The 56,344-nt window shown below is 71.0% G+C and carries 54 protein-coding genes and 1 tRNA gene (2 of these 55 cut by a window edge); 28 read left to right on the top strand and 27 right to left on the bottom strand.

Features of this window, described 5'->3' with window-relative positions; genetic code table 11:
* The 7 genes from ACFKCF_RS33105 to ACFKCF_RS33075 all read right to left on the bottom strand — a co-directional run.
* Nucleotides 1-257 carry the 5' portion of an ATP-binding cassette domain-containing protein gene (locus ACFKCF_RS33105; protein ID WP_394499206.1) on the bottom strand. 517 nt of this gene lie to the left of the window's left edge, so 257 of the gene's 774 nt are visible here — the first part of the coding sequence; the start codon lies at nt 255-257; its stop codon lies off the left edge, out of view.
* A complete protein-coding gene (locus ACFKCF_RS33100) occupies nt 254-1,231 on the bottom strand; it encodes an ABC transporter ATP-binding protein (protein WP_394499205.1) in 978 nt (325 codons plus the stop codon). Before ACFKCF_RS33100 ends, ACFKCF_RS33105 begins: the two co-directional genes overlap by 4 nt.
* Entirely contained in the window at nt 1,228-2,955 is a 1,728-nt protein-coding gene (locus ACFKCF_RS33095) for an ABC transporter permease subunit (protein ID WP_394499204.1), read from the bottom strand. The genes ACFKCF_RS33100 and ACFKCF_RS33095 overlap by 4 nt, the downstream gene beginning before the upstream one ends.
* 239 nt (nt 2,956-3,194) lie before the next feature.
* Complete coding sequence (locus tag ACFKCF_RS33090; protein ID WP_394499203.1) at nt 3,195-4,637, bottom strand: ABC transporter substrate-binding protein; 1,443 nt, start codon at nt 4,635-4,637, stop codon at nt 3,195-3,197.
* A 96-nt stretch (nt 4,638-4,733) separates the two neighbouring features.
* Nucleotides 4,734-5,393 carry an MBL fold metallo-hydrolase gene (locus ACFKCF_RS33085; RefSeq protein ID WP_394499202.1) on the bottom strand — a complete coding sequence of 220 codons (660 nt, stop codon included), beginning with the start codon at nt 5,391-5,393 and terminating at the stop codon, nt 4,734-4,736.
* A 151-nt stretch (nt 5,394-5,544) separates the two neighbouring features.
* Nucleotides 5,545-6,060, bottom strand: a complete 516-nt coding sequence (locus ACFKCF_RS33080; RefSeq protein WP_394499201.1) for a hypothetical protein — start codon at nt 6,058-6,060, stop codon at nt 5,545-5,547.
* A gap of 52 nt (nt 6,061-6,112) precedes the next feature.
* A complete protein-coding gene (locus ACFKCF_RS33075) occupies nt 6,113-6,292 on the bottom strand; it encodes a hypothetical protein (protein ID WP_394499200.1) in 180 nt (59 codons plus the stop codon).
* A gap of 72 nt (nt 6,293-6,364) precedes the next feature.
* Between ACFKCF_RS33075 and ACFKCF_RS33070 the strand changes: the two genes are divergently transcribed.
* Complete coding sequence (locus tag ACFKCF_RS33070; RefSeq protein WP_394499199.1) at nt 6,365-7,417, top strand: LacI family DNA-binding transcriptional regulator; 1,053 nt, start codon at nt 6,365-6,367, stop codon at nt 7,415-7,417.
* A 9-nt stretch (nt 7,418-7,426) separates the two neighbouring features.
* Here the strand turns inward: ACFKCF_RS33070 and ACFKCF_RS33065 are convergent, their stop codons facing one another.
* The gene (locus tag ACFKCF_RS33065) at nt 7,427-7,801 is read right to left on the bottom strand and encodes a DUF4267 domain-containing protein (protein WP_394499198.1); all 375 of its coding nucleotides are present in this window, start codon (nt 7,799-7,801) and stop codon (nt 7,427-7,429) included.
* A gap of 184 nt (nt 7,802-7,985) precedes the next feature.
* Between ACFKCF_RS33065 and ACFKCF_RS33060 the strand changes: the two genes are divergently transcribed.
* The gene (locus ACFKCF_RS33060; protein WP_394499197.1) at nt 7,986-8,261 is read left to right on the top strand and encodes a hypothetical protein; all 276 of its coding nucleotides are present in this window, start codon (nt 7,986-7,988) and stop codon (nt 8,259-8,261) included.
* A 64-nt stretch (nt 8,262-8,325) separates the two neighbouring features.
* Here the strand turns inward: ACFKCF_RS33060 and ACFKCF_RS33055 are convergent, their stop codons facing one another.
* The 4 genes from ACFKCF_RS33055 to ACFKCF_RS33040 form a co-directional block, all read right to left on the bottom strand.
* Entirely contained in the window at nt 8,326-9,729 is a 1,404-nt protein-coding gene (locus ACFKCF_RS33055) for an MmgE/PrpD family protein (RefSeq protein ID WP_394499196.1), read from the bottom strand.
* A gap of 13 nt (nt 9,730-9,742) precedes the next feature.
* On the bottom strand, nt 9,743-10,537 hold the full coding sequence (locus ACFKCF_RS33050; protein WP_394499195.1) for a cyclase family protein: 795 nt from the start codon (nt 10,535-10,537) through the stop codon (nt 9,743-9,745).
* Between the two features lie 75 nt (nt 10,538-10,612).
* Nucleotides 10,613-11,425, bottom strand: a complete 813-nt coding sequence (locus tag ACFKCF_RS33045) for a TrmH family RNA methyltransferase (RefSeq protein WP_394499194.1) — start codon at nt 11,423-11,425, stop codon at nt 10,613-10,615.
* Nucleotides 11,418-12,236, bottom strand: coding sequence for a DUF4184 family protein (locus ACFKCF_RS33040; protein WP_394499193.1), 819 nt, complete (start codon nt 12,234-12,236; stop codon nt 11,418-11,420). Before ACFKCF_RS33040 ends, ACFKCF_RS33045 begins: the two co-directional genes overlap by 8 nt.
* Nucleotides 12,237-12,461: 225 nt before the next feature.
* On the opposite strand from ACFKCF_RS33040, the gene ACFKCF_RS33035 reads away from it, so the two are divergent.
* From ACFKCF_RS33035 to ACFKCF_RS32980, 12 genes are all read left to right on the top strand, one after another.
* Nucleotides 12,462-12,992: a hypothetical protein gene (locus ACFKCF_RS33035; protein WP_394499192.1), complete on the top strand. Its 531-nt coding sequence runs from the start codon at nt 12,462-12,464 to the stop codon at nt 12,990-12,992.
* A 303-nt stretch (nt 12,993-13,295) separates the two neighbouring features.
* Entirely contained in the window at nt 13,296-14,954 is a 1,659-nt protein-coding gene (locus ACFKCF_RS33030; protein WP_394499191.1) for a substrate-binding domain-containing protein, read from the top strand.
* Nucleotides 14,955-15,072: 118 nt separating this feature from the next.
* On the top strand, nt 15,073-16,611 hold the full coding sequence (locus tag ACFKCF_RS33025) for a hypothetical protein (RefSeq protein WP_394499190.1): 1,539 nt from the start codon (nt 15,073-15,075) through the stop codon (nt 16,609-16,611).
* Between the two features lie 286 nt (nt 16,612-16,897).
* A complete protein-coding gene (locus ACFKCF_RS33020) occupies nt 16,898-17,260 on the top strand; it encodes a hypothetical protein (protein ID WP_364248025.1) in 363 nt (120 codons plus the stop codon).
* Nucleotides 17,257-18,387 carry a GNAT family N-acetyltransferase gene (locus ACFKCF_RS33015; RefSeq protein ID WP_394499189.1) on the top strand — a complete coding sequence of 377 codons (1,131 nt, stop codon included), beginning with the start codon at nt 17,257-17,259 and terminating at the stop codon, nt 18,385-18,387. The genes ACFKCF_RS33020 and ACFKCF_RS33015 overlap by 4 nt, the downstream gene beginning before the upstream one ends.
* Nucleotides 18,388-18,528: 141 nt before the next feature.
* A complete protein-coding gene (locus ACFKCF_RS33010) occupies nt 18,529-19,362 on the top strand; it encodes a glycosyltransferase family 2 protein (protein ID WP_192787349.1) in 834 nt (277 codons plus the stop codon).
* An 11-nt stretch (nt 19,363-19,373) separates the two neighbouring features.
* Nucleotides 19,374-20,315 carry a glycosyltransferase family 2 protein gene (locus ACFKCF_RS33005; protein ID WP_394499188.1) on the top strand — a complete coding sequence of 314 codons (942 nt, stop codon included), beginning with the start codon at nt 19,374-19,376 and terminating at the stop codon, nt 20,313-20,315.
* A complete protein-coding gene (locus tag ACFKCF_RS33000) occupies nt 20,312-21,115 on the top strand; it encodes a polysaccharide deacetylase family protein (protein WP_394499187.1) in 804 nt (267 codons plus the stop codon). The genes ACFKCF_RS33005 and ACFKCF_RS33000 overlap by 4 nt, the downstream gene beginning before the upstream one ends.
* Nucleotides 21,108-22,424, top strand: coding sequence for a lipopolysaccharide biosynthesis protein (locus tag ACFKCF_RS32995; protein WP_394499186.1), 1,317 nt, complete (start codon nt 21,108-21,110; stop codon nt 22,422-22,424). Before ACFKCF_RS33000 ends, ACFKCF_RS32995 begins: the two co-directional genes overlap by 8 nt.
* Before the next feature lie 89 nt (nt 22,425-22,513).
* Nucleotides 22,514-25,735, top strand: a complete 3,222-nt coding sequence (locus ACFKCF_RS32990; RefSeq protein ID WP_394499185.1) for a hypothetical protein — start codon at nt 22,514-22,516, stop codon at nt 25,733-25,735.
* Nucleotides 25,736-25,805: 70 nt separating this feature from the next.
* Nucleotides 25,806-27,002 (top strand): DUF418 domain-containing protein, encoded by a 1,197-nt coding sequence (locus ACFKCF_RS32985; protein WP_394499184.1) that lies wholly within the window; start codon nt 25,806-25,808, stop codon nt 27,000-27,002.
* A 6-nt stretch (nt 27,003-27,008) separates the two neighbouring features.
* The gene (locus tag ACFKCF_RS32980) at nt 27,009-27,641 is read left to right on the top strand and encodes a GNAT family N-acetyltransferase (protein WP_394499183.1); all 633 of its coding nucleotides are present in this window, start codon (nt 27,009-27,011) and stop codon (nt 27,639-27,641) included.
* Here the strand turns inward: ACFKCF_RS32980 and ACFKCF_RS32975 are convergent.
* From ACFKCF_RS32975 to ACFKCF_RS32960, 4 genes are all read right to left on the bottom strand, one after another.
* Nucleotides 27,634-28,335: a uridine kinase gene (locus ACFKCF_RS32975; RefSeq protein ID WP_394499182.1), complete on the bottom strand. Its 702-nt coding sequence runs from the start codon at nt 28,333-28,335 to the stop codon at nt 27,634-27,636. The genes ACFKCF_RS32980 and ACFKCF_RS32975 overlap by 8 nt on opposite strands.
* Nucleotides 28,336-28,484: 149 nt before the next feature.
* Nucleotides 28,485-28,889: a hypothetical protein gene (locus ACFKCF_RS32970; protein WP_394499181.1), complete on the bottom strand. Its 405-nt coding sequence runs from the start codon at nt 28,887-28,889 to the stop codon at nt 28,485-28,487.
* Nucleotides 28,890-29,028: 139 nt separating this feature from the next.
* Nucleotides 29,029-29,325: a hypothetical protein gene (locus ACFKCF_RS32965; RefSeq protein ID WP_394499180.1), complete on the bottom strand. Its 297-nt coding sequence runs from the start codon at nt 29,323-29,325 to the stop codon at nt 29,029-29,031.
* 72 nt (nt 29,326-29,397) lie between these two features.
* Complete coding sequence (locus ACFKCF_RS32960; protein ID WP_394499179.1) at nt 29,398-30,369, bottom strand: helix-turn-helix transcriptional regulator; 972 nt, start codon at nt 30,367-30,369, stop codon at nt 29,398-29,400.
* Between the two features lie 90 nt (nt 30,370-30,459).
* Here ACFKCF_RS32960 and ACFKCF_RS32955 point away from each other — a divergent pair, with 90 nt between their 5' ends.
* A complete protein-coding gene (locus tag ACFKCF_RS32955; RefSeq protein ID WP_394499178.1) occupies nt 30,460-31,443 on the top strand; it encodes a zinc-binding dehydrogenase in 984 nt (327 codons plus the stop codon).
* A gap of 184 nt (nt 31,444-31,627) precedes the next feature.
* Here ACFKCF_RS32955 and ACFKCF_RS32950 read toward each other — a convergent pair whose 3' ends face one another.
* From ACFKCF_RS32950 to ACFKCF_RS32935, 4 genes are all read right to left on the bottom strand, one after another.
* A complete protein-coding gene (locus ACFKCF_RS32950) occupies nt 31,628-32,365 on the bottom strand; it encodes a phosphotransferase family protein (protein ID WP_394499177.1) in 738 nt (245 codons plus the stop codon).
* A 176-nt stretch (nt 32,366-32,541) separates the two neighbouring features.
* Nucleotides 32,542-33,930: a xylan 1,4-beta-xylosidase gene (locus ACFKCF_RS32945; protein ID WP_394499176.1), complete on the bottom strand. Its 1,389-nt coding sequence runs from the start codon at nt 33,928-33,930 to the stop codon at nt 32,542-32,544.
* Between the two features lie 215 nt (nt 33,931-34,145).
* Nucleotides 34,146-34,895 (bottom strand): SDR family oxidoreductase, encoded by a 750-nt coding sequence (locus ACFKCF_RS32940; protein ID WP_394499175.1) that lies wholly within the window; start codon nt 34,893-34,895, stop codon nt 34,146-34,148.
* Between the two features lie 42 nt (nt 34,896-34,937).
* On the bottom strand, nt 34,938-35,966 hold the full coding sequence (locus ACFKCF_RS32935) for a phosphotransferase family protein (RefSeq protein ID WP_394499174.1): 1,029 nt from the start codon (nt 35,964-35,966) through the stop codon (nt 34,938-34,940).
* Between the two features lie 158 nt (nt 35,967-36,124).
* Here ACFKCF_RS32935 and ACFKCF_RS32930 point away from each other — a divergent pair, with 158 nt between their 5' ends.
* Nucleotides 36,125-37,207: a GNAT family N-acetyltransferase gene (locus ACFKCF_RS32930; protein ID WP_394499173.1), complete on the top strand. Its 1,083-nt coding sequence runs from the start codon at nt 36,125-36,127 to the stop codon at nt 37,205-37,207.
* A complete protein-coding gene (locus ACFKCF_RS32925) occupies nt 37,204-38,325 on the top strand; it encodes a DegT/DnrJ/EryC1/StrS family aminotransferase (RefSeq protein ID WP_394499172.1) in 1,122 nt (373 codons plus the stop codon). Before ACFKCF_RS32930 ends, ACFKCF_RS32925 begins: the two co-directional genes overlap by 4 nt.
* Here the strand turns inward: ACFKCF_RS32925 and ACFKCF_RS32920 are convergent.
* Both ACFKCF_RS32920 and ACFKCF_RS32915 read right to left on the bottom strand, forming a co-directional pair.
* On the bottom strand, nt 38,306-39,013 hold the full coding sequence (locus tag ACFKCF_RS32920; RefSeq protein ID WP_394499171.1) for a hypothetical protein: 708 nt from the start codon (nt 39,011-39,013) through the stop codon (nt 38,306-38,308). The two genes, ACFKCF_RS32925 and ACFKCF_RS32920, sit on opposite strands and share 20 nt — an antisense overlap.
* Before the next feature lie 45 nt (nt 39,014-39,058).
* The gene (locus ACFKCF_RS32915) at nt 39,059-40,453 is read right to left on the bottom strand and encodes a PLP-dependent aminotransferase family protein (protein ID WP_394499170.1); all 1,395 of its coding nucleotides are present in this window, start codon (nt 40,451-40,453) and stop codon (nt 39,059-39,061) included.
* 71 nt (nt 40,454-40,524) lie between these two features.
* Between ACFKCF_RS32915 and ACFKCF_RS32910 the strand changes: the two genes are divergently transcribed.
* The 9 genes from ACFKCF_RS32910 (at nt 40,525) to ACFKCF_RS32870 (ending at nt 50,374) form a co-directional block, all read left to right on the top strand.
* Entirely contained in the window at nt 40,525-41,163 is a 639-nt protein-coding gene (locus ACFKCF_RS32910) for a pyridoxamine 5'-phosphate oxidase family protein (RefSeq protein WP_394499169.1), read from the top strand.
* Nucleotides 41,164-41,211: 48 nt separating this feature from the next.
* Nucleotides 41,212-43,569, top strand: coding sequence for a protein kinase (locus tag ACFKCF_RS32905; RefSeq protein ID WP_394499168.1), 2,358 nt, complete (start codon nt 41,212-41,214; stop codon nt 43,567-43,569).
* Between the two features lie 106 nt (nt 43,570-43,675).
* A complete protein-coding gene (locus ACFKCF_RS32900; RefSeq protein ID WP_394499167.1) occupies nt 43,676-45,322 on the top strand; it encodes a protein kinase in 1,647 nt (548 codons plus the stop codon).
* 21 nt (nt 45,323-45,343) lie between these two features.
* Nucleotides 45,344-46,672: a hypothetical protein gene (locus ACFKCF_RS32895; RefSeq protein ID WP_394499166.1), complete on the top strand. Its 1,329-nt coding sequence runs from the start codon at nt 45,344-45,346 to the stop codon at nt 46,670-46,672.
* Between the two features lie 49 nt (nt 46,673-46,721).
* The gene (locus ACFKCF_RS32890) at nt 46,722-47,861 is read left to right on the top strand and encodes a DUF2510 domain-containing protein (RefSeq protein WP_394499165.1); all 1,140 of its coding nucleotides are present in this window, start codon (nt 46,722-46,724) and stop codon (nt 47,859-47,861) included.
* 68 nt (nt 47,862-47,929) lie between these two features.
* Nucleotides 47,930-48,523 (top strand): oligoribonuclease, encoded by a 594-nt coding sequence (gene orn, locus ACFKCF_RS32885; protein WP_394499164.1) that lies wholly within the window; start codon nt 47,930-47,932, stop codon nt 48,521-48,523.
* Nucleotides 48,524-48,591: 68 nt separating this feature from the next.
* Nucleotides 48,592-48,667, top strand: a tRNA-His gene (locus tag ACFKCF_RS32880).
* Nucleotides 48,668-48,855: 188 nt separating this feature from the next.
* A complete protein-coding gene (locus tag ACFKCF_RS32875) occupies nt 48,856-49,050 on the top strand; it encodes a LuxR C-terminal-related transcriptional regulator (RefSeq protein ID WP_394499163.1) in 195 nt (64 codons plus the stop codon).
* Nucleotides 49,051-49,099: 49 nt separating this feature from the next.
* The gene (locus ACFKCF_RS32870; protein ID WP_394499162.1) at nt 49,100-50,374 is read left to right on the top strand and encodes an NAD(P)/FAD-dependent oxidoreductase; all 1,275 of its coding nucleotides are present in this window, start codon (nt 49,100-49,102) and stop codon (nt 50,372-50,374) included.
* Here the strand turns inward: ACFKCF_RS32870 and lat are convergent.
* From lat to ACFKCF_RS32845, 5 genes are all read right to left on the bottom strand, one after another.
* Nucleotides 50,364-51,638 (bottom strand): L-lysine 6-transaminase, encoded by a 1,275-nt coding sequence (lat, locus tag ACFKCF_RS32865; protein WP_394499161.1) that lies wholly within the window; start codon nt 51,636-51,638, stop codon nt 50,364-50,366. The two genes, ACFKCF_RS32870 and lat, sit on opposite strands and share 11 nt — an antisense overlap.
* Nucleotides 51,639-51,704: 66 nt before the next feature.
* The gene (locus ACFKCF_RS32860; RefSeq protein ID WP_394499160.1) at nt 51,705-52,289 is read right to left on the bottom strand and encodes an HdeD family acid-resistance protein; all 585 of its coding nucleotides are present in this window, start codon (nt 52,287-52,289) and stop codon (nt 51,705-51,707) included.
* A gap of 4 nt (nt 52,290-52,293) precedes the next feature.
* Nucleotides 52,294-52,659, bottom strand: a complete 366-nt coding sequence (locus ACFKCF_RS32855) for a PPOX class F420-dependent oxidoreductase (RefSeq protein WP_394499159.1) — start codon at nt 52,657-52,659, stop codon at nt 52,294-52,296.
* Nucleotides 52,659-53,306 (bottom strand): hemolysin III family protein, encoded by a 648-nt coding sequence (locus tag ACFKCF_RS32850; protein WP_394499158.1) that lies wholly within the window; start codon nt 53,304-53,306, stop codon nt 52,659-52,661. The genes ACFKCF_RS32855 and ACFKCF_RS32850 overlap by 1 nt, the downstream gene beginning before the upstream one ends.
* 69 nt (nt 53,307-53,375) lie before the next feature.
* Nucleotides 53,376-54,890 (bottom strand): penicillin-binding transpeptidase domain-containing protein, encoded by a 1,515-nt coding sequence (locus ACFKCF_RS32845; protein ID WP_394499157.1) that lies wholly within the window; start codon nt 54,888-54,890, stop codon nt 53,376-53,378.
* A gap of 71 nt (nt 54,891-54,961) precedes the next feature.
* Here ACFKCF_RS32845 and ACFKCF_RS32840 point away from each other — a divergent pair, with 71 nt between their 5' ends.
* Together ACFKCF_RS32840 and ACFKCF_RS32835 are read left to right on the top strand one after the other, a co-directional pair.
* Nucleotides 54,962-55,783 (top strand): spermidine synthase, encoded by an 822-nt coding sequence (locus ACFKCF_RS32840; RefSeq protein ID WP_394499274.1) that lies wholly within the window; start codon nt 54,962-54,964, stop codon nt 55,781-55,783.
* Nucleotides 55,784-55,863: 80 nt separating this feature from the next.
* Nucleotides 55,864-56,344, top strand: the 5' portion of a protein-coding gene (locus ACFKCF_RS32835; protein WP_394499156.1) for a MarR family winged helix-turn-helix transcriptional regulator. The gene runs 59 nt beyond the window's last position; the window shows 481 of its 540 coding nt (coding positions 1-481); the start codon lies at nt 55,864-55,866; its stop codon lies beyond the right edge, outside the window.

Here is a 56,344-nt window from a genome sequence, read left to right as displayed (position 1 = left end):
TGCAGAGCGGGCCGCAGCGGGCGCAGGGCCCGCTCGTCGAGCGCGGTCAGCTCGCGGCCCTCGAAGCGCACCGACCCCGCCTCGGGCCTGCGCAGCATGAGGACGGCGGCGGCGATGCTCGACTTGCCCGACCCCGACCCGCCGACCAGCGCGAGCGTCTCGCCGGCGGCCAGGGTGAACGAGACGCGGTCCACCGCCAGAACCTTCGCGGGGTAGCGCACGGTGAGATCGCGCACCTCCAGCAGGGGTGTCGTCATGCGGGCTCCTGGTAGAGATCGGTGGCCTGACCGGGCAGTTCGCCGAGCCGGTGGCAGGCGACCAGCCTGTTCTCCCCGGCTGCCCGCGGCTCTGGCTCCCGCTCGCGGCAGACGTCGAGGGCGGCCGGGCAGCGGGGGGCGAAGGCGCACCCGGGCGGCAGCGCTCCTGGCGCGGGCGGCGCACCGGCGATCGCGGGCAGCGGCCGTCCCGTCACCTCGCGCGGCGGGAGGGAGGCGACGAGGCCGCCGGTGTAGGGGGCGCGCGGCCCGCGCAGCACCGCGCCGGCCGGGCCCGACTCGGCGAGCCGTCCCGCGTACATGACCAGGACGCGGTCCGCGTACGCGGCCGCCGCCCCCAGGTCGTGCGTGACCAGCAGCACGGCCGGCCGCGCCCCCTCGCGCGGCTCCGTCAGCAGGTCGAGGATCCTGACCTGGACGACGGGGTCCAGCGCAGTGGCCGGTTCGTCGGCGACGATGAGGGCGGGGTCGTTGACGGTGGCCATGGCGATCACCGCCCGCTGGCGCATCCCGCCGGAGAACTCGTGGGGGTAGGCGCGGGCCCGCCGTGCGGCGTCGGGGATGCCGACCCGGTCCAGCGCGGCCACCGCGCGCTCCCATGCCTGCTTGCGGCCCAGCCGCCGCACGGCGCGGGCGAGCTGGTCCCCGACCGGGTGCACGGGGCTGAGCACCGACAGGGCGTCCTGCGGCACGAAGGCGATCCGCCAGCCGCGTACCTGCCGGTAGACGTGCTCGGGCGCGCCGGACAGCTCCCGCCCGTCCAGGCGCACGCTGCCGGACATGCGCGCGCCGGGCGGCAGCAGCCCGAGCACGGCCCGGGCGGTCAGCGACTTGCCCGCGCCGGACTCGCCGACGACGGCGAGCGTCTCGCCCTCGGCCACGTCGAACGAGAGCCCCCGTACGACCTCCGTGCCCGCCACGCCGACCCGCAGATCCCGTACGCGCAGCAGCGTCATGCGGCACCCCCGGTCCGGCGGCCCGCCGTGGAGAGAGAGACCGCCAGGGCGGCCAGCAGCAGGAGCATTCCCGCGGGGACCAGGGCCGCCCATGGCGCGCGCTCCACGTACGGCAGCGACTCGGCCAGCGTCAGGCCCCACTCGGGGGCGGGCGGCCGGGCCCCCAGGCCGAGGAAGCCGAGGGAGGCCATGGCCAGCGCGATCCCCGGCAGCCGCAGCACCGCGTGCCTGGCGACCGGCCCCGCGACCGCGGGCAGGACGTGGCGGGTCAGGATCCAGGCGGGCGAGGAGCCGATGGCGCGCTGCGCGGTCAGGTGGGCCGCGGCGCGTACCTCCGAGACGAGGGCCGCGGCGTGGGCGGCGAGCGCGGGCCACGAGACGAGGGCGACCGCGACGGACGCGCCCAGCGTGCCGGGCCCGAGCACCGCCGCGACCAGGATCCCGGCGATCACCGGCGGCACGGCGTTGGCCACCTCGGCCGCTCCGGAGGCCAGTCCGGGCAGGAGTCCGAGGGTCAGGGCGATGACGTACGAGCCCGCGCAGACCAGCGCGGAGACCCCGAGCGTGGCCGCGGCGCCGTGGCCCACCCTGGCCAGCACGTCCCGGCCCAGCGCGTCGGCGCCCAGCGGGTGATCCCAGCTCGGCCCCGCCAGCCGCGCGGCCACGTCCACGGCCAGCGGGTCGAGCAGCAACCCCCAGCCGACGGTGATCACCAGCACGGCCCCGCACACGCCGGGAACCGGCCCGCCCAGCCGCCGCTCGCTGTTGCCCTGGCCGCCGATGACCGGTGCGGGCAGCGAGAGGGCGGCGTCACGGAGGCCGGGCCCGAGCATCCAGTGCCGGACGGCGCTCGCCAGGATCCCGGCGAGCACACCCAGCAGGACCAGCGCGAGCACCGCGGCCTGGAGCAGCGGAAGGTCCTGCGCCTCCGCGGCGCCCAGTGCGGTGCGGCCGATGCCGGGCACCGCGAACACCGTCTCGACGGCCACCGCCCCTCCCGCCAGCCCCACGGCGACCAGCCCGAGCTGGGGCACCAACGCGGGCAGCGCACGGCGCAGCACCGCCCGCGCGATGGCGCCGGGACCACAGCCCGCCGAACGCCACAGCCCCACCCACGGCTCGGCGAAGGCCGCAGGCAGCGTGTCGTCCACCAACCGACCCAGGACGCCGCCTGCCGGGATGCCCAGGGCCAGCGCGGGCAGCACCAGGTGCCGCGGCTCCTGCCAGCCGTAGGGCGGCAGCCAGCCCAGCCACACCGACAGCGTCACCAGCAGCACCGTCGCGATGAGGAATTCGGGCAAGGCGCCCAGCACCGCCGCCACCGCGCCCGTGCCGCGCCCCCGCAGGGTGCCCCGCGCGCCGCGCACCAGGGTGGGTGCGCACAGGGCGCACGTCAGTGCCAGCGTCACCGCCAGCGCGGCGGCCATCAACGTCAGCGAGACGCCGAGACCGGACAGCACCGAGGGCAGCACCGCGCCGCCGTCCGCCCACGAGCGGCCGAGGTCGCCGCGCAGGACGCCGCCCAGCCACCCGCCGAGCAGCGGCAGCGGGCCGCCGTCCAGGCCCAGCTCGCGGCGGATGGCCTCCAGCGCCTCGGCCGTCGGCTCCTGCTCGGCCGACCGGGCCCGCAACAGCGACAGAGCGGCATCACGGCCGGACAACCAGGGCAACAACCCGACCACGCCGATGATCGCAACGAGCGCGACGCTCCGCGAGAACAGCACCCCGCCACCCCTCGCCGCAGCCTTCGAGGGCGCCCTGCGGAGCCGCGTCGCAGCGGCCCGCGAGAACACCCCCCGGACGCTCATCGCCGCAGCCCGCGGGAACAACCCCCGGACGCTCATCGCAGCGGCACGCGAGAACAACCCGCGGACGCTCATCGCAGCGGCACGCGGGAACAGCCCGCGGAAGCGCGTCGTCCTGGCCCGCGAGGGCGGCCCGTCGGCGCGCCTTGGGAGCCGGGTCATCTGAGGCGGGTCTCCGCCGTGATCAGGACGCGCTCGCGCGGGTCCTTGGCCGAGTCCAGCACCGTGGTGGCATCGCCCTGGATCACGCGCTCGTGCAGCATCGGAATGGCGGCGTCGGTACGCAGGATCGCCGCCTCGGCCGCAAGGGTGGCCGCGTGCCTGGCGGGCCCGGCGTCCGCCGCAGCGGCCTCGCGCACCGCCCGGTCCACGTCCTCGTCACACAGGCGGGCCAGGTTGAAGGAGCCGTCGCAGGTGAAGTCGGCCTGCAGGTACGCCACCGGATCCCCCGAGTCGAGCACGGTCGCCCGGGAAAGGATGAACGCGTCGAACTTCCCGGCCAGCGCGTCCTCCTCGATGTGCGCGTACTCCCGTACCACCAGCTCGACCCCGAACCCCGCGGCCTGGAGCTGCTGCTGCAGCACGGAGGCGACCTCGGGCAGCTCCGCCCGGTCGGAGTAGGTGGCCAGGGTGATCGCCACGCCCTTCGCGCTCGCGGGGGCCGTACGCTCCCCCAGGGTCCTGCGGCCCTCGGCGGCCCACGGGAGGGCGGGCCCCAGCAGGCCCGAGGCCACGTCGGCACGCCCCTCGTACACCCCCCGTACGAGCTGTCCCGCGTCGATGGACGCGCGCGCGGCGGCACGCAGGCCGGGGTTCTTGAACGGCCCCTTGGCGGTGTTCAGGTACAGGGTGTTGGTGCGCGGCATCGGCACCTCGCTGATCGTCTCCTTCGCCAGCAGCGCGGCCTGCGAGACCGGCACCGCCTCCGCGATGTGCGCCTCGCCGCTGCGGATGGCGGCCGCGCGGGCGGCGCCGTCCGGGACGAAGGAGACGTCGATGCCCGGCGCCTTGGCCTTCGTGCCCCAGTAGCCGTCGTAGCGGTCGAGGGTGGCGGTGGTGGTGCCGTTCACCTTGACCAGCTTGAACGGGCCGCTCCCGGTGCCGGCCGGATCGACCCTGCCGTCGGTGCCGTACGCGCGCTCGGCCAGGATCGCCAGTTGCGGCGAGGACAGTCGGTGCGGGACCAGCGGGTCGGGCACGCGGGTGGTCACGACGACCTTGCCGCCCTCGGCCCTGGCGGTCAGCTCGACGCCGTCGAGGATGCGCGGCTTGGGCGTGGCCCGGGTGGCGCGGGTCAGCGCGTTGGCGGCGACCTGGGCGGTCAACCGGCTGCCGTCGTGGAAGGTCACGCCGTCGCGGACGGTGAACTCCCAGGTCCGTTCGGAGGTACGGGTCCACGCGGTGGCGAGGGCGGGGCGCGCGTCGCCTCTCGCGTCCAGGTTGACCAGGGTCTCAGCGGTGGACCAGCGGGAGAGCTTGAACGCGTCGTCGCTGAAGGGCGACAGGCCGGAACGCGGAGGCTGGAGCATCGCCACCTTGATCCGGCCCGTGCTCTGCCCGCCCGCCGGGGCGGAGCACGCGGACAGGGAGAGGACTGTCATGAGGGCAAGCCAGAAGCTGCGATGTTGCACGAATTGTCCCAAATTCAGGGGGAATGAGCGGGACGAGACATTAGCATATGATAACCGTTTCCATATTCACACTCGATAGGCGCACCCCTCGACGCCCCACTCCCCGAACGGCAACCGCTCACCCCGGTCGATCGCCCGGATGGAAGGGCGGCCGATATGGGCGAACACCAGCCGCCCCACCCGGCGATCGCATGCCTCCCGGGCGACCTGGAGCACGCTCGCGTGCCCGCCCACGCCCCCGGCGAAGCGGATCGGCCGGTCCCACCCTGCGGCGTCGGCGAACATCAGGTCCGCACCGGCCGCCCAGCCCGGAAAGACCCAGAACTCCGGCGCCCAGACGACCTGCGCCCCGGCCGTCCTGATCAGGTAGCCGTAGGTGGGGTGAGAGGTGTGGCTGACCGGCAGCGGCACGATCTCCACGCCCGCGGCCTCGAAGGCCGCCACCGCGGCGGTCACGCCGAGCGCCCGCGCCGTACGGCGGATCTGGGGCATCAACTCGGCCCGCTCATCGCAGACCAGCCAGCCGTCGAGCCGCTCACCGGGCGCGGCGTCGCCACCGCCGTCGAGGAGGACGCGGTGCCCACGCCAGCCGACCAGCAGCCCGGCGGGGCGGTAGCGCGGGGAGTTCATCGCCCCGACCCCCACCAACCGCGACCACACGACCGTCACCCCCGGTCCCGGTCCCTCCCGGCCCACCACCGAGACCGCCCCGGAGGCGACCGCCACACATCCCCTACCCGCGGTGCTCAGGTGACGCCCCGGCGCGCCCTAAGGACCAGCCATCCCCCAGCCGCTCTCCAGGAGCCGGCCATTTCCCAGCCGCCCTCCAAGAGCCGGCCATGCCCCCGGCCGCCCTCCGAAGGCCGAACCGGCGGGCTCAGCCGAAGGTGATCTGGCCGCTGCCGGGCAGCGCGCTCATCCCCCGGGTCGCGCAGCCGAGGACGGCCGCCGCCGGCGAGAGGCCGCCCCGGACCCGCTCCCCCTTGAGCGCGCCGACGGCGACGGTGCCGGTGAGCAGGGCGTCGGCCGGGCGCTGGGTGGCGAGCCGGTCGGCCTTGATGCGCAGCCTCGAGATGCCGACGGGGCGGCCGTCCCCGCCGAACCAGGTGATGAGCGCACCCCCGCGCACCTGGCGGGCGCTGGTGCAGGAGGCCTCCGCAGTGGCCTTGACGGCGACCCAGCCGGAGCGCAGGGACGTGGCCGAGCCGTCGGGCGAGGTGCAGCCGGTGAGCTGGAGGTTGCCCCGGGCGGCGACTCGCCGCGGCGTGAGGCCGACCTGCGGCGTGAAGGCCAGCGGCCGCTCGGACGGCGTGGCGACGGCGCAGGTCAAGGCCGGGCCCGGGAGGCCCTCCTGGGCCGAGGTGACGATCGCGATGATCCAGTCCAGGTACATGAGCCTTCCCCGTGGGCCGCTGTACGTAATCGACCCCTCACATTGTGCTGCATCACGCCGTACGGCATGCCGGATCCAGCCGATCCGCGGTCCACCTGAGCGAGTGCGCCACCCGTACGCGCACCCTGGTCCTCGTGCGGTGCGGCCGCCGGGGCGCGCCCGGCAGGGCTTCGCCCAGCGACTCCTGGTAGCCCATCGCGGTCTGGTGAGCGAGTACTTGCATGGCGTCCATACACCCTCCTTAATCAATTAAGACCTTAATCGATTAAGACAGGTTCGGCAAGCTCTTCGGTACGGTGGGACGATGGCCAGGGTGACACTGCAGACGATCGCCGACCGGCTGGGCGTGTCCCGGGCCACCGTGTCCTACGCGTTCTCCCGGCCCGACCAGCTCAGCGACGGGCTGCGCCGCAGGATCATGGAGGTCGCCGACGAGCTCGGCTACGCGGGGCCCAACCCGACGGCGCGATCGCTGCGGCTGGGGCGGGCGGGGGCGCTCGGGCTGCTGTTCAGCGAGACGCTGGCGTACGCGTTCGCCGACCCGTACGCGATCGGGTTCTTCCAGGGGCTGGCGACGGCGGCCGAGGACGCGGGGGTGGGGCTGCTCATCCTGCCGCTGCCGCACGGCGACCGCCGGAGCGAGACGGTCAGGGACGCGGTGGTCGACGCGTTCTGCGTGATGTCGCTGCCCGACGGGCATCCGGCGCTGGCGGAGGTGCTGGCCAGAAAGCTGCCCGTCGTCGTGGTGGACGAGCCGTACGTGCCGGGGCACCCGTTCGTGGGGACCGACGAGCCGGCGGCCGGGGCGGCGGCGGCTCGGCATGTGCTCGAGCTGGGCCACCGGCGGATCGGAGTCGCCATGGTCGGGCTGCACGACGACGGCTACACCGGCTGGGCGTCCCGGGAACGCCAGGAGGGCGCGGTGTTCGAGGCCATGCGGCGGCGGTGCGGCGGCTACCGGCAGGCGTGCGAGGAGGCCGGGATCGACTGGTCAGGAGTGCCGTTCTACGAGGTGGCGCGCAACTCCCGCGAGGCCGGCAAGAAGGCGGGGCACGCGCTGCTGGGGCGGGACCCGCGCCCCACGGCGATCCTCACCAACACGGACGTGCTGGCGCTGGGGGTCCTCGACGCCGCCGCCGACCTGGGACTGGAGGTGCCCGGGGAGCTGTCGGTGGTGGGGTTCTCCGACAGCGCGGCCGAGGAGGCGGGGCTCACCACGATCCGGCAGGCCAAGCAGGAGATGGGAGCGGCGGCAGGGCGGCTGCTGCTGTCGGGGGCCGCGGCGGAGCCGGAGCGGCTGGTGTTCCCGCACGAGCTGATCGTCCGCGCCTCGACCGCTCCCCCGGCGCACGCCTGACGAACCGGGTCACGCCAGGAGGAGCAGCACGCCCGCCGCGGCGCTGACCAGGGCGGTGCCGCCGTGCACGCCCCACGAGAGGCTGGGGTGGCCGCCACGCCTGGCCACGATGAGCGCGTCGCCGACGGGGATGATGCTCATGACCAGGATGACCCATCCCAGCGCGTGCGCGTCCCCCACGGCGACCAGGACGAAGAGGGCCAGGGCGGTGGCGAGGTCACGGACGGCCTTCACGGAGAAGTACGCCCCCGCGTCCATGCCCGAGGCCGAGCCCGGCACTCCGTACGCCTTGGCGGCAGCCTCCGGGACGAGGAAGAAACGCAGGCTGACCACCACGAGGGCGACGCCGACCAGGGCTGCGATCACATATGCGGTGGTGACCATTGTGTGCACTCCAAATGAGAGTCATCGGTAGAAGTGCTAGCAACGCTAGCCTAGCGATGACTCAATGTCTAGCGGCGCTAGCAAACGGGTGCTCGGCCGGGTCCGGCCCGGCCGCGGGAATCGGTTACCGACCGCGGGTCACGTAGGTAAGGTTTCCCTCACACCCCTCCCGAAGGACAGCTCTATGGCGGAATTCATCGAGGTCCGAGCGACGGTCGAGGGCCACGAGAGGGCGGCCGCCCTGGCGCACGGCATCTTCAGCGCGGGCCTGGCGGCCTCGATCGACATCGCCGAAGTGCCGTCCCCACACCACGGCACGACCGTCTGGGAGCTCACGCTCATCACGACGGGCGGGCAGGTCCCCACGCTCGAACGGCGCATCAGGGAGACCGACGACGGCTGCTCCGTCACCAGCCGGCCGGTCACGCCCGACGCCGACGGCTACCCCGACTGGCTCTGAGCGTCGACCGCGCCAGGAAGGCCGCCCCACCCCGCCGGCGCCCAGCCGCGCCTGACGTTCGACTTCACTCGGCGACGGTCAGGCGGAGCAGCGGCGCGACCGAAGGCGCCGAGGGAAGGTTCGCGACCGCCGTCAGGAGAGCGTCCACCCTGTCCGGCGGCAGCGCCCGTCCCGCGTTGGCGCGGAACTTGACCCCCAGCTCATCCGCCGTCAACGGATGCTCAGGCCCGCCCCGGGAGGAGTCCACGCGGTGCTCCAGCGTCGAGCCGTCACGCAGCCGTACCCGCATCACCGCCGCGAACGCGCGCGGGAAGATCTCCGACGCCCGCTCGTCGGCCACGCAGCGCACCCGCTTGGCCAGCTCCAGCCGCTCCGGGGACAGGGCGGCGAAGTCGTCCAGGGACAGGCCGAGCCCGCCGCCGCCGTGCAGCGCCGCCGCCACCGTGTAGGGGCCTGAGAACTTCGCGTGGTACGGCGACCTCGGGGCGATCTTCTCCTCCCTGGGCTCCGCGATCGTGCGCAGCACCGGGGCGGGCACCCCCAGCTCGATGTCCTCGACGTCGTCCGGGGACAGGCCGCCGGCCCGCAGCGCCAGGGCGCAGTCGATGGCCGGGTGGGTGAAATGGTTCGTCGGGTAGGGCTTGTAGACCGTACGCAGCAGCTCCCACCGATCGCCCAGGCCGGACAGCAGCGCAGAGTCGTCGTACCGGCCGTCGAGCCACGCCTGGAAGAACCCGAACCGGCCCTCCAGCACGGTCGGCGGCCCGGTCACGCCCTCCAGGGCGAGCACCGCGGCCGAGACGCCGGCGTGCGCGGCCCAGCCGCAGTGGACCCGCTTGATCGTCCCGCCCGTGCGGTTGGCCTCGATCACGCCCGCGCCCATGCTGGCCGCAACGCCCACCGCGTGCGCGATGCCGTCCGCCGTCAGGTCGAACAGCAGCCCCGCCGCGACCGCGGCGCCCAGCGTGCCGCAGATGGACGTCGCGTGCTGCCCCTTCTCGAAGAAGAGCGAATTGCGCGCCTCAGGCAGGTAGGAGGCCATCCCGAGGCGGTTGCACACCTCGACGCCCGCCGCGATCGCCGCGGCCAGCGCCGCCCCGCTCGCCCCGGTCGCCTCGGCGACGGCCAGCGCGGCGGGCACCACGGAAGCGCTCGGGTGCAGCACCGACGGCAGGTGCGTGTCGTCGTAGTCGAGCGCGTGCGCCAGCGTGCCGTTGACCAGCGCCGCCGCCGGGGCGGGAAGCCGGTCGCCGCTGCCGATCGCGCTCGCCTCCTCGACACCGCCCCACCGGCGTACGGCGCGCAGCACGGCCGGCCCGGCGTCGCCCTCCGGCTCGGCATAGGCGGCGACGCAGTTGCCCAGCACGTCGAGCACCCGTCCGGTCACGTCGTCGCGCACCGGGTCGGGAACGCCCTTGTCGCGGCAGGCGGCGGCGAACTCGGCCAGCCGCTGGACATGGGTTGTCATGGTCCCTCCCAGGTCAGTCGATCACGGCGAGCGGACGGACGGGGGCGCCCGTGGCGCCGACGACCGGCAGCGGGTTGAGCACCAGGAGGAACTCCCGGGCCCCCGAGTCCAGCAGCTCGGACAGCCGCATGGTCTCCACGATGTTGATGCCCGACTCCACCAGCATGATCCGGTGCACGGGCAGCGTGGCGTGCCCGCGACCGGGCGCGATGCGCTCGAAGGCGATGGTCTCGCCGCCCACCACGCGCGGCCGGCGCTCGGCCAGCCAGCGCCCCGCCTCGGCGCCCGGCCCGGGGACGCCGTCCCGCTGACCGACGAACTCCTCCGCCGACGACCAGAGCCGCGACCAGCCGGTGCCGATGAGCACGGCGTCACCGGCGCGGATCTCCAGGTCGCCGGCGGCCCGCGACAGGTCGTCGGGGGTGATCTCGTAGCCGGCCGGCAGCGTGTCCACGCCGTGCACGGCGGCCACGTCGAGCAGCACGCACCGGCCCACGTACGGCTCGAACGTGTCGATGCCCAGCGCGCCGAACCCCTCGTGCGACATCACCTCCGAGGCGGGCCGCCCGCCGTACAGGAGCCCCTCCTGCGAGACGTGCGCGAGCGCGTCGACGTGCGTGCCGACGTGGCCGCCCGTGACGATGATCTCGTTGGCGGCGGAGCCGCCGTCTGATCTGACCATGTCGCCGTGCCTGCGTTCGAGCGCCATCCGGAACGGGGGATGGTTCGGTGACTGCGGCATGCCTTTGCGCATCGGCTGCGCGAGATCCAGGACACGCGCTCCTTCCAGCGCCTTCCACAAGGACATCTCGGGCGGCTCTCCTTTGTTCCGATCATGAAAACGGCGTCTCGACAGTACACAAGACGGACAAAACCGGCTCGATCAGCCCGCAGACCGCATCAACCCATGACACGCGATGGCCGCGGCGGCCACCACGTTGAGCGAGTCGACGCCGGCCCCCATCGCCGACCGGCTCATCGGGATGCACACCGCCCGGTCGGCCTCGTGCAGCCAGTGGGAGGAGAGCCCGTCGCCCTCGGCGCCGAGCAGCAACGCGACCCGGTCCGCCAGCTCGACGGTGTCCATCGGCGTGGCCCCCTGGTCCGGGGTCAGGGCCAGGGTCTGGAAGCCCGCCTCCCTCAGCTGCGCCAGCCCGCCGAACCAGTCGTCCATCCGCGCGTACGGGATCGAGAACACCGCCCCCATCGACACCTTCACCGCGCGCCGGTACAGCGGGTCCGCGCACCGGGGCGACAGCACGACCCCGTCCACCCCCAGGGCGGCGGCGCTGCGGAAGATGGCGCCGATGTTGGAGTGGTCGACCAGGTCCTCCAGCACGAGCAGCCGCCGGGCGCCGCCCTTGAGCAGGCTCTCGACGGCGGGGAGCGGGAGGCGTTCCATCGAGGCGAGGGCGCCGCGGTGCACCTGGAAGCCCGCGATGCCCGACATGATCTCGTCGCTCACCACATAGACGGTCGCCTCGCCCAGGGCGTCCTCGAGCGAGGCCAGCCAGCGGCGCGTCGTCAGGACCGAGCGGATCGGGTAGCCGGCGCCGATGGCCCGCCTGATCACCTTCTCCCCCTCGGCCAGGAACAGGCCGCGCGACGCCTCCAGGCTCTTGCGCAGCTCCACGTCCCGAAGCCGGGTGTAGTCGGACAGGCGGGGGTCGTCGACGTCGGTTACGTACTCAAGCACCTTCCGATACTGCCATGCGCCGCCTGACCTGCCAGACCGTCGCATAGCAGGTGAGCACCAGGCACAGGCCGATCACCGTGCCGGCGCCCGTCTTGGTGATCACGCTGGGCAGGCCCAGGTGCGGGACGGGCTCGTCCACGAGGGGCCAGAGGAACGCTCCAGCAACCGTGCCGATCGAGCCCAGCGCCATGACGGCCACACGCACGCGCGGGCTGATCCGCAGGCGTTCCGGTACGGGAGCCGCGGCCATCCGGGACAGACCCCGCCAGGCCCACCAGACCACGACGGCCAGGCCGATCACGGACGAGACGTACTGCAGCAGCCGGAAGAGCCTGATCACGCCCATGACCGAGACCGCCAGCCAGCCGCCCCACTCCACCGGGCCGGTGGAGTGGGTGAAGGAGTCCCACAGGACGTGGCTGGCCGCGCCGATCACGCCCCCGACGACCATGGGGAGCAGGCGCAGCCGGGACGGCGCGAGGAGCGCGGCGCGGCCGGCCAGCGAGGGCGGGAGCAGCGAGATCAGCGGGTCCCTGAAGACGGCGTGGAAGAGCGGCAGCAGCACCAGCACGGCGGCCAGGTCGATGGTGACGACGCCGAGCCAGGAGTGCCAGTTGCCGTAGTCGGGCAGGAACGGCAGGAAGATCGGCAGATCGGGCACCATCGCCCCCAACGCCAACGCCCAAGGGTCGGCGAACCTGCGTACGCGCTGTGACGAAATCAGCGGCACCATCGCGGCCATATGACTGGGCGTGAACGGCAACCGGCCCTCCCTCGGCGATCCGGGCAACCTTCGCGACCTGGCGATCACCGCTCATTATGCGGGCAAGCTTGACCATTCTTTGCCCGGGCGAAACTACGCTACGGTCTGTAACGGGTACGGTACGTATCGCTGTCGACGGCCGGATAGCCGGGAGTGCGGGGGGTCATGGTGCCTGACCAGCGGATTCATGAGCGTCCGGCCGCGTCAGCCGATTGGCTGCGCGCAGCCCGCGCCGCTCGGTCGCTCTCCGTCGCCACCCTGGCCTGGCTGAGCGTGGAAAGCACGCTCGGCCTGGCCGCCGGCTTCGCCGCCCACTCGCTGGCGTTGATCGGCTGGGGCCTGTCGGCCTTCGTGGAGGCGGCGGCCAGCCTGATCGTGGTCTGGCGGTTCACCGGCGCCCGCACGCTCTCGCCGAGCGCCGAGCACACCGCGAGGAAGGCGGTCGCGGTGAGCTTCTGGCTGCTCGCGCCGTACCTCGTCCTGCACGTGGCGTACGACCTGGACGCGGGACACCGGTCCACGCCGAGCGTGCTGGGGATCGTGGTGACGACGTTCAGCCTGATCAGCATGCCGGCGCTGGGGATCGCCAAGCGGCGGCTCGGCGCGCGCCTGGCGTCCGAGGCCACCTCCGGCGAGGGGACGCAGAACCTCATCTGCGCCGCCATGGCGGCGGGGGTGCTGGCGAGCCTGTGGCTCAACACGCTGGGGTGGTGGTGGGTCGATCCGGCCGTGGCGGTGGCGCTGGCAGCGGTCGCCGTACGGGAGGGAAGCCGGGCATGGCGCGGCCATCAGTGCTGCCATTGATCTCCGATGCGCCGATCATGCATATCTCTCATAAACCGTCACGCACATGGCCAACCCCGCTCACAAACGGTAATCACCGCACCAAAAGGGCTGTTTTCCCGCACTCGCCACACCGAGTATCGTTCCCGGAGTATTGCGGAGCATCTCCCGCTAGGGTCTCCGGAAGGTCTCAAGCACACCTAAGAGGACATCGTGGGGCGACACCGCACAGACGAGCTTGATGGCGGATACAGAGCGCACGAACCCCCGGCCCGCAGAAGGTCGAACGGCCGCGGCAGGGTTCTCGTACCGCTGGCCGGTGCCGTGGCGCTGGCCGTGCTCCTCGGTGTCGCCGCTTTCGTGATCTTCAACCGCGACCACGACTGCTCGGGCGGCAAGCTGGCCCTGCGGGTCGTCGCGACGCCCGACATCCAGCCCGCGCTGAACAAGATCGCGGGCAACTACAACAAGGCCATGCACTCGATCGACAGCAAGTGCGTCGAGGTGACGGTGGCCAAGGAGGCCGCGGCCAGGACCGCGAACGCGGTGGCCGCCGGCAAGGCCAAGGCGGACTTCTGGGTGGCGGACTCCAGCCTCCTCATGGAGAGCCTGCGCAACACCCCGGCCGGCCAGGCCCTGCCGCAGATCGAGGGGTCGGTCGCGACCTCGCCCGTGGTGCTGGCGACGGCCAAGTCGTTCGCGTCGAAGCTGAGCGGTGCCCTCCAGCCGAGCTGGGCCGCCATGATCTCGGCGGCGAACGTGGCCAACGTGGACGGGCCGGGCAAGAAGGTCCGCGTCCTCGCCCTCGACCCGCAGAAGAACTCCGCCGGGCTGGCCGCGCTGCTGGCCGCCGCCGGCACGGCGAAGGAGGCCGGGCTGGACAAGGCGCTGGTGGGCGCGATGAAGGAGCTGTCGGGCCAGCTCGCCTCCGACCCCACGGCGCTGCTGGCCAGCCTCACCGTCAAGTCAGGCAGCAGGGTGCCCATCGGCGTCACCTCCGAGCAGGCCATCTACGCCCACAACGCGAAGAAGCCGGAAGCGCCGGTGGTCGCGCTCTATCCCAAGGAAGGCACGCTCAACCTCGACTACCCGGTCACGGTCCTGACCAAGGACGCGGCGGTGCTCAAGGCGGCGGCGGACTTCAAGCAGGACCTCGCCACGGAGTCGGCCAAGAAGGCCCTGCGCGACGCGGGCTTCCGCAGCACGGACGGCAAGGCGGGCGACGCGCTGGCGGCCGACAAGGGCTTCAAGCAGGAGACGCCGACCGCGCTGGAGCCGCCGGACGGCAAGACCGTGGCCAGGATGGTGCAGACCTGGTCCAGGCTCAACCTCGGCAGCCGCCTGCTCACGCTGCTCGACGTCTCGGGCACGATGGCGCTGCCGGTCCCCGGTACGGGCATGACCCGCATGCAGGCCATCAACAAGATCGCCACCGAGGGCCTGGGCCTGTTCCCCGCCGACTCCGAGCTGGGCTTGTGGACGTTCTCCACGCATCTGGACGGACAGGGCAAGGACTGGAAGGAGCTCGTCTCCCTCGGGCCGGTCAGCGAGTCGGTCAACGGCACGCTGCGCAAGGACATGCTGGGCCGGGCGTTCGCCTCGATCCAGGCCAAGCCCACGGGCGACACCGGGCTGAACGACACGATCAAGGCCGCGTACACGCAGCTGACGAAGACGTACCAGGAAGACAAGATCAACACGCTGCTGGTCCTCACGGACGGCGCCGGCAACGACGACCCGGACGGCGGCGTCAAGAACAGCGAGATCATCCAGTTCCTGAAGAAGACCTACAACCCGAAGCGGCCCATCAGCATCCTGCTCATCGCCTTCGGCCCGGAGGCCGAGAAGGGCAAGCAGCAGATGGACGCGCTGGCCAAGGCCGCGGGCGGCGAGGCGTACATCGCCAAGAACGTCCTGCAGGTGCGCGACTTCTTCCTCCAGGGCATGGAACGCCGCCTCTGCATGCCGGGCTGCGACGGCTGAGAGCCGGTGCAGGATCACCCCCATGCCTTATGGGCATAGGGGGCGAACCAGCCGGAAAGGGGATGCGTCCTCTCCGCGTGGGGCTTGAGTGCCCGTTCTACCCGTGGGGAGGGAATTCGTGCCTGGATGGCCGTCCGTCGATCGTGCCGAGGATCATGAGCTGGTCGAGGCTCTGCGGCGCGCGGACACCGACGCTCCCGCCAAGCTGTACGACTGCTACGGCGAGCGGCTGCACGACTATGCCGCCTCCTTCGCCCAGGACCTGGCCGCCGACGCCGTCCACGACGCCCTGGTCACCGCGCAGGGGTGCGTGCACCGGCTGAAGGAGCCGGCCAGGATGCGGGCCTGGCTGTACGCGCTGACCAGGTTCCAGGTGCGGGCCAGGATGGCGCGCCGGACCCCGGTGGACGGCGTGCCGCTGCCCGAGCTGGAGGCCCAGGAGGACCCCGAGCTGGCCGATCTCGTCCACGAGACGCTGGGCGAGCTGGGCAGGAACAAGCGCGAGGTCCTGGAGCTGTCGCTGCGCCACGGGCTGACTCCGGCCGAGGCCGGCGCGGTGCTCGGGCTGACCTCGCGGCAGGCGGCGGGCCGGCTCGCCAGGGCCCGCGACCAGCTGGAGAACGCCGCCGCGGCCGTGGTGCTGGCCAGGACGGGGCGGGCGCACTGCCCCGACCTGTCGGCGATGCTGGACGGGTGCGAGTACCCGCTCACCCCGCTGCTGCGGCGGAGGCTGTCGGGCCACATCAGCGGGTGCGAGGTGTGCACCGAGGGGCGGCACCGGCAGGTCTCGGCGGCCAAGCTCCTGGACCTGGTCCCGCTGGCGTTCCCGCCCATCTCGCTGCGCCGCCGGGTGATCGACACGTGCGTCAACCCGGAGCACGATCAGACCCGGACCCTGATCACCGATCGCGGTGACAGCTTCGACCGGACCGGGTTCCCCACGGCCGTCGAGCACCGCTCGCGGCGGCGCAGGCCGCGCCGCCTGGCGCCGGTGCTGCTGGCGGGCGCGTGCGTGCTGGCCGCGACGGGGGCCATGGTCGTGATCAACGGCCGCGAGGCCTCGACCGGCGCTCCCCTGCGCTCGGCACCCTCGCCCTCCTCCCCCGCCGTCCCGTCCGACCCGGCCGAGGAGAGCCCGACGCCCGATCCCGTGCTGGAAGAGGACGAGCCCACGCCGGCCCACACCCCCACTCCGAGCCGTACTCCCAGCGCTCGCGCCACGCCGGTCGAGCGGCCGAGCGCCCGGCACGCCGCCGGGCCGACGCCCACCCGCCGCAGGCCCGTGCCCCCCGCCAGGCTCCGCACGTCCTGCCCGAAGGCGATCGACGGCGCGGCCAAGATCGGCCTCGGCGCCCGCAACGCCGCGGTCTCGTGGGTGGCGACCGCCTCGCAGGGACTGGACGTGTTCCCGGCGAGCGGATCGATCAAGGCGGGCGGGTCGGTGGCGATCTGGGTCACGATCGTCGACCCGAGCGCCGCCGGCCGCGGCCGCGTCGCGTTCACCTCGAACGGCGGGAGCGCGAGCTGCTCGCTGTCCTGGGACGGCGACGGGCCCGAGACGTCCGACCCGACCGACGAGCCGACGAGCTCCAGCGAACCCACTCCGTCACCCTCCGTAACCGTGTCGACCGAGAATACGGAGACGCTGGAGGGGTAAAACGGACGCCAAGCGCGAGTAGATCAACTTTTCTTGCCCACAAACCCGGATAAATCGGACCCTGGCTCGAAGAACCTCGGTCACATAGGGCATTCTGGTGTGCTTGGGGGTCACGTCCGGGCCGGAGTCACTTGACCGTGTGTTTAACATCACACTAGAAATCTCTGCCTGCCGGTAAACCGGGATGCGCCCTCAAGCGTCGGCATTGACGTGTCCTGGCGCGGATTGGTCCCATGAACTGCGATCAATCGTGCTTTAACCAGCAGAAGCAGGAGAGATAAGGGAGATGCTCAAGCACCGGAGAGCGCTGGCCTGGCTGGTGGCGCTCGCCTGCATAGCGGGGGCGGTCGTCGCGCTGTTCGACATAGAGACACCGCTACGTCCGTTCTTGATCTCTCTGTTCCTTCTGGTCGTCCCAGGGGCGGCAGTGGTGGGACTGTTGCGTGATCGTGACCCCCTTGCCGCACTATCAGTAGGAGCCGCGGCAAGTCTCGTGCTGAACGTGCTCCTCGCCCAGGCCATGCTGCTCTTCGGCGCATGGTCGCCCCGGGCGGGCGTCGCGACGGTCGCCGTGCTCGGAGGGTTCATGTACGTGCTTCGCGTGTTGTACCGGGGGAAGAGCATGCAGACCCAACAGGGGGCCAGGTGAACATCCAGGTAGTTCGGCCCAGAGAGCTCGGAGACTCCGAGCGGGCACGATGGCGGGAGCTGCAGAAGGCCGACCCGAGTCTGGACAACCCGTTCCTGTCAGTCGAGTTCGCCGTGGCGATGGACCGCTTGCGCGATTACGTGAGGGTGGCGGTCATCTCCGACGCGAGCGGCGTCGTGGGGTTCTTCCCGTACGAGCGGCACAGCTTCGGCATCGGCAAGCCGCTCGGCGGCTTCCTCACCACGTGCCACGGCCTGATCGCGGGCCCGGACCTGAAGCTCGACGCCAAGGCCCTGCTGCGGGCCTGCAAGCTCAGCGTGTTCGACTTCGACCACCTGGTGGCGGGGCAGCCCACTTTCGCCCCGTACGAGCAGGATGTCCGGCCTGCGCCGGTCATGGACTTCACCGCCGGGTTCGACGCCTGGATCGAGCAGGTGAAGTCCAACTCCCCGAAGAACCTCAAGACCGTCCGCTACAAGGAGCGCAAGCTCGGCAGGGAGCAGGGCGAGCTGCGCTTCGAGTGGGCCTCGGCCGACCCCGAGGTGCTCCGCACGCTGCTGGCCTGGAAGTCGGACCAGTATCGAAGAACTGGCCGCGTGGACAGGTTCGCCCAGCCGTGGATCGTCGAATTGACGGACATGATGCATGCCGAAAAGTCATCGGACTTCGCGGGCGTCCTGACCATGCTTTATGCCGGGGACGTCCCGGTAGCCGGACATTTCGGCCTCCGCACGGCCACCACGCTTGTAGGGTGGTTCCCCGCCTACGACACCGAGTTCGGCCGCTATTCGCCGGGCATCGTCCATCACCTGCAGATGGCCGAGGCCGCCGCGAACGACGGCCTGCACATGGTGGACATGGGCAAGGGCGGCAAGGAGTACAAAGACTGGCTGAAGAGCGGGGTCCTGTACGTTGCCGAAGGCCGCATCTCGCGACCGTCCGCCGCCGCGGCCGTTCACTGGATGGGCCGAACTCCTTTCAACAAAGCCCGAACAATTGTCATGGACCGGCCGTCTCTTTATAGGGCGGCCGACCGTGTCCTCAAGGGCTTCGGTCGGGTGCGCAGCTCGATGCAGCAGCAGGAGTCACCCAACGGAGTAGTCAAAGAACCAACGGGAGCGCGCTGAGCGCTCCCAAGTCCCGGCAGACACCCTCACAGCACAGGACCCTTCAATGCACCGTTCACCGGCTTCGCCATTCCCGCAGCACCCGGGAGTGGCTCCGACCGGGCCGCAGCAGGGCGGGGTCCCGGAAGGATTTCCCTCGCCATGAGTCCCGAGATAGCCAAGCACAACGGCAAACTGCAAGCTTCGCCCTTGCGGTCCATGCCGCCCCCTTCGAGCTTCACGCCCGTCACGCCGCACCTGGCCATTTCGCCGACGGTCAGCGTCGTCGTGCCGGCGATGAACGAGGCCGAGAACCTGCCGCACGTCTTCGCCACGATCCCCCAGTGGGTCGACGAGATCGTGCTCGTCGACGGCAACTCCGTCGACGACACGGTCGCCGTGGCCAAGCGGCTGCGGCCGAACGTGAAGATCGTCACGCAGACCGGCAAGGGCAAGGGTGACGCCCTGTCCGCCGGCTTCGCCGCGTGCACGAGCGACATCATCGTCATGATCGACGCCGACGGCTCGACCGACGGCCGCGAGATCATCAACTTCGTGGGCGCGCTGGTGACCGGCGCCGACTTCGTCAAGGGCTCGCGCTACGCCTCCGGCGGCGGCAGCGACGACCTGACGCTGAACCGGCGGCTGGGCAACAAGATCCTCACCGGCATGGTCAACGTCATGTACAACACCAAGTACACCGACCTGTGCTACGGCTACAACGCCTTCTGGGCCCGTCACCTCGACGCGCTCAACCTCGACTGCGACGGCTTCGAGGTGGAGACGCTGATGAACGTGCGCGCGGCCAAGGCCGGGTTGAAGGTGCACGAGGTGCCCAGCCACGAGCGCAACCGCATTCACGGCGAGAGCAACCTGCACGCCGTACGAGATGGCTTCCGCGTGCTCAAGACCATCCTGAGGGAGTGGCGTCGCCAGCCCGCTCCCGCTCAGCCTGAGCCGACCGCCACTCCCGCCGCTGACCGAGGCGTCGCTTAAGAAGGAACGCTGTGAACACGTCTGTTGTCATCTGCGTCTACACCGACGAGCGGTGGGAGGACATCAGGCAGGCAATCGAGTCGGTCGAGAACCAGACCCGCCCGGCACACGAGCTGATCCTGGTGGTCGACCACAACACCGACCTGCACCTCAAGCTCAAGCGCGCGTATCCGCAGGCCATTGTGGTGGAGAACACGCATGAGAAGGGGCTGTCGGGAGGCAAGAACACCGGCGTGGCCACGGCCAGCGGTGAGATTGTCGCGTTCCTGGACGACGACGCGGTCGCCGACCCCGGGTGGCTGGAGGCTTTGGAGGAGGGCTTCCAGGAATCCGGTGTGGTGGGCGTCGGAGGGCGCACGGATCCGCTGTGGGCGTCCGAGCGACGCCCGCGGTGGTTCCCGTACGAGTTCGACTGGACGGTGGGGTGCACGTACCGCGGCATGCCCGAGGTACGCGCGCCGATCCGCAACGTCATGGGCGGCAACGCCGCGTTCCTGCGCGACGTCGTGTCCGAGGTGGGCGGGTTCCACAGCGGCATCGGGCGCAGCGTGCAGGGGCGCAAGTCGCGTCCGCTGGGGTGCGAGGAGACGGAGTTCTGCATCCGGCTGAGCCAGCGCAAGCCCGGCTCGGTCATGCTGTTCGAGCCGCGTGCCGTGATCGGGCACAAGGTGTCGAAGCAGCGCGAGCGGTTCGCCTACTTCAGATCCAGGTGTTATGCCGAGGGCCTGTCGAAGGCCCTGGTGACGAAGGAGGTCGGCACCCAGGACGGGCTGGCCAGCGAGCGGGCGCACGCGCTCAAGACGCTGCCGCTCGGCGCGCTGCGCGGGGTCGGTGAGGCCGTCCGCGGCGACGTGGGCGGGCTCGGCCGGGCCGCCGCGATCGTGATCGGGCTGGCCTGGACGACCTGGGGTTACGTGGTGGGCTCCGTACGGCTGAAGGCGGCACGATCATGACCCGGATCCCGATCCTGATGTACCACTCGGTCACCGACACGCCCAACGACGAGACCAAGCCGCACTCCGTGCGGCCCTCGGACCTGGCCGAGCAGCTCGCGTACCTGTCGGAGAGCGGCTTCACGCCGCTCACCCTGGCCGACCTCGTGGCCTCCCTCAACCAGAACAACGGCCGCTCGATGCCGGACAAGCCGATCGTGGTGACCTTCGACGACGGCTACGCCGACTTCCACAGCCACGCCCTGCCCCTGCTCGAGCGCTACAGCTTCCCGGCCACGGTCTTCCTGACCAGCGGCTGGGTGTCCGACGCGGGCAGGGACGCGGCGGGCCGGCCCCTGGACGACATGCTGTCCTGGGGCCAGGCCCGCGAGATCGCCCAGACGGGCATCGAGATCGGCGGCCACAGCCACAGCCACCCGCAGCTCGACCAGCTGCGCATCGAGGACCTGCGGCAGGAGCTGCGCAAGAACAAGGGCCTGCTGGAGGAGAAGATCGGCGCGCCGGTCGCCACCATGGCCTACCCCTACGGCTACTCCAGCGCCCGGGTCCGCCGCGAAGTGCGCAAAGCCGGCTACTTCGCCGCCTGCGCCGTGAGCAACACGATCGCCGCCGACCGGCACGACATGCTCGCCATCCCCCGGCTGACGGTCGGCAAGCACACGACCATCAGCATGTTCAAGCGCGCCGTCGAAGGCACCGCCGTACCCCTCATCTATCTGCGCGAACGCATCCTCACCAAGGGGTACGCGGTCGTGCGCAGGACGAGGTACGGGCTGCAGCGGGTGCGCGGAAATGTCTAGCGTCTGGGGGAAGATCCTCCACGACCTCCGTAACCCGCTGTTCCGCCAGGGCTACGCGCTGATGGCGAACACCGTGGTCACCGGCGTGCTCGGCATGGGCTACTGGCTGCTGGCCGCCCGCCTCTACTCCCCGGAGGAGTTCGGCCGCGGGCAGGCGGTGATCACGGCGATGCGGCTGTTCGCGTCGCTGACGGCGCTGGGGTTCGTGGGCGCGCTGGCCCGCTTCCTGCCGGTCGCCGGGCGCCGCACCCCCGAGCTGGCCCTGCGCGGGTACGGCCTGGCCGCCGCCACGGGCGGGGTCGCGGCGCTCGGCTTCCTGCTGACGCTGCCGATGTGGGGCAAGACGTACTCGGTGCTGAGCGGCTTCTGGCCCGGGCTGTTCTTCCTGGCGTCCGTGCTGGTGTGGGCCGTCTTCACGCTCCAGGACGTGGTGCTGACCGGGCTGCGGCGGGCCACGTTCGTGCCCCTGAACAACCTGATCTTCGGCATCGTCAAGATGGGGCTGCTGGTCGCCTTGGCCGGCGCGCTCCCGTCGGGCGGGATCTTCGTCTCGTGGGTCATCCCGACCGCTCTCGCGCTGATCCCCGTCAACTGGCTGATCTTCGCCGTCGTGGTGCCCAGGCACGTGGAGAAGAGCGACGCCGAGCAGCAGCCTCCTCGGCTGCGTGAAATTGGAAGGTTCCTAGCTGGGGACTTCCCCGGGACGCTGTCCATCCTCGGCATCGTCTACCTGGTGCCCGTGGTGATCGCCACGCAGGTGGGCGAGGCCACGTTCGGCCGTTTCTCGATGGCGCACACGCTCGCGAGCATGATCGAGCTGCTGGCCATGAACATGGCGGTGTCGCTGACCGTCGAGGGCTCTTTCGACCGTGCCAAACTGGCCGAGAACTGCCGGCGGGCGCTGCGGCGGGCCTTCATGATCGTCACCCCGATCATCGCGGTGGCGATCCTGGCGGCGCCGCTGATCCTGACCGTCTTCGGCTCGGACTTCGCGGCCGAGGGCACGACGCTGCTGCGGCTGATGTCGCTGGCCGTGCTGCCGCGGGTGCTGATCGAGGTCTACCTGAGCGCGCTGCGGGCGCAGAGCCGGGCCCGCACGCTGGCGACCGTGCAGATCGGGCTGGCCGTGCTCGTGCTCGTGTCCACCGTCGTGCTGTTCCCGTACGCCGGCGTGAACGCGGTGGGGTACGGGTTGCTCTTCAGCGAGCTTCTCGTGGCAGTTTTGATCTTCGGCAATCTACGTAAAATTCTCAAGTTCGGCGAAACCCGTACGCCGGTTGTCACCCAGGGGTCGTCCGGGGCCGCATGATGGTCAACGTGAAGCAACGGGACGGCGATGGCATTGCAAGCTCCTCGGAGGTGCGCGGGGCCGTGCGCGGAGACAAGGAGGAGTCAGACGTGCCCTTCGATCCGGAGGCTACCGGGGTCATCCCGAAGCTGACGTTCGACACCGCTCCCCCGGAGGGCCCGCCTTCGGAGGACAAGGCCTCGAAGGTCCAGGCTTCGCAGGACCCGGCTTCGGAGGATCAGGCTTCGGAGGACGCCGAGCCGGACTCGGACACGACGACGATGATCCGGTTGCCGGCCATCCTGCACATCGGGCACCCGCCCACCGTGGAGGAGGCCGCCGACCCGGACGCCACGGGCACGGTCACCACCCCGGCGCAGGGGGCCGCTTCCGCCCCGTCCGCCGATCCCGCTGACGACTCCGCCACCAAACCCGGCCTTCGCACGCAGCCTGCGAGCGGCCCGCAGCCGACCGGTGACGGGAAGCCGACCGCGAATGCCAAGGCGGACGTCCGGCCGCAGCCTGCGAGCGGGCCGCAACCCGTCGATGGCGCGCGGGCCGACGGCGATGGGCAGCGTGGGGCCTCGGCGGAGGCGACGGGCACCACGTCCGATGCCGCCACCAAACCCGGCACCACCACGCCCAAGGCCACCACCTCCGACGCGGCTGCCTCCAGCGCCGCTACCTCAAGCCCTGCCACGCCCAGCGCTGCCGCTCCCGGTGCCGCCGCGTCCGGCACCGTCACGCCCGGCGCTGCCAAGGGCGCCGCGGCCGAGAAGGCGCCCGCGAAGGATGCCGCGGCCGAGAAGGCGCCCGCGAAGGATGCCGCGGCCGAGAAGGCGCCCGCGAAGGATGCGGCGCCCGGGAAGGCGCCTGCCAAGGGCGCATCCCCTGCCGAAGCGCCCGCCAAGCGGCCGGTCACCGAGACGGCGGCCGCCGGGACCGTGCCTGTGCCCATAGTCCGTCCCACCCCGGCGCCCTCCGCCGGAGCAGCGCCCGCCGGTGGGTCGGCCGCTGCCGCGCCTGCGGAGGCGCCGCAGCAAGCCTCGCCCGTGCCCGCCGCAGCCCCGCCCACGGCGCCCCGGCAGGCCGCGACCTCCCAATCCACCGCGGCCCCCCAGGCCGCCACGAAGCAGGCGACCCCCAAGCCGTCCCCTCAGCCGGCCCCCGGCAAGCCGCGCACGCTCGGCGGTCGCATCGGCGCGCTCGTCGCCAATGCGCCCCAGTGGCTGCCCGTGCTGCTGGTCCTCGAGGGCCTGGCCATGTACATCCTGGCCCTCAAGGTCGCCCCAGGCCCCCTGCGCGGCGTGGACCCCGACAACATCGACGGCCTGGGCCTGATCTCGGCCCTCCCGACGACGGCGTTCATCGCCATCCTCATCATGATCGTGTCGTTCTTCGTCACGGTCGCCCAGAGCACCGACCGCAAGTTCCTCCTGCTGTTCCAGATCGCCGCCATCACCTTCGCCCTGCACGGCGCGGGCGCCCTGGTGGCCACGGCGCCGCGCTTCCCCACCGCGTACATCCACGCCGGTTTCGTGGAGTTCATCAGCAGGACCGGCGAGTCGGCCATCAGCATCGACGCCCGCATGGGCTGGCCGGGCTTCTTCGCGCTGTTCGCCTTCGTGACGAAGGCCGCCGGGATCACCGACCTGACGCCGATCCTGCAGTGGACGCCGCTCGTCTCGAACCTGCTCTACCTGCTCCCGTTCGTACTGATCCTGCGCCAGGTCGTGGCCACCACGCGGGCGCGGTGGTTCGCGGCGCTGCTGTTCGTGCTGGTGCAGTGGATCGGGCAGGACTACTTCTCGCCGCAGGGCTTCACGTTCGCCTTGTATCTGGCGTTCATCGCGATCCTGCTCAGATGGTTCGGGCGGGTCGAGCAGCGTACGAAGCCGATCCCGCCCAAGGGCCTGCGCAAGCTGCTCGGCAAGCTGGACTCGATGACCCCGGGCGAGCTGGCCAACACCGGCACGTACCGGGCCGACAAGCTGCTCATGCTGATGATGCTGCTGGCGCTGTTCGTCGCGTCGGTGGCCTCGCACCAGATCACCCCGTTCATGATGCTCGGGGTCGTGACGGCGTTCCTCATCTTCAAGCGGACGTCGCTGACCTGGGGGCTGCCCTTCTTCCTCGGGCTGCTCGTGCTGGCCTGGATCAGCTACATGACAGTGGGCTTCTGGTCCAGCCAGATCGGCGCCATCTTCGGCGGCTTCGGCCGGATCCTGCAGAACATCGGCAACAGCACCGGCGACCGGATCGAGGGCAGCGACCCCGCGCACGCGCTGGTGCTGCAGGCGCGGCTCGGCATCCTCGTGGTGATCCTCAGCCTGGCGGCCACGGGGCTGGTCAGGCGGTTCCGGCGCGGGGTGTTCGACCGGTCGGCGCTGATCCTGCTCTGCGTGCCGGTGCTGGCGCTGGGGCTGCAGAGCTACGGCGGCGAGATCGGGCTGCGGATCTACATGTTCGCGCTGCCCGGAGCCTGTCTGCTGGCCGCGTACGCGTTCTTCCCCAACCTGCCGGCCGACAGCGTGGACGTGCGCGAGGAGACCGTTCCGCTGCGCAAGCGGAACGTGCGCTTCAACCCGCAGTTCACCAAGAAGCTCTCGGTCGTGCTCGCGGCGTGCTTCGCGGTGCTGTTCGCGTTCGCGTTCCTGCTGGCCAGGTACGGCAACGAGAAGTTCGAGCGGGTCACCACGGGTGAGGTGGCCGCGCTGCACTACGTCTACGCGCACGACAAGCCGAGCGCCAAGGTGCTCTACCTGGTGCCCAAGAAGGGCCCGGAGGTCACGCCGACCCTGCCGTGGGGCGAGAAGGACGTCGAGCTGGTCAACTTCGGCGTGCAGGCCCTGGTGCACAAGGACCCGACGCAGATCGCGGACGCGGTCGCGGCGCTCAAGGAGCAACCGCGTAACTCGTACCTGATCGTGAGCCGCGGGCAGGTGAGCTACCTGCAGCTCAACGAGGGCTTCCCGGAGGACTGGGGGACGAAGTTCCGCGCGGCGCTGGACGCCTCGCCGGATCTGAAGCGGGTGTTCTCCAACCAGGACGCGGCCCTCTACACCTGGAAGAAGTTCGTCCGGGGCACCGAGATTCCCGCACCGCAGCCCTACAAGGGACGCGGCGACCCCACCACCCCGTGGACACCCGTGGGCATCGGCGCGCTGGCCGTGACATGGGTCTCGCTCTTCGCGTACGAGGTCATCCGGCTGAACGGCCCCAACCGCGCACGCAAGACCAGGAAGCGTCTGCTCTTCCTGGCCGTGCCCGCTTTCGTGGTCGCGCTGGCAGTGATCATCGAACGATTCATCTACATCGCACAAAATAACTAAATTCACAGGAAACACTCAGCTTGTACGGGATGATGTTCTCCATATGAGGACACAGGAGACACTCCCCGTCATGCCGAACGCACGACTCGCGGCTGCGAGGATCGCTTCCGTCGACGCCTTACGAGGCTTCGCACTCCTGGGCATCCTCGTTGTCAACATCGCCTTCCTGGCCTCCGGCTACCGGATGGCCGGGATGGCCGAGCCAGCCTTCCAGTCCCCGCTCGACTGGACCGTGCGGTTCAGCGTGACGCTCCTCGTGGAGAACAAGTTCTACCTGCTGTTCTCCTTCCTGTTCGGCTACAGCTTCACCCTCCAGGTCGACTCGGCGGCGCGGCAGGGGCGCCCGTTCGGGCCGATGTTCCTGCGCCGCCTGGCCGGGCTGCTCCTGATCGGGCTGGCCCACGCCGTCCTGCTGTTCCCCGGGGACATCCTGACGACGTACGCGGCCGTGGGCCTGGCCCTGCTGATCTTCCGCAAGCTCCGGCCCAAGGCCGCGGTGGTGCTGGCGGTCATGTTGACCGCGATGCTCGCGCTCGGCTTCGTACTGCTGGCCCTGCTCGCCACGTTCGGCCTGGACATGGGCGGCACGGTGGCGGACTCCGCCGCGGAGGCCACCAAGGCGGACACGGCGCTGGCGGCCTCCGCCCTGCAGATCATCTCCGAGCACCTCAGGAAGCTGTCGCTGATCATCGTCTTCCGCGTCCTGTTCCAGGGGCCGGCGGTGCTGGCGGCGTGCCTGATCGGCCTGGCGATCGGCAAGCTGGGCGCCATGCGCGACCTGTCGGCCCACACGAGCACGCTGCGCAAGCTGCAGTGGGCCGGGTTCACGGTCGGGCTCGCGGGCGCGTTCGTCTACACGACGTCGGCCTGGCACGGCACGATGCACAAGTTCTGGGGCGAGGCCGTGGACCTCGTGACGGCCCCGCTGCTGGCGGCCGCGTACGCGGCGACGTTCCTGCGGCTGCTGCCGTACATGCCGCGCATCGCCCGGGCGCTCGCGGCGCCGGGCCGGATGGCGCTGTCCAACTATCTGGCGCAGTCGCTGATCTGCTCGCTGATCTTCACCGGGTACGGGCTGGCGCTCGTGGACCGGGTCAGCCCGCCGCTGGAGGTGCTGATCGCGCTCGGCGTCTTCGTCTGCCAGGTCTTCTACAGCCACTGGTGGCTCAAGAGGCACCGGTACGGGCCCGTGGAGTGGGTCCTGCGCTTCCTCACGTACTGGCGCAAACCAGGCTCCAGCCGCCCGCGCCAGGCTTTGGAACAATGACGCGGTATGCGCAACTGGCCCGTACTCAACCTCCGCCTCACCACGCCCCGCCTCGAGCTCCGCATGCCCTCTCTGGACGATCTCGACGAGCTGGCCGACCGGGCCGCGGAAGGCGTGCACGATCCGGACCTGATGCCGTTCGGCGTGCCATGGACGGACGTCCCCGCCGATGAGCTGCCGGGGAACGTCGTCCGGTTCCAGCTCGGAGTGATCTCGCGATGGCAGCCCGAACGGTGGTGCTGCAACTTCGTCGTCGTCCACGAGGGCCGGGTGGTCGGCACCCAGGATCTGTCCGCGTACGGCTTCCGGGTCACCCGCGAGGTGCACACGGGCTCGTGGCTGGGCCGCGCCCATCAGGGCAAGGGCCTCGGCACGGAGATGCGCGCCGCCGTCCTCCACCTGGCCTTCACCGGGCTCGGGGCCCTGACGGCGGTCTCCAGCGCGTTCCTGGACAACCCGGCCTCGCTGGGCGTCTCCCGCAGGCTCGGCTACCGGCCGGACGGGCTGATGGTGGACGAGGTACGCGGCAAGCGGGCGGTCCAGCAGCGCCTCCGCCTCGACCGGGCCGACTTCACCGACCCTGTCCCCGTGCGGATCGACGGCCTGGAGCCCTGCCTGCCGCTCTTCGGACTCACTTGATGCGGGGCCGGTCGAAGGCGGTGTTGTCGATGACGACGTCCATCCGCTGCAGCGGATCGGCCTCCTCGAGGTAGATGCGCTCGGCGACCAGATAGCGGTTCCGATGGATCGACTCGGCCTCGGACCCGGCCCAGTCCTGGTCGCGTTCGGCCCCTCTGCGTACCGACAGCTCGGCGTCCACGTCCATCCAGATCCGGAAATCCCAGTACTTGTCGATCTCCGGCCGGAACGCGAACACCCCGTCCACGATCACCACCGAGTCCGCCGCCAGCGGCGTCGTCGTCCCGGAATGATCGATCTGCGTCAGCGGGTCGATGCCGCACAGCGCACACGCCACCGCCTCGGCGGACCGGCCGGGCTCCAGCAGCAGCCTCTTGACCGCCTCATAGTCGTAGGCGTTCCGGTAGTAGCCCTCGCCCGACTCACGGTCGTAGAGGTGCCGGTCCTTCCACGGCTTCTTGAAGTCATCCAGGGTGGCCCGCAGCGCGGGCCGCCCCGCCTTGACGATCTCCTCGGCCAGCTCGTGCCCGAAGCTCGTCTTGCCCGAAGCGGTGAACCCGTCGATCCCCACCAGCACCCGTCCGCCGCCGCCGCGCGCCAGCGCTTGCTCGGCCACCTGGCTCACGAGCGCGGAGCGCTCCGGCGAGGCCGGGTCCGGGCAGGGCTGCTGCCACGTAGAGACGGAATACTGCACCCGCACACGAGAAGCACCAGAAAATTCCACCAGCACACCCTATCCACGGGCATTTCGCTTAACGTACGAGGTCATTGATGCTCGGCCCCGGGCACGATGGGCGACTCGACATCTTGTCGGCGGAGAGGACCCCGTGAGGCCGACATCCATCAAGCGGCGTCGAGGGCTTCGGTGATCTTGCGGGCCATCTCCACCAGGGTGGGGCTGGGCTGACCCCGGTGGATCCCGGCGGCCGCGTCGATGGCGACGATGACGGTGCTGCGGAAGTTGTCGGCCTCGGCCGGATCCTGCTGCTTGAGCAGGCTCATGGCTGCGGTCAGGGCCGGCAGGACCTGGTCGGCGAGTTCGGCCACGGACTTGCCGTACTTCACGCCCTTGGGCGCCTTGGTGAGCACGTGTCCGGCCAGGCCGGTCGCGGAGGTCAGGGCGATGGAGCCCTCGGTGGCGACCTTGTGGGCCGAACCGGCGGCGCCGGCGGCGGACATCAGCGACACGGCGCCCCACGCGGCGATCCGCAGGGTGAGCTTGTCCTGGTCGGTAAGGGTGATCGACATGGCGGTGAGCTCCTTCAAGCTGTTACGAGATCCGACTGAACGGACAGGCTCTGAACCGTTCATGGCATCCACGATCGCCGACCGCTCTGATGCCGGGCCGTTGCCGTGCTGATACGGCCGCTGACACGAGCAGACCTGGTCACCCGCCGCAGCAGCGCCTCCGTACGGTGGTTGCCGTCGAGCACGACCCGCCCCTGACCGTGATGTACATGTCGCCGCCCGGCTTGAACACCGCTTCGAGCAGCCTGTGGTCCGGCAGGTGCGCGTAGTGGTCGGTCTTTCCCCGGCTCAGCGCGCTGCGGTCGAGGTCGGGGCAGATGAGGTCCTTCAGCCGGCGCACGGTCGCGTTCGGCGCCGCGGGCGACCTGCCGCGCCGCGCCGCCGCGGCCTCCCGAGGCGGGCGAGCCTCGAGGAGCGGCCTCAGCCGGTCGCGCACCTCCTGGGCGAGCGTCCTGCCGAAGAGGCGTTCAAGGATGCGGCGGAAGGTCGCGCCACCGTCGCGATCTGCCTACGGCAGTGACGGTCTGTCGGTTGCGCTGCCGGCCCGGATGAAGCGGGCACCCCACTCCTGGACGTGCGCGGCGAACTCCGGCGGCCCCAGCACCTCGAACTCCGCGCCCACATTGCCCAGCGCCTGGGTCGGCCAATCGAGAGAGGTCGAGGTCATGGTGATCCGGCAGGTGTCGTGGTTGAGCGGTTCGATCGTGCCCCACTGGCCGACCGCCTGCCGTACCCGGGCCGCGGGGGCGTGGACAAGCGCCTGAACCGTGTACGGAGCCGGGGCTCCGCTGGCTTCCTGGACGAAGACCGCGGCGTCCTCGGCCGGGAGTGGACGCGGCCGGAATCGCGTGCCGGTCCCGGCCGGCTCGGTCAGCCGGTCGAGGCGGAAGCTTCGCCAGTCGTGCCGGGTCAGGTCGTAGGCGACCAGGTACCAGCGTCCGCCGAGGGCGACCAGGCGGTGCGGCTCGACCTCGCGCTCGGTGGGGGCGGAGCCTCTGGCGGTGTAGCCGAAGCGCAGCCGCTCCTGGTCCCGGCAGGCCTGGGCGACCGCGGTGAGCACCTGCGCCGTGACGACCGGCCCGGACGCGGCGACGGAGAGGGTCATCTCCCGCAGGGCGTCCACCCTGGCCCGCAGCCGGGGCGGTAGGACCCGGATCACCTTGGTGAGCGCACGCAGCGACGCCTCCTGCATCCCGGCGATCCCGCTCTGCGCCACGTCGCCGATGCCCACCGCGAGGGCCACCGCCTCCTCGTCGTCCAGCAGCAGCGGCGGCAGGACGGCGCCGGGCGCGAGCTGGTAGCCGCCGTCGGTTCCCCGGGCCGCGCTGACCGGATAACCAAGCTCGCGCAGCCGGTCGACGTCGCGGCGCAGGGTCCGCTCGGACACCCCGAGCCGATCAGCCAGTTCCGTGCCGGACCAGTGGCGGTGGGTCTGCAGCAGCGAGAGCAGCCGGAGGGTCCGTGAGCTGGTGTTCGCCATACCGCCATCCTCGCCTGACTTCCGGTCAAAAAGTGACCGGAAGCCTCTTTAGGGTCGATTTCGAAGGCCCCCACCGACAAAGGACCAAAAATGATCACCCGTGAGATCCAGCTGACCGCACAGATCGTCGGCACCCCCACGCTCGACCACTTCATTGTCGCCACCACCGAGGTGGACGGCGAGGTTGTGGTGCGAACCGACCAGGTAGGGCTCGCCGCGACCTACCTGGAGCTGATGCGCGCGGACTGCACCCTCCCCGTACCGGGCTGGCAGCCGGGTCAGCGGGTGGGCGTGGCCGCCATCGGCACCGTCGTCCGGTCCGACAGCCCCGAGCTCGCGGTTGGGGACCTGGTCGAGTCGATGACCGGCTGGAGCGAGTATTCGGCGGGGCCTGCCGCCCAGTACGTGAAGCTCGATCCCATCGCCGACCCCGGCTACTACCTCGGTCAGGGACCGACGGCCTACTACGGGATGGCCGACGTGGCGGGCGTCGGCGAGGGCGACGTGGTGTTCGTCTCCGGCGCCGCGGGCGGGGTCGGCTCACTGGCCGGGCAGATCGCCAAATGCCTGGGCGCGGCGCGGGTGATCGGCAGCGCCGGCAGCCAGGCCAAGGTCGACTATCTGGTGAACGAGCTCGGCTACGACGCTGCGTTCGACTATCACGACGGCTCGCCGGTCGACCGGCTCCGAGAGCTCGCGCCCGAGGGCATTTCGGTGTTCTTCGACGTCGTGGGCGGCGAGCAGTATCAGGCCGCGCTGCAGGCGGCCAGGCCCGGCGCCCGCTTCGCGCTGTGCGGCTCGCTGTCCAGCCAGCTCGGCGATGCGGCGGAGCGCTTCCCCGAGCCCGACCATGCCGCGGCCCAGGCCAGGGGTGTCGAGCTGCTGCCGTTCTCCTGCTACCACACCCCCGACCAGATCGCCGCCTGGCGGGAACACTTCAGCACCTGGCTGGACGAGGGCCGCTTCGTCTACCCGCAGACGGCCATCAAGGGCAAGCTCGATGACGTGCCGCGGGCTTTCTTGTCCCTGCTCCAGGGCTCCTACCGGGGCAACGTCTCGGTGCGGCTGCCATGACGACTCTCTCGATCGGGGCCCTGAACCGGGGCCCCGCCGATTCCTACTGGCCCGCACCGATCACACGTCTTGACGTACGAAGATCGCGAGCCCGGGGTACGGCGCGCCGCTGACCACCCGCCCGCCGGTCTTCGCGTCAGCCTCTATGCCTGGTCACGGACGCGTACTCGGACTCGTGCGGGTCTCACATCCGGGCTCGCAGCACGTCGAACTCGCAGCCTGGCGAGGACGGGTCGAAGCCGTTCTCGATCAGCCAGCGGCTCGCCAGCAGGCTTCGCAACGACCACCACGCACGGATCACGTCGAGGTCGACGTCGGTGCCGTAGCCGGCGACGACGTCGCCGAGGTGCTCCTCGTGTCCGAGCGTCAAGATGGCGAGGTCGAACAGGGCATCGCCCTGGGCCGCCTCGGACCAGTCGATCACGCCGGTGATCTCGTCACCGTCGACGAACACGTGGCTGACCTGTAAGTCACCGTGCACGAACACCGGTGTCCATGGCCGAAGCGCAGCCTCGGCAACCTGGCGGTTGCGCGCGACCAGGTCGGCGGGAAGGACGCCGTTCGTGACGAGCCACTCGCATTCGCCGTCGAGGCGCGAGACGATCTCGTCGAGGCTTTGGCCGGGCCAGGGCGGCAGCGGCGCGTCGTGCAGCATCCGTGCGGCGGCACCCGCCGCGGCCCACGCCGCCGACGACGCGGTCGACGGCTCACCGAGGTGGCCGAGTGCCGTGCCGGGCAGGGCGGCGAGCGCGAGCACGGGCGGCTTGCGCCACAGCACCTCCGGAGTCGGGATCGGCACCATGGCCATCGCCTCGACCTCGACATCGGTGCGCGTCTGATCGACGTCGACCTTCAGGAACACATCGCCGACGCGCAGGGTCGCTCGCTCGCCATGGGCGACGACGACCTCAATTTGCTCCATGCCGGCCATTATCAGGAGATCATCACCGACGTCACAACGCGTTTATCGCGTGCCACTGCCCGGCTACAAGGGCGGCAGTCGATCCGCCGGTGCCCGTCCCGCCTCTGATCTCCAAAGACCCACTGGGTGAGCGCGCGGGGGTCGAGGGGGCGGGGCCCCCGTGGAAGGCCGTGCTTTCAGGTGCCGCCGCGGCCGGACCATTTGATTTCGTGGGGCTTCAGGGTTACCTGGCGGCCGTCCACCGTGGCCGTCACCTCGCGGTCCGAGGTGTTCACCATGACCACCTGGCGTTCCTGGCCGATCGCCTTGATCTTGGGGTCCGAGGTTGTCACGGACTCGACGCGTACGCCTGCGGGAAACCACTTGGTGAAACCGCTGAGCAGGCCCGCCATCGGCATCTCCCCGCCCACCTTGGGGCTCCAGAGGCAGCCGGCGCACTCGCCTTCGCTCTTCTGCTGCGGGTTCCAGTAAAGGGCCGTCGTCACGCCGCTCTTGGCGAACTCCATCAGCGCCGTCGCCTGCACCGCCGTGCGCTTGGCCTCCGACCAGCCGGAGTTCTCGGGCTCGACGTACCATTCGGCCCACCACACGGGCAGGTCTTTGCTCTTCTGCCGCAGCCACGTCGTGATGGCGGCGAATTTGGCCTGGGCGGCGAAATCGTCGGGCACGTTGCCCCGGTCGTTCGTCATGGACGCGCCGTCCACCACGACGAAGTCGGCGCCCTTCTTGTGGTCCAGCCAGTACGTGATCGCGTCCAGCGCCCGCTGGTCCACCGTGCCCCAGGGGCCGCTCAGCTCCGAAGGGCCGCCCTTGGAATTGGTCTCGATGGGGATGTACGGGCCGCCGACCTGGATGTCCTTGTTCACCTTCTTCAAGGCCGCGTAGACCTTGTTGTACAGCTCGGTGTACCCCTCGGCGTCCCAGCGGTTCGTGGACGGGTCCCAGAAGCCCTTGAACTCGTTCCACACCATGTAGTGCTTGACCGTCGGATACTGCTTGGCGACTCTGGCGGCCAGCTTGGCGTAGTCGTCGAAATGCTCGCGCTCGGGCGCGACCGTGTGGTTCTTGCTCCAGTCCGTACGCCCGGCCTGCCCGCCCTTCATCCAGTCCGGCGCGCAGCACAGCGTGATCACCGGCACCGCCCGCGACGACGCCATGAACTTCAGCCGCCGGTCCAGATCACGGAAGTTGAACTGTCCGGGACTGGGCTCCGGGTTGCCGACGCCCCAGCCCATGATGTGCTGGTTCTGCAGCATGGGGACCCGGCCGAGCACGCCCCTGGCCTCCTCCACGACCTGCGGCGGCTCGTTGTCGGCGCTGTACTGGGTGTGGGTGACGCCCCAGCGCGGCCAGTTGTCGAGGGCGGGTGGCTGCTCCAGTTGCGGCGCGGGCTCGCTGGGGAGCGTCGTGGCGACGTCGTCGCCCTTGAACACCTCCCGGGACTTGCCGCGCATCGACGCGTAGACCATGATGCCCGCCACCAGTACGACGGCGAGGACGCCTGCTCCCAGCGCGAGCGGCCACGGCGATCGTCTTCGCGCGTGCCGGCCGTCTGTCGGAATCACCGAACGCTCCTCATGCTGCGGCGAAGGTACAAGGACTCACGAACCTACAAGGGCTCAGGATTCTGCGAGGGCTGCGAACGTTCCAGAGACTGCAAACGTACAAGAGGCTGACCCTAAATACGCTAATCGCCCCACTTGCAAGGTACTTGCCGTTTCCGTTCAGGAGACGGGGGGACGCCGGCCTCCCGCGCGGCCCGGGATCCCCCGGTTTCCGTTCAGGAGACAGGGGGACGCTGGCCTCCCGCGGGGCCCGGGACCCCGGCGTAGCGGTACGGGACCGGCGGCCGGCCGGGCTGCACGACCAGGAGCGTGCCGGGGGTCTCGGCGTAGAAGGCGGACTCGACGGCGGCGGCCACGTCCTCGGCCGTGAGCAGGGGGAACCCGGCGTTGACGAACATCTCCCGCGACTCCGCCACCAGCGGCGTGTCCGTGAATCCGGGACAGACGGCACCGATCCGGATCTTCTGCGCTGCCAGCGGCTCGGCCAGCGCCCTGACCAGGCCGACGACGGCGTGCTTGGTCATCGTGTAGATCGGGTCGCCGGCGAAGCCCACGAGCCCGGCCAGCGACGCGGTGACCACGATGGCGCCCCCGCCCGACCGCTTGAGCAGCGGGACGCCGGCCCGCACGCCGAAGACGACGCCGTCCACGTTCACCCCGACCACCTGGCGGTAACGCGCCGGGTCGAAGTCCGCCAGGTCGACGCCGCCCGGGATCCCCGCGTTCAGGTGGACCAGGTCGAGCCGGCCGTAACGCTGCTCGGCCAGCGCCACCGCCTCCAGCGAGGCCTCCTCGCGGCTGACGTCGGCGACCAGCCAGGCGCCGTCCACCTCCTTGGCCAGCCGCTCGGCGCCCTCACCGTCGAGGTCGACGAGGACGCACTTGACGCCGCCCGCCGACAGCCGCCGCGCCACCGCGGCCCCGATGCCACTGGCCGCTCCGGTGATGAGTGCAACTGTGCTCATGGCGTGCTCCTTGCGTCGGGGGTCCTCGCGAAGGCCGGACCGTCAGGGCTGGTCGAGCATGCGGTGCGCACGGGAGATCAGCGTGGGCACCGCGGACCCGATGCGGTCGAATCCCTCCCCAACGGTCTTACCCTGCCGGAACCGGGCGTGGATACCCTCCACGATGACAGCGAGCTTGAAGTTGCCAAAAGCCACATAAAACCCAAGATCCGAAATATCACGGCCGGAGACCTTGGCGTAGTGTGCGGCGAACTCCGCCGCGTTCATGAACCCCGGCGCCACCGTAACGTCCCCCGCCACGGGGATCCGCGCCCGTTCCTCGTCCCCCTGATCGTGCCAGTACGTCAGCGTCAGCCCCAGATCGGCCAGCGGATCCCCCAGCGTGGACATCTCCCAGTCCACCACGGCCGCGATCTCGATCGGGTCCCCGAACCGGATCAGCGTGTTGTCCAGCCGGTAGTCGCCGTGCACCAGCGTGCTGTCGGAGGCGGCGGGCAGGCGCTCCCGCAGCCGCTCAACCAGCCGGTCGTACTCGGGCAGGTCTGCCGTCTTCGACCGCTCCCACTGCTGGCCCCACCGTTCGAGCTGCCTGGCCAGGTAGCCCTCGGGCCGCCCGAAGTCCCCGAGCCCCACCTCGCGGTAGTCCACCGCGTGGATGGCCGCCAGCACCTCCGCCAGCCGCTCCGACAGCCGCCGCGTCTGCGCCTGCGACGGCGAGCCGAGCTCCTCCCGGTTCCGTACGGCGGCCCCCTCCACGTACCCCATGAGATAGAACGGCGCCCCGACGACGGACTCGTCATCGCAGAACGCGACCGGCGAGGGCACCGGCACGGGCGTGGCCGCCAGGGCCGAGATGACCCGCCACTCGCGCCGCATGTCGTGGGCGGTGGGCAGGACGTGGCCGAGCGGCGGCCGGCGCAGCACCAGGCGCTGGTCGCGGGCCTCGATCAGGTAGGTGAGGTTGGACCTGCCGCCCGAGATCAGCGAGACGGACAGCGGTTCGCCCGCGCCGGGCACGTTCCGGCCCATCCACGCGATCAGAGCGGGCCAGTCGATGCCAGGTACGGTCATGAACACACATTAGAACGCCACTCGGTCCTGAACACCACCTGAGAGTTCGGTAACGTTCGGGACCTGCGGTTACGCCTGTTCTGGTAATAACCTTTACCCTGGCTGTACAGGTCCCCCCTCAAGCTTGAATCACAGTGGCATGCCGACGGTAGGAGCCCATGCGCGTCACCCTTGCCCTGCCCCATGAGCTGGGACAATCCGAAGTGAGCCGCTGGAGGCAGCTGCAGGAGGCGGACCCCGCGCTCAACAGCCCCTTCCTGTCTCCGGAATTCACCATCACGGTAGGCGAACTCCGAGATGTCGTACGGGTCGCGGTCCTCTACGACGGCCCCGACATCGTGGGCTTCTTCCCCTTCGAACGACATCCGCTCGGCATCGGCAAACCGGTCGCCGCGGGGCTGACCGACGCGCAGGGGATGGTACGTGCCAAAGGCTTCTCCCTCGACCCGCGCCGCCTTATCAAGGAGTGCGGGCTGGCGGTGTACGAGTTCGACCACATGGTCGCCGGCCAGCCGCTGCTGAACGAGCGGCACGACAAGCATCCGTCGCCGATCATCGACCTGCGCGAAGGCTACGAGCACTACACCGACATACTTCGGGAGCACTCCGGCAAGACGTACAAGACCACGCTGGCAAAGTCCCGCAAGCTGCAGCGCGAGGCCGGGACGATGCACCACGACTACGCGACCACCGACCTGGCGCCCCTGCACACGCTGCTCGGCTGGAAGACCGACCAATATCGCCGCACCGGGCGCACCGACAGGTTCGCGCACCGGTGGATCGTGGAGCTGGTCGAGCGGCTGCTGGCCACCCAGTCGGAGAGCTTCGCCGGGGTGCTCGACATGGTCTACGTGGACGGGCGGCCGGTGGCCGGGCATTTCGGGCTCCGTACGCGTACGACGCTCGCCGGGTGGTTCCCCGCCTACGACACGCACTTCGCGAAGTACTCCCCCGGCCTGATCCACCACCTGGCGATGGCCGAGCAGGCCGCGGCCAACGGCATCGAGGTGATCGACATGGGCCGGGGCGAGAAGGAGTACAAGGACAAGCTCAAGACGGGGCAGTTCGAGGTCGCCGAGGGCCGGGTGGCCAGGATCGGCGCGGCGGCCGGGGTCCACTGGATGATGCGGGTGCCGGTGCGCAAGACGCGCGCCACGGTGATGGCCAACCCGTTCCTGCTCAAGACCGCCGACAGGGCGCTGAAGACCTACGGACGGCTCCGTACCGTCCTGCAGGGGTGAGGCTCGTCGAGGAGCGCACAGGCCGTCGCTGCCTGGCGCTCCCCTCCAACCGTCTCGGCCTCTACCTGGCCTTACGCCACTGGTGCGAGCCGGGCCAGCGGCTGCTCATGTCGCCGATCTCGGCCGACGAGATCCTCTTCCTGGTGCTCGCGGCCGGCCTGCGCCCGGTGATCGCGCCGCTGTCCCCGCGCGACGGCAACATCGACGTCTCCCGCGTCGACCTCTCCGCGGTGGACGCCGTCCTGACGACCAACCTGTACGGCCTGCCCGACGACGCCCCCTCCTTGTCCGGAAAAATCCTGATCGAGGATGTGGCGCACGCCATGGAGACGAGCGTCGGCGGCCGGCCGCTGGGGACCTTCGGCCAGGCCGGGGTGTTCAGCCTCTCCAAGCACCCGGGGGCGGGCTCGGGCGGCGTCCTGGCCGTCGAGCACGAGTCCGACCTGCGCGCGCTCCAGCGTGCCCGTGACGCCCTGCTGGCCCCCGGCTCCCTGAAGGCCGACCTGACCGGCGTGGCCACCTCGATGGCCCGCCAGGTGGCGCTCAGGCTCGACCTCGTACGCCCCGCGCTCAGGCTCATGCGGGCACTCGGCATGCAGGAGGACCGCGAGGGCTACCGCATCGCCCTGGAGCCCGAGGCCCTGAAGCAGGCGCTCGAGCGGATCCCCGAGCTGCCGCCCTTCGACCCCTGGGTACGCGCCGACCTGCACGACTACCGCGCCCGCCGCGGCCGCGTGGCCCGCTGGTACCAGTCCAGGCGCCTGGCCAAGGTGCCCGCCGACCGCGGACGGCGGCTCGCGGGCGTCGCCGCCCTGGCCGAGCTGCCCACGGTCGCGCCCGCCGTGCGCGACAACGTGCGCCGGCCGCTGTTCCGCGTGCCGCTCCTGGTGCGCGACAGGGACGCGGCCATCGCCGAGCTGGAGCGGCGCGGGGTGGCCACGGGCTACCTGTACGACCCGCCGTACGACGACTACGCCCCCGCCTTCACCGAGCCCTCCCCCGACCCGGGGCCCGCGCGCTGGTGGGCGCGGCACGTGCTGCCCGTCGACCCGGTGTACGCCGCCCGCGCCCTGCCCGTCCTGCGCGACCTCGAACCCCCTACGCCGGGTCCGCCCTGATCAACCGCAGGAACGCCTTCAGCCCCGTGATCACCTCCTGGTTGTCGTTCAGCCCGTCCACGGTCTCGTCGAACCGGCGGGCCATGAGCGTCATCCGGCGGCCCAGATCGTGGTCGGCCAGCTCCAGGCCCTGGCGGGCGGCGTGCAGCTCCTCGATGTCCCTTCTGAGGGCCTGCGTGACCGTCTCCAGCTCGGACACCCGCCGGCGCAGGGCGATCACGTCCTCGCGCGGGTAGCGCACCTCCTGCCCCAGCGTCCCGACCCGGTCGCGCAGGTGCTTCGTGTACGCCGCGATCGGCCGGAAGGCGGTGGCGAGCAGGTAGAAGCCGGAGAAGTAGTAGCCGAGCTGGGCTCCGGCGAAGAACGTGACGACCGCGATCACGGCGGCGGAGACGAGGTGGCCGGAGATCGCGAGCACGAGCATGCGCCGGGCGATGTGCCGCGCCTCGTCCTCGCGGTGCTGGGCCACCTCGATGCCGGCCTCCCTGGACAACTGGATCTCGTGGAGGACCTGGCGGGCGGTCAGGCACAGGTTCCACGGGACGGTCAGGACGACGACCAGCCAGAGCAGGCTGATCGCGCCGGCGCCAAGGGAGAGGAGCGTGGACGGTGCCACGCCTGCGTAGAGGATCAGCCAGACGGTGAGCAACGTGACGATCAGGGACGCGAGGAGTAGCCACCATTTCATGGGGTTCAGCATGCTTCGGGGGCGTGGTGGAGGGCGAGAGCTCGGCTACTCAAATCCACCCTGAGCACCCGTGGAGCGGATGAGGTCGGCGAGGATGCGGCAGCCGCGGCGGACGTCGGCGAGCGAGGCGGAGCCGTAGCCGATCACCACGCCGTGCAGCCGCGCCCGCCCGTGGTGGTGGCGGCCGATGGAGTCGAGCAGGACGCCGCGCTCCCTGGCCCGCTCGACCACGTACGGCTCGACCGGCGCGGGCAGCTCGGCCACCACGTGCAGCCCCGCCGTGTCGCCGCGCAGACGGCAGACGGGCCCCAGGAGCTCGACGACCGCGGCGCGGCGGCGGGCGTACTCCAGGCGCATCCGGCGCAGGTGCCGGTCGAGGTCACCGCACTCCAGCAGGTTGACCACAGCCTGCTGGACGGGCCCGCTGGTGCGGTCGCCGACGCTGCGCCGCAGGCGGGCGATGGTGGCGACCAGCTCGGGATCGCCGACCAGCCAGCCGACGCCCACGTCGGGCGCGAGCGTCTTGGAGAGCGTGCCGAGGAGCACGACCCGCGCCGGGTCCAGGCCGTAGAGGGCGGGCAGCGGGGCGACGTCGTAGCGGAACTCCGCGTCGTAGTCGTCCTCGACGATCGTCGCGCCCGTGCTCCTGGCCCAGGCCAGCAACCGCTCCCTGCGCGGGATCGGGAGCCGGCCGCCCAGGGGGTACTGGTGCGCGGGGGTGGTGTAGAGCACGCGGAGGTCGCCGGGCAGCCCGTCCACGATCACGCCGTCCTCGTCCACCGGGCACGGCACCACCTCGGCGCCCCTGGCCGCGAAGACCGTGCGCGCCACGTGGTAGCCGGGGTCCTCGACGCCGGCCCGCGTGCCGTTGCCGAGCAGGGCCAGCGCGCACAGGTCGAGCCCGTTGCCGGTGCCCCTGGTGACCAGGATGTTCTCGGGGCCGACGGCCATGCCCCTGGCCCGTCTCAGGTGGTCGGCCAGCAGCTCCCTGAGGCGCGGCAGGCCGTACGGGGTGGGGTCGGCGCCCGGCGGCAGGTCGGCGGCCTTGCGCCAGGCCCGCTTCCACGCGGCCAGGTCGTAGTCGCGCACCCAGGGCTGGCCCGGGGTGAGGTCGATCCAGTCGGCCGGGGCGGGCGGCGGCGCGGGCACGTACGGCGTCTGCTCGCGCGGCGGCGGGGAGACCTCCATGTCGGCCACGAACGTCCCGGAGCCGTGCCGCCCGTCCAGCCACCCCTCGGCGTACAGCTGCTGGTACGCCTCCGTGATCACGGTCCTGCTCACCGCGAGCTGGGTCGCCAGGGAACGCGTGGAGGGCAGCCGCTCGCCGGGCGCCAGCGTGCCGTCCAGCATGGCGCGCCGCAGCCAGTCGGCGAGCTGCGCGGTCAGCGGCGCGTCCGCGTCACGGGAAAGGGAAACGGGCAGGTCAACATGGATACGCACGGAAGTGGTCTCCGCGAAGGGCTCGATAGTGGCCCTACAGGATAGGTCCACTTCGCGGTTACGGTCGAATCATGCTCTCCACCACTTCCCGTACCACGCTCGGCCGCTCGAAGGAGCGGGGCAGCAGCGACAGGAACGATCTCCACGAGGTGCTCGACACCGGCCTGGTCTGCCACCTGGGCGTGGTCGTGAACGGCCACCCCATGGTCGTCCCCACGGGCTACGGCCGCATCGGCGAGACCCTCTACCTGCACGGCTCCACCGGGGCCACGACGCTGCGCGCCGCCGACGGAGGCGAGGTGTGCGTCACGGTCACGCACGTGGACGGGATCGTGCTGGCCCGCTCCGTCTTCCACCACTCGGTCAACTACCGTTCGGCGGTCATCTACGGCCGCGCCAGGCTCGTGACGGACCCGGAGGAGCGGATGGCGGGGCTGCGGGCCCTGTCCGAGCAGCTCGCGCCCGGGCAGTGGGACTACGTCAGGCAGCCCAACCGCAAGGAGCTCGCCGCCACCGCCGTGCTGGCCCTGTCGCTGGAGGAGGCGTCGGTCAAGATCAGGCGCGGGGCGCCCAAGGATGAGGAAGAGGACTACGACCTGCCGGTTTGGGCCGGGGTGCTGCCCCTGGTCACCACGTGGGGCGAACCCGAGCCGGATCCGATGCTCCAAGAAGGTATCGATGCGCCTGTTCACATCCTCCATCGGGAGTAGTTCCATTGAGCAGGCACCACCTGCTCCTGATGGTGATGGGAGACGGCGATGGAGTGGAGCGCTCCCGGATATACGGAAGTCAAGCAGCTCGGCGCGGGCGCCAGCGGGCGCGTGACGCTGGCCGTACACGATGAGACCGGCGTCAAGGTCGCCATCAAGTACCTCTCCGAGGAACTGCTGCGCGATCCCGCCGCGCTGGGCAGGTTCCAGGCCGAGGCGCGGCTGCTGACCACCCTGCGCGACCCGAACATCGCCACGATGTGGGAGTACGTCCAGGACACCGGTGGCGCGGCCATCGTGATGGAGCTGGTCAACGGCGTCTCGTTGCGGGCCCTGCTGCGCGAGAACGGCACGACCGAGCCCGAGGCGGCGCTGGTGGTGCTCAAGGGGTCGCTGCTCGGGCTGGCCAGGGCGCACGATCTCGGGCTCGTGCACAGGGACTACAAGCCCGAGAACGTGATCGTCAGGGACGACGGGGTCAGCAAGCTCGTCGACTTCGGCATCGCGGTGCGGCAGGGCACGCTCACGCACCCCGAGGGCACGCCGCCGTACATGGCGCCCGAGCTGTGGGAGGGGCTGCCCGCCTCCCCCGCGACCGACGTGTACGCGGCCACGGCCGTCTTCTTCGAGTGCCTGACGGGGCACCGGCCCTACCGCTCCACCGAGCCGAGCGTGCTCGGCTACCAGCACGTGCACGCGCCTGTGCCGTTCCACGACGCGCCGCAGCCGGTGCGCGAGCTGGTCAGGCGCGGGCTGGCCAAGGACCCGGCGCGGCGGCCGGCGAGCGCGCACGCGTTCGTGGCGGAGCTGGAGGCCACGGCCAGGGCCGCGTACGGCGAGGACTGGGAGGAGCGCGGAAAGCGCCGCCTGGCCGCGCTCGTGGCCCTGCTGGCCCTGCTCCTGCCCACGGCCCAGACGCCCGTCCCCGAGGTGACGACCTCGCTGGCCCGGACGGTCTTCCGCGGCCTGCGCTCGAACGTGGCACGCGTGGCCATGGCCGGCACCGTGGCCGTGGCGACCGCCGTGGCGGTGGTGGTCGTGCTGGCCAACCGCCAGTCGCCGCCCACGGAGCAGCTCGGCGCGGCGGCGGCCGTGCCACCGTCGCAGTTCACGACGGAACCGGCGGCCGATCCCCCGACCACTCCGGAGCCGACCCCCGAGACCACACCCGAGACCACACCTGAGGTCACCCCGGAGGCGACGCCCGCGAACACCCCCAAGGCGGTCGTCCCCGTACAGACCCCCGCGAAGACCCCGGCGAAGGCCCCCGTGAAGACCCCGGCCAGCACGCCGACCGCCACGAAACCGGTCAAGACGCCCAAGCCCACCAAGAAGGCCACCCCAACGCCCACCCCCAAGCGGACGCCGACGCCCACCCCGACCCCCACCCCGACCCCCACCCCGACTCCGACGCCCACCCCCACTCCCACCCCCGAGCCCGTGACCGAGGTGCTGGGCGTGAACGTGGGCGGCCTCACGGTCGACGAGGACGGCGACGCCGCCGCCACGGTCACCGTGCGCACCAACGGCGCCGGCGCCGTCACCGCCACCGCGACCTGGTCGGCCCCCGGCACGGACGGCCGCACCCAGCGCCTGCGCCTGGCCGGCGCCAGGTCCTACACCCGCACGCTCTCCTGGTCCATCGGCGAGCGCCCGTGCGGCAGCACGGTGACGCTGACCGTCGCCACCTCCCCGGCGGCCCCGGGAGGCGCCAGGACGGCCTCGCTGGCCGTTCCGGCCTGCCCGACGAGGGTGACCGGCCTGCGCGTCTCGCTGGACCTGCCCGCCGCGCCCGGCCGCACCGCGCAGGCGGCGGTGCGGGTGAGCGCGAGCGGCACCGGGGAGATCCCCGTCGAGGCCCAGTTCGCGGTCAACGGCGATCCGGTCGGCACGCGTACCGCGACCCTGTCCGGCCGCACCTCCTACGCGCGCTCGTTCGCCCACACCTTCAGGTCCCGCCCGTGCGGCGCGACCCTGTCGGTGCGGGTGCGCGCCGGTGACCGGACCGCCACCGCGCGGGCCTCGGTGCCCTGCCCGCCGCAGGTGCAGCGGGTCTCGATCGTCAGGGCCGGTCCGAGCGAGGGCGGGCTCGTCGCGACCGTCTCGGTGACCACGTCGAACACCCAGCCGGTACGGCTCGTCGTGTCGTTCTCGGCCGGCGAGGGCGGGGGCACGGAGTCGGTCACCCTGTCCGGCGACACCTCGTACACCAGGACCCTGAGCCGCTCCCTCAAGCTCCCCTGCGGCACGAAGTGGTCCGTGACGGCCTCCACCGACCCGGCGGCCGCCAACGGGAGCGACAGCGCGAGCGGGGCCACGCAGGAGTGCCCGAGGGAAGAGGAACCCCCCAAAGAGGAGGAGCCCAGCAAGACACCCAGCCCCGGTACAGACGACAACATTGGGTGACATTGCTGACTAATAGGGATATCGGTAGCGGGAAAGCGGTTCCCTCTGGTTAAGCTACGGCCGATTGATGAGGGTGGGGGCCCGGCAGACTCCAGAGGAGACCGTTATGCACGGTGAAGGCCAGTGGGGGGTCCCCGGCTACACCGAGATCCGCGACCTGGGCTCGGGTGCGTCCGGGCGCGTGGTCCTGGCCAGGCGCGACCACGACGGCGTCGAGGTCGCGATCAAGTACCTCAGCGACGACCTGAAGTCCGACATGGGGTTCGTCGCGCGCTTCCGGCACGAGGCCCGGCTGCTCGGCACGCTCCAGAGCCAGTACCACGCCCGGCTGATCGACTACGTCGAGTCCGGCCGGGGCGCGGCGATCGTCATGGAGCTGATCAACGGGGTCTCGCTGCGCGAGATCCTCAGGTCCGAGGGCCCGACCGGCCCTGAGGCGGCGCTGACCGTCCTCAAGGGCTCGCTCCAGGGTCTGGCCTCGGCGCACGCGCTCGGCGTCGTCCACCGCGACTTCAAGCCCGAGAACGTCATGGTCCAGGGCGACGGCACCAGCAAGCTCGTGGACTTCGGCATCGCGGTCAAGGCGGGCGAGGGCGCGAGCGCCGCGGGCACGCCGCCGTACATGGCGCCCGAGCAGTGGGCGGGCGGTCCTCCCGCGCCCGCGACGGACGTGTACGCGGCGACCGTCGTGTTCTTCGAGTGCCTGACCGGCACCCGGCCCTTCCGCGCCCCCAACATCGCCGCCCTGGCCCGCCAGCACCAGAGCTCGCCCCCGCCGGTGGACGAGGTGCCCGCGCCGCTGCAGAGCCTCGTCGAGCGCGGCCTGGCCAAGGACCCGGCCCAGCGGCCGCCGTCCGCGGAGGCGTTCCTGAGCGAGCTGGAGGCGGCCGCGGCCGAGGGGTACGGGCCCGACTGGGAGGAGCGCGGACGCCGCCGCCTGGCCGCGCTCGCCGGCCTGCTGGTCCTGCTCTTCCCGATGGCCCTGGACGAGCCCGCCCAGACGCAGACCTCGCTGGCCGAGACCCGCTTCCGCGACCCGTCGCGCGTCCTCGGCAAGCTGCCCGCGAAGATCGCCATCGGGGCGACCGCCGTCGGCGTGCTGGTCGCCGTGGCCGTGATCATCGCCAACGCCTCGTCGGACGAGCCGGTGCTGCGGGCGCAGACCAGTACGGTCTCTCCGACCACGGCCGTGCCCGCGACGCCGGAGCCCGAGGAGACCGACGGGACGGACGAGGAGCCGACGCCCACCGCTTCGGCCGAGGCGACCACCCCGGAGGCGACGCCGACGCAGAGCGCCGCGCCGCCGCCCGTGCGGCCGACCGTCACCACGCTCCACACGCGGCGCCCGACGCGCAAGCCGACGCCCAAGCCCGTCTCGACCCCCGTCAAGACGCCCTCCAAGATCAAGAAGCCGACCCCGACCCCGTCTCCGGAGCAGTCCCAGGTCACCGGCACGCCCCACGACCCCGAGGGCGAGACCCCGCCGACCACGGCCGCGCCCACACCGACGCCCCGTGCCACCACGGCCCCGCCGACCCGGCCCACCCCCAGCCAGCCGCCCGGAGACGGCGGAGACGGCGGTGGCGGCGGTGGCGAAGGCGGCGGCGAGCCGTCGCCGGAGGAGCCCCGGGTCGATCGCGGGAGTGACGCGCAGGCCGCGCTGATCGCCTTCGGGCTGATGACGTCCGGCGCGGTTCCGGTCACACTTGCGGTGAGACGCCGTATGGCGGGACGCCACAGGAAGAAGCGCTGAGACGCGCCGGGGGGACGGCGGATGAACGAACATGGGATCGCCGGTTTCCGGCTCACTGAGCACACCTGGATGACCGAGCTCGGCAACTGGATCGACGCGATCTCACCCGATGGCCGCAGGGCGGGGGCGCTGCTGTTCGACCCGAAGATCATCGCTCTGCCCGGGGTGCGCGACCGGGTGGTGCACGTGGTCATGACCGACCAGCGGCTGGTGCTGGGCGGGCTGACCGGGCTGATCCCGGTGGCCGACGTGGTGGCGGCGGGCGACCAGGTGTGGCTGCTCACCGCGCAGGCGGTCAGCCCCACTCTGTCCGACCTGCTCGCCGGCGGGCCGATCGACCCGCCGGGCGCGGCGTCCGTACTGGTGGAGACCGCCCAGACGCTCATCGCGCTGCACGCGGCCGGGGTCACGCACGGGTCCGTGCACCCGGGCACCGTGGTGATCACGGCGGAGGGCGCCGCGCTGCTGTCCGAGCGCGGGCTGTCCGACGCCATCCGCGGCCGGGTCGCGCCTCGCGAGCGGGACGCGGCCGGGTGGGCGTCGCTGGCGCGCGGGCTGGCCGCGTCGTTCGGGCAGGGCCGGCAGGAGGCCGAGCTGTTCGAACGCGCCGCGGTCACGGCCGGGACGCTGGGCCTGGCCGCCGCCCGCGACATGCTGGCCGGCCGGGCCACCGGCCGGGAGGGGCTGGCGCAGGCCGCCCGCGGGAGGTCGGCGTTCGCCCAGTCGCGGGCGTACGCGCCGCCGCCGGTCCTGCCGCCCAGGGACGAAGGCGACATCGTCACGCTGCTGCACGTCCCGGGCCGGTCCTCGGGACCGGTGCAGTTCGGGCCGGGGGTCGGCACGCAGGAGCAGCGGCCGGAGACGACGGCCGAGCGGATCTGGCGGGCCGGGCGCGACCAGGCCGCCACCGAGCACGCCCCCGGCGTCCGGCTGGCCAAGGCCTCGCGGGCGCGCCGGCGGCGCACGATCACCTCCGCGGCCCTCTTCGCGGTCATCATGGCGGGGGCGATCCTGGCCTGGCTCTACGCGGGGAACACCAAGGAGCTGGCGGTCCAGTCGATCGACGTGGTGGCGCCGAAGAAGACCCAGGGCTGCAACAAGGCCGTCCTGATCACCGGAACGGTGGTCACCAACGGGGCGGCCGGCGAGATCACCTACGAATGGCGCAAGAACCTGGACAAGGAGATCGTCAAGGGGACGCTGCACACGAAGGCGGACCAGACGACGTACGAGGTGCCGCTCCGGTGGACGCTCCAGGGCAGGAGCAACGTCAAGGCCACCGCCACCCTGCGGATCCTGACTCCCGGCCCGGTCCGCAGCGACAAGGCCAGCTTCACGTACAAGTGCTGATGCCCTCGCGACAATGCATATCAATGAGGTTCTTACTAATCTGGCGAACATGACCACGCAGACCCCCGCGGGCTGGTACCCGGACCCGTACGGAGAGCCCCAGCTCCGCTGGTGGGACGGCACCCAGTGGACCGACGCCCTCCACGCGCGGCAGGCCGGGCCGGGCGGCCCCCCGCAGCAGCCCTCCGGGCCGCAGCCGCAGCCCCCGTCGCAGCCGCAACCTCAGCCGCAGCCCCAGTCGCAGCCGCAGTCGCGGCCGCAGCCGCAGCCGCAGCCGCAGTCGAGTCCCGACTGGTCGGCGACGCCCGCGAACCCCACGCTCCAGTTCGGCCAGCCGACCTACGGGCAGGGGGCCTACGGCCAGCCCACGGGGCCCACCCAGTGGGGCGGCCCGCCCCTGCCCGGTGTCACCTACGGCCCGCCGCCCAAGCAGTCCAACCCGTTGCCCTGGGTGTTCGGGGGTCTGGCGGCCCTGGTCGTGGTCGCGCTGATCGTGGTGGCCGGCATCTTCTTCATCAACCGGAGCACCACGCCGACGGCGTCGCTCCCGACGCCGGCCGACACGTTCGGGCAGGAGGACCCGCCGAGCCAGGAGCCGCCGTCCAGCGAGCCGCCCTCCCAGGGCGTCACCGAGCTGCCCCAGCCGGTCGGCGGCCGCATCACCGACCCGCAGGCCGGCCTCTCCTTCGAGGCGCCCGACAGCTGGACGGTGCCCAAGGCCGCCGAGGTCAACGGCTCCAGCCCGACCCCGACCCAGCAGCTGTGGTCGGGCGGGGTGCAGGCCCTCTCGCAGGCGAAGTACGACGGCGAGGGCGACTGGATCGGCAACATCTACACGGGCGTGCTCAACGAGCTCTATCCCTATTCGGGCGCCTCCGGCATGGGCGACACGGCCAAGGCGGTCTTCGTCGACTTCTCCACCAGGTTCTACCAGGTCACCCACGAGACCAAGGTCGTGGAGGACAAGGCGATGAAGATCGGCGACAAGGACGCCTGGGTGCTGCAGTTCCAGCTCGACTTCTCCAAGGTCTCGGAGGAGAAGGGCTACAAGTGGAAGAAGGAGAACGGCGCGATCGTGCTCATGGACCGCGGCGCCGGGCAGCGGCCGGCCATCATGTACGCCTCCGTTCCCGACAATCTGGGCACCGACGTGCTGGCCAAGGTTCTCGGCTCGCTCAAGCCCGCCTAATCAGTGGCACTAGGCTGGTGGGGTAACAAGCGGGCGGATTGCTCCGAGCCGCTGGGCGAGGAGATCGAATGAGTGACTTGCTGGTCTGGATCGACTGCGAGATGACCGGGCTCGACCTGGGACACGACGCGCTCATCGAGGTGGCGTGCGTCATCACCGACAGCGAGCTCAATCAGCTGGACGAGGGCGTCGACGTGGTCATCAAGCCGCCGCCGGAGTCGCTGGAGCAGATGTCGCAGGTCGTGCGCGAGATGCACACCGCCTCGGGGCTGCTGCCCGAGCTGGCGGGTGGCGTGACGCTGGCGGAGGCCGAGTCGGTCGTGCTCGACTACATCCGGCGGCACGTCCCCGAGCCGAAGAAGGCGCCGCTGTGCGGCAACTCGATCGGCACCGACCGCACGTTCATCTCGCGCGACATGCCCGGGGTCGACGGTTATCTGCACTACCGGATGATCGACGTCTCGTCGATCAAGGAGCTGGTACGCCGCTGGTACCCCCGCGTCTACTTCGCGGCGCCCGAAAAGCAGGGCGGGCACCGGGCTCTGGCCGACATCACGGAGAGCATCAGGGAGCTGCGCTACTACCGCGCGGCGATCTTCGTCGCCCAGCCGGGGCCCGACTCGGCGACCGCGAGATCCCTGGCAGAGCGTGTCAGCGGCTAAAGGAGTGGCGTAAAGACTCCCGAACCCCGCTACACTTTTCCTGTGCCACCACACAGCGGTGGCTCATGGTGGGTGTAGCTCAGTTGGCAGAGCGCCAGGTTGTGGTCCTGGATGTCGAGGGTTCAAGTCCCTTCACTCACCCCAGCGAGCAACGGCCGGTCCTTCGGGACCGGCCGTTGTCGTTTTCTCCCAACAACGGCCCCAAATCATGACATTGCGAGTTATGCTCGCTGTCTACCGCTAACGCCGGAAGCACGGGGGCCATCGGCGATCTGACCGTCTGCGCGCCCCCCGGAGGCCGGATGAGAGTCGACGACGCAGCGTTCGATAGCGTGTTCACGTCCCTGAGCAAGCGTGAAGCCGAGGTCATGGACCTGATCGCCACCGGTCAGTCCAACGGGCAGATCGCGCAACGGCTGTTCCTCAGCGAGAAGACGGTCAAGAACCACGTCAATCGCATCTACGCCAAGCTAGGGGTGGACTCCCGGGTCACCGCCATCGGCCTGTGGCTGTCCCGCCAGCAGTAGCCCGCTTTCCGCGAGCCGGCCCGAACGACCCGGCGGGCCGGCCACGGGCATGCCGTCGCGGGCCGCCGGTTCCATGAGCACATTCAGGGGCAGACCCCTTGGCATGGTTCAGAGACCGCGAGTCGTGGTGGTGGGCGGCGGATTCGCCGGGCTGGCCGCCACCAAGGAGTTGGCCAGGGCCGGAGCGCTGGTGACGCTCATCGACCGCAACCCGTACGCGACTTTCCAGCCCCTCCTCTACCAGGTGTCCACCGCCAGCATGGGCAGCGCGGACGTGTCGTACCCGATCCGCACGTTCGCCGCCAGGTGGCCCAACGTGCGCACGCGCCGGGCCGCGCTGACCAAGATCCTCCCCGGCGAGCGGCGGGTGGAGCTCGACGACGGCAGCGGGCTCGACTACGACTACCTCGTGCTGGGCACCGGCGTGACCACCAACTGGCTCGGCATCGACGGCGCGCAGGACAACGCGCTGCCCATCTACTCGCTCAGTGACGCGGCGGTGTTGCGCCGCCGGTTCCAGCACTACCTGGAGGACACCGCGGCGGGCCGGCGCAAGAGCATGCACGTCGTGGTGGTCGGCGCGGGCGCGACCGGGGTCGAGATGGCGGGCACGCTGGCCGAGCTGCGGCGGCGCACGCTGCCGCTGACGCATCCCGAGATCAAGCCGGACCAGACCAGCGTGACGCTGGTGGAGCGGTTCGACTACGTGCTGGCGCCGTACAAGCCGCGGCTGCGCGACCGGGCGGCGGCCGCGCTGCGCAAGAGAGGGGTACGCCTGCGGCTGGGCGCCACGGTGGCGTCCGTGGAGCAGGACTCCGTGGTGCTGGGCGACGGCACGCGGCTGCCGTCCGACGTGACCGTGTGGGCGCTCGGCGTCACCGCGCCCAAGCAGGCGGGCGACTGGGGCCTGCCGCAGGGCAAGGGCGGGCGGATCACGGTCACGGAGGCGCTGAACGTACCGGACCATCCCGAGATCTTCGTGGCGGGTGACCTGGCGGGGCCGCCCAACCCGCTCCCCCAGCTCGCCCAGCCGGCGATCCAGATGGGCGAGCACGTGGGCAGGCAGATCGTCGCGGTGCACCAGGGGCGGTCACCGGCGGCGTTCAAGTACCACGATCCGGGCATCATGGCCACCGTCGGCAAGGCGGAGGCCGTGTTGCAGCTGTCCAACGGGATGATCGTGTACGGGCTGCCCGCCTGGCTGGCGTGGATCTTCATCCACGTGGCGTACCTGCTGGGCGGGCGCAACCGCATGACCGTCCTGCTGAACTTCTTCTGGCGCTACTTCGGGCCGCGCCGCGCGGCCACCAGCGTCACGCAGTAAGAGCCTCGGACAGGGCCCGGAGGCCGTGGTCGACGTCGGCCTCCGGGATGTTCAGCGCGGGCCTCAGGCGGACCGAGCGGGGGCCGCAGGGCAGCACCAGCACCCCGTGCTCCTCTCTGAGGCGGGTCACCAGGGCGTCGCGCTCGGCCTGGTCGGGCAGGTCGAACGCGCACATCAGGCCCCGGCCGCGGACGTTCGAGATCGACTCGGGGCGCTCGGCCTCCAGTTTGGTGAGGCGTTCGAGCAGCACGTTGCCGAGGGCGCCGGCGCGGGCGATCAGGCCGTCGCGCTCGACGAGCTCCAGGATGCCCCGGCTGCGCACCATGTCCACCAGGCCGCCGCCCCAGGTCGAGTTGATCCGCCCGCTCTGCTGGAACACGTTGTCCGGCACCAGGTCGACCCGGCGGCCCGCCATGATCCCGCCCACCTGCACCTTCTTCGCGAAGGCCACCACGTCCGGGGCGAGGCCCAGCTGCTGGTACGCCCACGGCGTCCCGGTCGTTCCGCCGCCCGTCTGAACTTCGTCAAGGATGAACAGGGCGTCGTACTCGTGGCACAGGTGCTGCATGGCCTGCAGGAACTCGGGCCGCAGGTGGTTGTCGCCGCCCTCGCCCTGGATGGGCTCCGCGATGAAGCAGGCGATGTCGTGCGGATTCCGCTCGAACGCCTCGCGGGCCTGCGCCAGCGCGCGCTCCTCGGCCGCCTCCACGTCTCCGAAGTGGATGGCGGGCACGTCGATCCGCGGCCAGTCGAACTTGGGGAAGCGGTCGGTCTTGCCGGGCTCGGTGTTGGTGAGGCTCAGGGTGTAGCCGCTGCGGCCGTGGAAGGCCTTGGTCAGGTGCAGGACCTTGGTGCCCAGGTCACGCGACCGTCCGGCGGCCTCGTTGCGGCGGCTCTTCCAGTCGAAGGCGGTCTTGAGCGCGTTCTCGACGGCCAGGGCGCCGCCCTCGACGAAGAACAGGTGCGGCAGGTCGGGGTCGCCCAGGACGCGGACGAAGGTGTCGACGAAGTCCGCCAGATGCTCGGTGTAGATGTCGGGGTTCGCCGGTTTGTTCCGGGCGACCTGGCCGAGCAGGAGGGAGAAGTCGGGGTCGAAGGGCGGGTTCACCCCGAGCGGGGCCGAGGCGAAGAACGTGTAGAAGTCGAGGTACCGGCGGCCGTTTCGGGCGTCGACGAGCCAGGAGCCGCGGCTGAGCTCGAGATCGAGCACGAGCCGGTATCCGTCGACGAGCAGGTGGCGGGCGAGGCGGGCGTGTACGTCCATGGCGACTCCACATGCGTCGGTCTGACCGGATGTTCCTTTTGAGGAACACGGGCATCTACGCAAAATTTACGGCATACCTACCCCGTGGGTGAAGTTCTTCACGCGGAACGACAGAGCGATCATGGCGATGCCGTGCAGGATCGCGAAGGCCCCGACCAGCCAGACGAGGCTGACCAGCCCCGCACCCGGCCAGACGAGCAGCAGGATGCCGAAGATCACCGACAGGATGCCGCCGATGATGAGCATCCATTCGTTGTCGATGGCCTTGCGGAGTTTGACGCCGGCGATGATCTCCGAGGCGCCGGCGAAGATGGCCCAGAAGGCCACGACGTAGAGCAGCGCCAGCGACGTGATGCCCGGCCAGATAAATGTCGCGATACCAGCCAATATCCCGATAATTCCCGAGAAGATCAGCCAAGCTCGCGACTCGGCCCCGTGCCGGAACCCGGCGAACAGTTCAGCCACGCCGCCGACCAGCGCGTACGCACCGAAGAAGATCACCAGCACGAGGAGCGTGATCGCCGGCCAGATGAGCGCCAGAATGCCGAAGATCAGCGATGCGAGGCCGCGTATGAGTAGAAGCCACCACGACCGTGTGATATCTCCCATATTGGTCTGATTTCCAGGTAATGCCAGAAAACAGACCAGCATGGGGTCAAATGTCGGTGATCCGCACTCCAACGGTGCCGGCGCTCCCCCTGCGGAGCCTGCTGCCCAGCAGCGTGATCCGCCCCAGGAGGCCGTACTTGCGCCGCAGCAGCCCGCGCACCCGCTCGGTCTCCGCCGCGTCCAGCACCACGGCCCGGCCCTTGACCGGCGTGGTCTTGAGATTGCCCCTCAAGTCGCAGCCGGCCACGCCGACCTCGGGGTTGTTCCTGATCCGCTTGATCTTGCCGGAGTCGGCGACGGTCCAGAAGACCACCGCGTCACCGTCCTGCGCGGCCCACACCGGAGTCGCGACGGGGGTGCCGTCCCTCCGGTACGTGGTCACCGAGATGTACTGCTCCGTCCCCAGGTTCATCACACGTGCGAATAAACCACAATCGACACCGCGATGTACTGGACCAGGTACGCGGCGAGGGTGAAGGCGTGGAACACCTCGTGGAAGCCGAACCAGCGGGGCGACGGGTCCGGGCGGCGCAGGCCGTACACGACGGCCCCGGCCGAGTAGAAGACGCCCCCGACGGCCACCAGCACGACGGCGGCCACGCCCGCGCCCTCCAGCAACTGCGGCATCACGAAGATCGCGGTCCAGCCCAGCGCCAGGTAGAGGACGGTGTAGAGCCAGCGCGGCGCGCCCATCCAGAACACCCGGAACAGCACCCCGGCCAGCGCGCCGCCCCAGATCACGGAGAGCACCGCGATCCTCGCCACCCCGTCCAGCGCGAGCAGGGCGAAAGGCGTGTAGGTGCCGGCGATGATCAGATAGATGTTGGCATGGTCGAACCGGCGCAGGAACTCCGCCAGCCGCGGCCCCATCGTGCCCCGGTGATAGGTCGCCGAGATCCCGAACAACAGACCGGACGTGATGGCATAAACGGCGGAGGCCATGCGCGCCTGCAGGGTCGGGCCGAGCGCCACGAGCACGAACCCCGCAACCAGCGTCACGGGCAGCGCCCCAGTGTGCAACCAGCCTCGCAGCCTCGGCTTGAGGGTGATCGTCGTCATGAAACCTACGGTACCGTAGGTTAGCGCCGCCTCCCCTGTCCGGGCCCGCCGGACGCGGGCGTTCCGAGGTCAGAGGCCGTTGAAGAAACGCGCGGCGATCGGGACGGCGGCCTGCCGGCCCGAGCCGCCGTGCCGTACGAAGACGCAGAAGGCCAGGTCGTCCCGGTAGCCGATGAACCACGCGTGCGACTGTTCCTCCTCCGCCACCTCGGCCGTCCCCGTCTTGCCCGCCACGCCCTCCGGCAGCCCCATGTCGCTCGCCGTGCCGTGATCGACCACGGCGGCCATCATGTCCCTGAGCGAGGCCACGATCCCCTCCTCCATCCGCACGTCCTTGTGCGGGATGCCGTCGATCCGGCGCACCTCCGCGTCGGACAGCAGCCGGGGCGAGCGCCAGGTGCCGCTCTGCACGGCGGCGGCGAGCGTGGCCATGCACAGCGGCGTCGCGACCACCTGACCCTGTCCGATCGCGTCGAGGCCGAACATGTCGGGATCGTCGGTTTCCTGCATGGTCCCGCAGGTGCCGCCGATGCCGGTCGCTATCTGCCGGCCGAACCCCCACGCGTCCGCCGTCTCACGCAGCTGGTCCGCGGTGAGCCTGGTGGTGGCCTGCTCGACGAACGTCGTGTTGCAGGAGTACGCGTACGCGTCGGTGAAGCTGACGAGCCCGCGGTCCACCTCGCCGTCGTTCTTGAAGGGCGCGTGGAAGGGGATCGTGTACGTGCCGGGACACCGGACCTCCGCCGCCGGGTCGAGCCCGCTCCCGAGCAGCGCCGCCGCCGTGATCGTCTTGAAGACCGACCCCGGGGGGAAGACGTCCCGGACCGCGCTGTAGTTGTCCTCGAGCCGGTCGGCCAGGGCCAGGATCTCTCCGGTGCTCGGCCGGATGACGACCATCGCGGAGTCCTCGACCCCGTCCAGCGCCCTGGCGGCCGCCGCCTGCACGGGCCGCGACAGCGTGGTGCGCTCGACCTCCCCCTTGGGCCGGCGGGCCAGCAGCTGCCTGGCCGGCTGCCCCGGCACCTTCGACACCAGCTCCCAGCCGCGGGACGACGATCCGAACTCGGGTTTGAGCTGGTCGAGATAGGCGTCCGCGTAGCTGTCGTTCGGGATCCGCGCTCCCTCGCTGGTGACCAGCTCGGTCGCCGACGCGTCGACCTCGTCCAGCTCCAGCGTGCCGCCGTCCTTGAGCAGGGGGTGCAGCGTCTCGGGGGCCCACAGCACCTTCCAGGCCCGATCCCGTACGCCGAGCCGCAACGTGCTGTCGAACGGCCACGCCCCGAGGTCGGCGAGCTGCCGCACCCCGGTGAACGGCACCTCGGCGGCCCCCTCCCCCACGCTCTTCAACCGCCCCGGGGTCAGCCGGATGGACTCGATGTGCAGCTCCTCCGTCAGCCGGTGGTGCCTGATGGCGAAGTCGGCCGGCGGCTGGTAGACCAGGCGCGCCATGCGCGCCACGTCACCCTTGCGCCAGGCGTCGAAGTAGTCCGCGGCGGTCTGGGAAGCGCTCCCCTTGACCCGGTTCGACGCCACGACCGCGAACGCACCCGCCCCAACTACCGCGACAAGTGCGATAGCGAGCACAATCAGCCTTCTCCGTCGCATACGGTTTCTCCCAGGAGGGGATCAGCGTGGGACGTGGACAGCGGGAACCGATGCCCGGCGTGTATCCGGTGACGTTCGGCGAGGTCGAGCTTCTCCGTGACCTGGACAGGCCGGACGGCTGGGTGCTGTCCAAAGATGGCGTACCTCAGTCGTATGTTGATCTACAAGACCCGACATTTCTGGAATTTGAGTATGTACGACTCATGGCGGATGTGATCGACCTTTTGTCGGAAGGGTCGCTGAGCTGCGTACACGTGGGCGGCGGCGCCTGCACCATCCCCCGCTACATCGCCGCCACCCGGCCCGGCTCCCGCCACATCGTCATCGAGCCGGACGGCCTCCTCGTCAACCTGGTACGCGAGCAGCTGGACCTGCGTTCGGTGCCCCGCATGAAGGTCATCGTGGCCGGAGGCCGCGAGGGCACCGCCAAGGTCTGGGACGACTCGGCGGACCTGGTGGTGCTGGACGCCTTCACGGGGGCGACGATGCCCGTCGACCTGGCCACGACGGAGTACATGGGCGACCTCACCAGGATCCTCCGCCCCGACGGGACCCTCCTGATCAACATGGCCGACGGCAAGGGCCTGGCCTTCGCCAAGCGCCTGCTCGCCACGGTGACCGGCACCTTCGGCCACGTGGCCCTGCTGGCGGAGCCGGGCATCATGCGGGGCCGCCGCTTCGGCAACCTGATCGTGGCCGCGTCCCGCACGGCCCTGCCGGTGGACCTCCTGACGCGGCGCGCGGCGGGCGGGCTGACCCAGGCGAGGTGCGTGCACGGCCAGGCGCTGACGAACTTCATCGCCGGCGCCGCCCCCATCAAGGACGGCGACCCGGTCCTCGCCCCCGTCCCCCCACCCGCCGTCTTCGGCTGACCGGCCCGGTCCTGCTCGCCGAGGAGTGTGGCCGACCGGCTGGCGATTTATGGAAGTACGTAATAAAGTACTGCTTCATTATGAAGTTAGAACATGATGTCACCGGATTGCTCTACGACCCCCACGCCAGAGCCGCCATGAGCCGGCTCGCCGGCGACGACACCCTCACCTTCGAAGCCGCCGCCGCCGTCCGCACCGCTTTTCAGGCCATCGAGCGCATGCGCGCCCACGGCAGCGAGGGCCGCGGGCTCAGCTCCGGGGCGATGGACGTGCTGTTGCGATTGAGCGAGGCGGGCGACGACGGCGTCAGCATCGGCGAGCTGGCCCAGTCGGCGGGCGTGAGTCCGAGGAACGTGACCGGCCTCGTCGACACCCTGGAGAAGGACGGGCTCGCGCGGCGGGTCCAGGACCGGCGCGACCGGCGATCGGTGCTGGCCCGGATCACCCCCGAGGGCCTGGCCTGGATCGAGGCGTTCCGGAGGCCGTCGCAGCTCGCCATGGCGGCGATCTTCCGGGGGTTCTCGCCCGAGGAGCTGGCGTCGCTGCGCCACCTGTGTCTGC

The sequence above is a fragment of the Nonomuraea sp. JJY05 genome, assembly GCF_043496855.1.
In the GTDB taxonomy this organism is placed as follows: domain Bacteria; phylum Actinomycetota; class Actinomycetes; order Streptosporangiales; family Streptosporangiaceae; genus Nonomuraea.
The sequence above is the reverse complement of the archived record's forward strand: the minus strand, read 5'-3'. Positions and strand labels throughout refer to the sequence as shown.

What these genes read in the sequence shown, in the direction of transcription:
- ACFKCF_RS33100 (WP_394499205.1), bottom strand. Translation starts at nt 1,231, where the DNA reads ATGACGCTGCTGCGCGTACGGGATCTGCGGGTCGGCGTGGCGGGCACG.
- ACFKCF_RS33090 (WP_394499203.1), bottom strand. Translation starts at nt 4,637, where the DNA reads ATGACAGTCCTCTCCCTGTCCGCGTGCTCCGCCCCGGCGGGCGGGCAG.
- ACFKCF_RS33080 (WP_394499201.1), bottom strand. Translation starts at nt 6,060, where the DNA reads ATGTACCTGGACTGGATCATCGCGATCGTCACCTCGGCCCAGGAGGGC.
- ACFKCF_RS33075 (WP_394499200.1), bottom strand. Translation starts at nt 6,292, where the DNA reads ATGGACGCCATGCAAGTACTCGCTCACCAGACCGCGATGGGCTACCAG.
- ACFKCF_RS33070 (WP_394499199.1), top strand. Translation starts at nt 6,365, where the DNA reads ATGGCCAGGGTGACACTGCAGACGATCGCCGACCGGCTGGGCGTGTCC.
- ACFKCF_RS33065 (WP_394499198.1), bottom strand. Translation starts at nt 7,801, where the DNA reads ATGGTCACCACCGCATATGTGATCGCAGCCCTGGTCGGCGTCGCCCTC.
- ACFKCF_RS33060 (WP_394499197.1), top strand. Translation starts at nt 7,986, where the DNA reads ATGGCGGAATTCATCGAGGTCCGAGCGACGGTCGAGGGCCACGAGAGG.
- ACFKCF_RS33055 (WP_394499196.1), bottom strand. Translation starts at nt 9,729, where the DNA reads ATGACAACCCATGTCCAGCGGCTGGCCGAGTTCGCCGCCGCCTGCCGC.
- ACFKCF_RS33050 (WP_394499195.1), bottom strand. Translation starts at nt 10,537, where the DNA reads ATGTCCTTGTGGAAGGCGCTGGAAGGAGCGCGTGTCCTGGATCTCGCG.
- ACFKCF_RS33020 (WP_364248025.1), top strand. Translation starts at nt 16,898, where the DNA reads ATGCTCAAGCACCGGAGAGCGCTGGCCTGGCTGGTGGCGCTCGCCTGC.
- ACFKCF_RS33010 (WP_192787349.1), top strand. Translation starts at nt 18,529, where the DNA reads ATGAGTCCCGAGATAGCCAAGCACAACGGCAAACTGCAAGCTTCGCCC.
- ACFKCF_RS33000 (WP_394499187.1), top strand. Translation starts at nt 20,312, where the DNA reads ATGACCCGGATCCCGATCCTGATGTACCACTCGGTCACCGACACGCCC.
- ACFKCF_RS32995 (WP_394499186.1), top strand. Translation starts at nt 21,108, where the DNA reads ATGTCTAGCGTCTGGGGGAAGATCCTCCACGACCTCCGTAACCCGCTG.
- ACFKCF_RS32985 (WP_394499184.1), top strand. Translation starts at nt 25,806, where the DNA reads ATGCCGAACGCACGACTCGCGGCTGCGAGGATCGCTTCCGTCGACGCC.
- ACFKCF_RS32980 (WP_394499183.1), top strand. Translation starts at nt 27,009, where the DNA reads ATGCGCAACTGGCCCGTACTCAACCTCCGCCTCACCACGCCCCGCCTC.
- ACFKCF_RS32970 (WP_394499181.1), bottom strand. Translation starts at nt 28,889, where the DNA reads ATGTCGATCACCCTTACCGACCAGGACAAGCTCACCCTGCGGATCGCC.
- ACFKCF_RS32960 (WP_394499179.1), bottom strand. Translation starts at nt 30,369, where the DNA reads ATGGCGAACACCAGCTCACGGACCCTCCGGCTGCTCTCGCTGCTGCAG.
- ACFKCF_RS32955 (WP_394499178.1), top strand. Translation starts at nt 30,460, where the DNA reads ATGATCACCCGTGAGATCCAGCTGACCGCACAGATCGTCGGCACCCCC.
- ACFKCF_RS32950 (WP_394499177.1), bottom strand. Translation starts at nt 32,365, where the DNA reads ATGGAGCAAATTGAGGTCGTCGTCGCCCATGGCGAGCGAGCGACCCTG.
- ACFKCF_RS32940 (WP_394499175.1), bottom strand. Translation starts at nt 34,895, where the DNA reads ATGAGCACAGTTGCACTCATCACCGGAGCGGCCAGTGGCATCGGGGCC.
- ACFKCF_RS32935 (WP_394499174.1), bottom strand. Translation starts at nt 35,966, where the DNA reads ATGACCGTACCTGGCATCGACTGGCCCGCTCTGATCGCGTGGATGGGC.
- ACFKCF_RS32930 (WP_394499173.1), top strand. Translation starts at nt 36,125, where the DNA reads ATGCGCGTCACCCTTGCCCTGCCCCATGAGCTGGGACAATCCGAAGTG.
- ACFKCF_RS32920 (WP_394499171.1), bottom strand. Translation starts at nt 39,013, where the DNA reads ATGAAATGGTGGCTACTCCTCGCGTCCCTGATCGTCACGTTGCTCACC.
- ACFKCF_RS32910 (WP_394499169.1), top strand. Translation starts at nt 40,525, where the DNA reads ATGCTCTCCACCACTTCCCGTACCACGCTCGGCCGCTCGAAGGAGCGG.
- ACFKCF_RS32905 (WP_394499168.1), top strand. Translation starts at nt 41,212, where the DNA reads ATGGAGTGGAGCGCTCCCGGATATACGGAAGTCAAGCAGCTCGGCGCG.
- ACFKCF_RS32900 (WP_394499167.1), top strand. Translation starts at nt 43,676, where the DNA reads ATGCACGGTGAAGGCCAGTGGGGGGTCCCCGGCTACACCGAGATCCGC.
- ACFKCF_RS32895 (WP_394499166.1), top strand. Translation starts at nt 45,344, where the DNA reads ATGAACGAACATGGGATCGCCGGTTTCCGGCTCACTGAGCACACCTGG.
- ACFKCF_RS32890 (WP_394499165.1), top strand. Translation starts at nt 46,722, where the DNA reads ATGACCACGCAGACCCCCGCGGGCTGGTACCCGGACCCGTACGGAGAG.
- orn (WP_394499164.1), top strand. Translation starts at nt 47,930, where the DNA reads ATGAGTGACTTGCTGGTCTGGATCGACTGCGAGATGACCGGGCTCGAC.
- ACFKCF_RS32870 (WP_394499162.1), top strand. Translation starts at nt 49,100, where the DNA reads ATGCCGTCGCGGGCCGCCGGTTCCATGAGCACATTCAGGGGCAGACCC.
- lat (WP_394499161.1), bottom strand. Translation starts at nt 51,638, where the DNA reads ATGGACGTACACGCCCGCCTCGCCCGCCACCTGCTCGTCGACGGATAC.
- ACFKCF_RS32860 (WP_394499160.1), bottom strand. Translation starts at nt 52,289, where the DNA reads ATGCTGGTCTGTTTTCTGGCATTACCTGGAAATCAGACCAATATGGGA.
- ACFKCF_RS32855 (WP_394499159.1), bottom strand. Translation starts at nt 52,659, where the DNA reads ATGAACCTGGGGACGGAGCAGTACATCTCGGTGACCACGTACCGGAGG.
- ACFKCF_RS32850 (WP_394499158.1), bottom strand. Translation starts at nt 53,306, where the DNA reads ATGACGACGATCACCCTCAAGCCGAGGCTGCGAGGCTGGTTGCACACT.
- ACFKCF_RS32840 (WP_394499274.1), top strand. Translation starts at nt 54,962, where the DNA reads ATGCCCGGCGTGTATCCGGTGACGTTCGGCGAGGTCGAGCTTCTCCGT.